At 68.0% G+C, this 56,988-nt stretch carries 52 protein-coding genes, 1 tRNA gene and 2 pseudogenes (2 of these 55 cut by a window edge); 26 read left to right on the top strand and 29 right to left on the bottom strand.

What is annotated here, in order from left to right; all coding sequences use genetic code 11:
- Positions 1-535, top strand: partial view of a TetR/AcrR family transcriptional regulator gene (locus ACT89H_RS00840; protein WP_445107317.1) — the 3' portion only. 71 nt of this gene lie to the left of the window's left edge; the window shows 535 of its 606 coding nt (coding positions 72-606); the start codon falls outside the window, past its left edge; it ends in the stop codon at positions 533-535.
- 22 nt (positions 536-557) lie between these two features.
- On the top strand, positions 558-1,382 hold the full coding sequence (nadE, locus tag ACT89H_RS00835; RefSeq protein WP_445106533.1) for an NAD(+) synthase: 825 nt from the start codon (positions 558-560) through the stop codon (positions 1,380-1,382).
- A gap of 15 nt (positions 1,383-1,397) precedes the next feature.
- Here nadE and ACT89H_RS00830 read toward each other — a convergent pair whose 3' ends face one another.
- The gene (locus ACT89H_RS00830; RefSeq protein ID WP_445106532.1) at positions 1,398-1,640 is read right to left on the bottom strand and encodes a MoaD/ThiS family protein; all 243 of its coding nucleotides are present in this window, start codon (positions 1,638-1,640) and stop codon (positions 1,398-1,400) included.
- On the bottom strand, positions 1,633-2,691 hold the full coding sequence (gene moaA, locus ACT89H_RS00825; RefSeq protein ID WP_445106531.1) for a GTP 3',8-cyclase MoaA: 1,059 nt from the start codon (positions 2,689-2,691) through the stop codon (positions 1,633-1,635). The genes ACT89H_RS00830 and moaA overlap by 8 nt, the downstream gene beginning before the upstream one ends.
- 174 nt (positions 2,692-2,865) lie before the next feature.
- Here moaA and ACT89H_RS00820 point away from each other — a divergent pair, with 174 nt between their 5' ends.
- Genes ACT89H_RS00820 through ACT89H_RS00810 form a run of 3 tightly spaced genes read left to right on the top strand, consistent with a single transcriptional unit; the run spans position 2,866 to position 5,586 of the window.
- Positions 2,866-4,107: a molybdopterin molybdotransferase MoeA gene (locus tag ACT89H_RS00820; RefSeq protein WP_445106530.1), complete on the top strand. Its 1,242-nt coding sequence runs from the start codon at positions 2,866-2,868 to the stop codon at positions 4,105-4,107.
- Positions 4,104-5,165: a bifunctional molybdenum cofactor biosynthesis protein MoaC/MoaB gene (moaCB, locus tag ACT89H_RS00815; RefSeq protein WP_445106529.1), complete on the top strand. Its 1,062-nt coding sequence runs from the start codon at positions 4,104-4,106 to the stop codon at positions 5,163-5,165. The genes ACT89H_RS00820 and moaCB overlap by 4 nt, the downstream gene beginning before the upstream one ends.
- Positions 5,152-5,586 (top strand): molybdenum cofactor biosynthesis protein MoaE, encoded by a 435-nt coding sequence (locus ACT89H_RS00810; RefSeq protein WP_445106528.1) that lies wholly within the window; start codon positions 5,152-5,154, stop codon positions 5,584-5,586. The genes moaCB and ACT89H_RS00810 overlap by 14 nt, the downstream gene beginning before the upstream one ends.
- A gap of 56 nt (positions 5,587-5,642) precedes the next feature.
- Here the strand turns inward: ACT89H_RS00810 and ACT89H_RS00805 are convergent, their stop codons facing one another.
- Together ACT89H_RS00805 and ACT89H_RS00800 are read right to left on the bottom strand one after the other, a co-directional pair.
- Entirely contained in the window at positions 5,643-6,677 is a 1,035-nt protein-coding gene (locus ACT89H_RS00805; RefSeq protein ID WP_445106527.1) for a CobW family GTP-binding protein, read from the bottom strand.
- A 94-nt stretch (positions 6,678-6,771) separates the two neighbouring features.
- The gene (locus ACT89H_RS00800; RefSeq protein WP_445106526.1) at positions 6,772-8,103 is read right to left on the bottom strand and encodes an N-acetylmuramoyl-L-alanine amidase; all 1,332 of its coding nucleotides are present in this window, start codon (positions 8,101-8,103) and stop codon (positions 6,772-6,774) included.
- 378 nt (positions 8,104-8,481) lie between these two features.
- On the opposite strand from ACT89H_RS00800, the gene ACT89H_RS00795 reads away from it, so the two are divergent.
- Complete coding sequence (locus ACT89H_RS00795) at positions 8,482-8,820, top strand: Rv1352/Rv1906c domain-containing protein (protein WP_445106525.1); 339 nt, start codon at positions 8,482-8,484, stop codon at positions 8,818-8,820.
- 107 nt (positions 8,821-8,927) lie between these two features.
- Here ACT89H_RS00795 and ACT89H_RS00790 read toward each other — a convergent pair whose 3' ends face one another.
- Positions 8,928-9,785, bottom strand: a complete 858-nt coding sequence (locus ACT89H_RS00790; RefSeq protein ID WP_445106524.1) for a cyclopropane mycolic acid synthase family methyltransferase — start codon at positions 9,783-9,785, stop codon at positions 8,928-8,930.
- A gap of 142 nt (positions 9,786-9,927) precedes the next feature.
- The gene (locus tag ACT89H_RS00785; protein ID WP_445106523.1) at positions 9,928-10,365 is read right to left on the bottom strand and encodes a DoxX family protein; all 438 of its coding nucleotides are present in this window, start codon (positions 10,363-10,365) and stop codon (positions 9,928-9,930) included.
- A 99-nt stretch (positions 10,366-10,464) separates the two neighbouring features.
- Here ACT89H_RS00785 and ACT89H_RS00780 point away from each other — a divergent pair, with 99 nt between their 5' ends.
- The 3 genes from ACT89H_RS00780 (at position 10,465) to ACT89H_RS00770 (ending at position 11,643) form a co-directional block, all read left to right on the top strand.
- Positions 10,465-11,034, top strand: a complete 570-nt coding sequence (locus ACT89H_RS00780; protein WP_445106522.1) for a TetR/AcrR family transcriptional regulator — start codon at positions 10,465-10,467, stop codon at positions 11,032-11,034.
- Between the two features lie 85 nt (positions 11,035-11,119).
- Complete coding sequence (locus ACT89H_RS00775; RefSeq protein WP_445106521.1) at positions 11,120-11,482, top strand: SUKH-4 family immunity protein; 363 nt, start codon at positions 11,120-11,122, stop codon at positions 11,480-11,482.
- Complete coding sequence (locus tag ACT89H_RS00770; protein ID WP_445106520.1) at positions 11,479-11,643, top strand: hypothetical protein; 165 nt, start codon at positions 11,479-11,481, stop codon at positions 11,641-11,643. The genes ACT89H_RS00775 and ACT89H_RS00770 overlap by 4 nt, the downstream gene beginning before the upstream one ends.
- Before the next feature lie 17 nt (positions 11,644-11,660).
- Here the strand turns inward: ACT89H_RS00770 and ACT89H_RS00765 are convergent, their stop codons facing one another.
- The 5 genes from ACT89H_RS00765 to ACT89H_RS00745 all read right to left on the bottom strand — a co-directional run bounded on the left by ACT89H_RS00765 (position 11,661) and on the right by ACT89H_RS00745 (position 17,538).
- Entirely contained in the window at positions 11,661-12,944 is a 1,284-nt protein-coding gene (locus tag ACT89H_RS00765; RefSeq protein ID WP_445107316.1) for an MFS transporter, read from the bottom strand.
- A gap of 353 nt (positions 12,945-13,297) precedes the next feature.
- A complete protein-coding gene (locus ACT89H_RS00760) occupies positions 13,298-14,062 on the bottom strand; it encodes a 3-oxoacyl-ACP reductase (RefSeq protein ID WP_445106519.1) in 765 nt (254 codons plus the stop codon).
- A 29-nt stretch (positions 14,063-14,091) separates the two neighbouring features.
- Positions 14,092-15,450: an aldehyde dehydrogenase family protein gene (locus ACT89H_RS00755; protein ID WP_445106518.1), complete on the bottom strand. Its 1,359-nt coding sequence runs from the start codon at positions 15,448-15,450 to the stop codon at positions 14,092-14,094.
- Entirely contained in the window at positions 15,447-16,193 is a 747-nt protein-coding gene (locus ACT89H_RS00750; protein ID WP_445106517.1) for a gamma-glutamyl-gamma-aminobutyrate hydrolase family protein, read from the bottom strand. The genes ACT89H_RS00755 and ACT89H_RS00750 overlap by 4 nt, the downstream gene beginning before the upstream one ends.
- Positions 16,174-17,538, bottom strand: coding sequence for a glutamine synthetase family protein (locus tag ACT89H_RS00745; protein WP_445106516.1), 1,365 nt, complete (start codon positions 17,536-17,538; stop codon positions 16,174-16,176). The genes ACT89H_RS00750 and ACT89H_RS00745 overlap by 20 nt, the downstream gene beginning before the upstream one ends.
- Before the next feature lie 196 nt (positions 17,539-17,734).
- On the opposite strand from ACT89H_RS00745, the gene ACT89H_RS00740 reads away from it, so the two are divergent.
- Both ACT89H_RS00740 and ACT89H_RS00735 read left to right on the top strand, forming a co-directional pair.
- Positions 17,735-18,904: a thiolase family protein gene (locus tag ACT89H_RS00740; protein WP_445106515.1), complete on the top strand. Its 1,170-nt coding sequence runs from the start codon at positions 17,735-17,737 to the stop codon at positions 18,902-18,904.
- The gene (locus ACT89H_RS00735) at positions 18,901-19,641 is read left to right on the top strand and encodes an SDR family NAD(P)-dependent oxidoreductase (protein WP_445106514.1); all 741 of its coding nucleotides are present in this window, start codon (positions 18,901-18,903) and stop codon (positions 19,639-19,641) included. The genes ACT89H_RS00740 and ACT89H_RS00735 overlap by 4 nt, the downstream gene beginning before the upstream one ends.
- A gap of 264 nt (positions 19,642-19,905) precedes the next feature.
- Here ACT89H_RS00735 and ACT89H_RS00730 read toward each other — a convergent pair whose 3' ends face one another.
- The 4 genes from ACT89H_RS00730 to ACT89H_RS00715 form a co-directional block, all read right to left on the bottom strand.
- Positions 19,906-20,235, bottom strand: coding sequence for a transglycosylase family protein (locus ACT89H_RS00730; RefSeq protein WP_195078523.1), 330 nt, complete (start codon positions 20,233-20,235; stop codon positions 19,906-19,908).
- Between the two features lie 862 nt (positions 20,236-21,097).
- Positions 21,098-21,445, bottom strand: coding sequence for a hypothetical protein (locus ACT89H_RS00725; RefSeq protein WP_445106513.1), 348 nt, complete (start codon positions 21,443-21,445; stop codon positions 21,098-21,100).
- Positions 21,446-21,566: 121 nt separating this feature from the next.
- Complete coding sequence (locus ACT89H_RS00720) at positions 21,567-22,133, bottom strand: type 1 glutamine amidotransferase domain-containing protein (protein WP_445106512.1); 567 nt, start codon at positions 22,131-22,133, stop codon at positions 21,567-21,569.
- Between the two features lie 61 nt (positions 22,134-22,194).
- Positions 22,195-22,854: a MerR family transcriptional regulator gene (locus tag ACT89H_RS00715; protein ID WP_445106511.1), complete on the bottom strand. Its 660-nt coding sequence runs from the start codon at positions 22,852-22,854 to the stop codon at positions 22,195-22,197.
- 108 nt (positions 22,855-22,962) lie between these two features.
- On the opposite strand from ACT89H_RS00715, the gene ACT89H_RS00710 reads away from it, so the two are divergent.
- The 4 genes from ACT89H_RS00710 to ACT89H_RS00695 all read left to right on the top strand — a co-directional run bounded on the left by ACT89H_RS00710 (position 22,963) and on the right by ACT89H_RS00695 (position 26,126).
- On the top strand, positions 22,963-23,925 hold the full coding sequence (locus ACT89H_RS00710; RefSeq protein WP_445106510.1) for a hypothetical protein: 963 nt from the start codon (positions 22,963-22,965) through the stop codon (positions 23,923-23,925).
- Positions 23,922-24,368: an ABA4-like family protein gene (locus ACT89H_RS00705; protein ID WP_445106509.1), complete on the top strand. Its 447-nt coding sequence runs from the start codon at positions 23,922-23,924 to the stop codon at positions 24,366-24,368. Before ACT89H_RS00710 ends, ACT89H_RS00705 begins: the two co-directional genes overlap by 4 nt.
- Positions 24,368-24,907 carry a DoxX family protein gene (locus ACT89H_RS00700; protein WP_445106508.1) on the top strand — a complete coding sequence of 180 codons (540 nt, stop codon included), beginning with the start codon at positions 24,368-24,370 and terminating at the stop codon, positions 24,905-24,907. Before ACT89H_RS00705 ends, ACT89H_RS00700 begins: the two co-directional genes overlap by 1 nt.
- 265 nt (positions 24,908-25,172) lie before the next feature.
- Positions 25,173-26,126 carry an alpha/beta hydrolase gene (locus tag ACT89H_RS00695; protein WP_445106507.1) on the top strand — a complete coding sequence of 318 codons (954 nt, stop codon included), beginning with the start codon at positions 25,173-25,175 and terminating at the stop codon, positions 26,124-26,126.
- 31 nt (positions 26,127-26,157) lie between these two features.
- On the opposite strand, the gene ACT89H_RS00690 is transcribed toward ACT89H_RS00695, so the two are convergent.
- Both ACT89H_RS00690 and ACT89H_RS00685 read right to left on the bottom strand, forming a co-directional pair.
- Positions 26,158-27,237 carry an ADP-ribosylglycohydrolase family protein gene (locus ACT89H_RS00690; protein ID WP_445106506.1) on the bottom strand — a complete coding sequence of 360 codons (1,080 nt, stop codon included), beginning with the start codon at positions 27,235-27,237 and terminating at the stop codon, positions 26,158-26,160.
- Positions 27,238-27,368: 131 nt separating this feature from the next.
- The gene (locus tag ACT89H_RS00685) at positions 27,369-28,616 is read right to left on the bottom strand and encodes a cytochrome P450 (RefSeq protein WP_445106505.1); all 1,248 of its coding nucleotides are present in this window, start codon (positions 28,614-28,616) and stop codon (positions 27,369-27,371) included.
- Positions 28,617-28,849: 233 nt separating this feature from the next.
- Between ACT89H_RS00685 and ACT89H_RS00680 the strand changes: the two genes are divergently transcribed.
- The 3 genes from ACT89H_RS00680 (at position 28,850) to ACT89H_RS00670 (ending at position 33,172) form a co-directional block, all read left to right on the top strand.
- Positions 28,850-30,214, top strand: a complete 1,365-nt coding sequence (locus tag ACT89H_RS00680; protein ID WP_445106504.1) for a flavin monoamine oxidase family protein — start codon at positions 28,850-28,852, stop codon at positions 30,212-30,214.
- Between the two features lie 3 nt (positions 30,215-30,217).
- Entirely contained in the window at positions 30,218-31,108 is an 891-nt protein-coding gene (locus tag ACT89H_RS00675) for a class I SAM-dependent methyltransferase (RefSeq protein WP_445106503.1), read from the top strand.
- 672 nt (positions 31,109-31,780) lie between these two features.
- Entirely contained in the window at positions 31,781-33,172 is a 1,392-nt protein-coding gene (locus tag ACT89H_RS00670) for an LLM class flavin-dependent oxidoreductase (protein ID WP_445106502.1), read from the top strand.
- A 616-nt stretch (positions 33,173-33,788) separates the two neighbouring features.
- Here ACT89H_RS00670 and ACT89H_RS00665 read toward each other — a convergent pair.
- The 4 genes from ACT89H_RS00665 to ACT89H_RS00650 form a co-directional block, all read right to left on the bottom strand.
- A complete protein-coding gene (locus ACT89H_RS00665; protein WP_445106501.1) occupies positions 33,789-35,759 on the bottom strand; it encodes an oxidoreductase in 1,971 nt (656 codons plus the stop codon).
- Positions 35,760-35,810: 51 nt separating this feature from the next.
- Complete coding sequence (locus ACT89H_RS00660) at positions 35,811-36,239, bottom strand: RidA family protein (protein WP_445106500.1); 429 nt, start codon at positions 36,237-36,239, stop codon at positions 35,811-35,813.
- 82 nt (positions 36,240-36,321) lie between these two features.
- Positions 36,322-37,566, bottom strand: a complete 1,245-nt coding sequence (gene ribA, locus ACT89H_RS00655; RefSeq protein ID WP_445106499.1) for a GTP cyclohydrolase II — start codon at positions 37,564-37,566, stop codon at positions 36,322-36,324.
- Between the two features lie 107 nt (positions 37,567-37,673).
- Positions 37,674-39,011, bottom strand: a complete 1,338-nt coding sequence (locus tag ACT89H_RS00650; protein ID WP_445106498.1) for an MFS transporter — start codon at positions 39,009-39,011, stop codon at positions 37,674-37,676.
- Positions 39,012-39,895: 884 nt separating this feature from the next.
- Here ACT89H_RS00650 and ACT89H_RS00645 point away from each other — a divergent pair.
- The 3 genes from ACT89H_RS00645 (at position 39,896) to ACT89H_RS00635 (ending at position 42,937) form a co-directional block, all read left to right on the top strand.
- Positions 39,896-40,393 carry a flavin reductase family protein gene (locus ACT89H_RS00645; RefSeq protein ID WP_445106497.1) on the top strand — a complete coding sequence of 166 codons (498 nt, stop codon included), beginning with the start codon at positions 39,896-39,898 and terminating at the stop codon, positions 40,391-40,393.
- 30 nt (positions 40,394-40,423) lie between these two features.
- Entirely contained in the window at positions 40,424-41,977 is a 1,554-nt protein-coding gene (locus ACT89H_RS00640; protein WP_445107315.1) for an aldehyde dehydrogenase (NADP(+)), read from the top strand.
- A 126-nt stretch (positions 41,978-42,103) separates the two neighbouring features.
- On the top strand, positions 42,104-42,937 hold the full coding sequence (locus tag ACT89H_RS00635; protein WP_445106496.1) for an IclR family transcriptional regulator: 834 nt from the start codon (positions 42,104-42,106) through the stop codon (positions 42,935-42,937).
- 58 nt (positions 42,938-42,995) lie between these two features.
- Here the strand turns inward: ACT89H_RS00635 and ACT89H_RS00630 are convergent, their stop codons facing one another.
- Positions 42,996-44,507: an LCP family protein gene (locus ACT89H_RS00630; protein WP_445106495.1), complete on the bottom strand. Its 1,512-nt coding sequence runs from the start codon at positions 44,505-44,507 to the stop codon at positions 42,996-42,998.
- Positions 44,508-45,381: 874 nt separating this feature from the next.
- Between ACT89H_RS00630 and ACT89H_RS00625 the strand changes: the two genes are divergently transcribed.
- Complete coding sequence (locus ACT89H_RS00625) at positions 45,382-46,128, top strand: ABC transporter permease (RefSeq protein WP_445106494.1); 747 nt, start codon at positions 45,382-45,384, stop codon at positions 46,126-46,128.
- A gap of 95 nt (positions 46,129-46,223) precedes the next feature.
- Here the strand turns inward: ACT89H_RS00625 and ACT89H_RS00620 are convergent.
- The 6 genes and pseudogenes from ACT89H_RS00620 to ACT89H_RS00595 form a co-directional block, all read right to left on the bottom strand.
- Positions 46,224-46,874: pseudogene (locus ACT89H_RS00620) on the bottom strand (lyase family protein); the annotation flags it as partial.
- Between the two features lie 82 nt (positions 46,875-46,956).
- Positions 46,957-47,029, bottom strand: a tRNA-Ala gene (locus tag ACT89H_RS00615).
- 695 nt (positions 47,030-47,724) lie between these two features.
- On the bottom strand, positions 47,725-48,462 hold the full coding sequence (locus tag ACT89H_RS00610) for a DsbA family protein (RefSeq protein ID WP_445106493.1): 738 nt from the start codon (positions 48,460-48,462) through the stop codon (positions 47,725-47,727).
- Between the two features lie 751 nt (positions 48,463-49,213).
- Positions 49,214-50,392: pseudogene (locus tag ACT89H_RS00605) on the bottom strand (MFS transporter); the annotation flags it as partial.
- Positions 50,382-52,025 (bottom strand): phosphoglucomutase (alpha-D-glucose-1,6-bisphosphate-dependent), encoded by a 1,644-nt coding sequence (pgm, locus tag ACT89H_RS00600; protein WP_445106492.1) that lies wholly within the window; start codon positions 52,023-52,025, stop codon positions 50,382-50,384. The gene pgm and the pseudogene ACT89H_RS00605, both read right to left, overlap by 11 nt.
- Before the next feature lie 190 nt (positions 52,026-52,215).
- Positions 52,216-52,578 carry a DUF190 domain-containing protein gene (locus tag ACT89H_RS00595; RefSeq protein WP_445106491.1) on the bottom strand — a complete coding sequence of 121 codons (363 nt, stop codon included), beginning with the start codon at positions 52,576-52,578 and terminating at the stop codon, positions 52,216-52,218.
- A 757-nt stretch (positions 52,579-53,335) separates the two neighbouring features.
- Here ACT89H_RS00595 and ACT89H_RS00590 point away from each other — a divergent pair.
- Positions 53,336-54,016, top strand: a complete 681-nt coding sequence (locus ACT89H_RS00590) for a TetR/AcrR family transcriptional regulator (protein ID WP_445106490.1) — start codon at positions 53,336-53,338, stop codon at positions 54,014-54,016.
- A 54-nt stretch (positions 54,017-54,070) separates the two neighbouring features.
- Positions 54,071-55,369 (top strand): D-arabinono-1,4-lactone oxidase, encoded by a 1,299-nt coding sequence (locus tag ACT89H_RS00585; protein WP_445106489.1) that lies wholly within the window; start codon positions 54,071-54,073, stop codon positions 55,367-55,369.
- A gap of 10 nt (positions 55,370-55,379) precedes the next feature.
- On the opposite strand, the gene ACT89H_RS00580 is transcribed toward ACT89H_RS00585, so the two are convergent.
- Positions 55,380-56,135, bottom strand: coding sequence for an SIR2 family NAD-dependent protein deacylase (locus ACT89H_RS00580; RefSeq protein WP_445106488.1), 756 nt, complete (start codon positions 56,133-56,135; stop codon positions 55,380-55,382).
- 324 nt (positions 56,136-56,459) lie between these two features.
- On the opposite strand from ACT89H_RS00580, the gene ACT89H_RS00575 reads away from it, so the two are divergent.
- Together ACT89H_RS00575 and ACT89H_RS00570 are read left to right on the top strand one after the other, a co-directional pair.
- Complete coding sequence (locus ACT89H_RS00575) at positions 56,460-56,873, top strand: arsenate reductase ArsC (protein WP_445106487.1); 414 nt, start codon at positions 56,460-56,462, stop codon at positions 56,871-56,873.
- A gap of 54 nt (positions 56,874-56,927) precedes the next feature.
- On the top strand, positions 56,928-56,988 hold the 5' portion of the coding sequence (locus ACT89H_RS00570) for a VOC family protein (protein WP_445106486.1). The gene runs 329 nt beyond the window's last position; the window shows 61 of its 390 coding nt (coding positions 1-61); its start codon is at positions 56,928-56,930; its stop codon lies off the right edge, out of view.

Raw genomic sequence — 56,988 nt, 5'->3', positions numbered from 1 at the left:
TCAACTGCTGCTGGACGCGGCGCAGCAACTGGTGCGGGAGCACGGCGTCGACAGCCTCACCATGGACGCGCTGGCCAAACGGGCGGGAGTCGGCAAGGGCACGGTGTTCCGGCGGTTCGGGAACAGGTCCGGCCTGATGCTCGCGCTTCTGGACCACTCCGAACGGAAGTCCCAGGAGGCGTTCATCTTCGGGCCGCCGCCGCTGGGGCCCGGCGCGCCACCGGTGGAACGATTGGTCGCCTTCGGGCGGGCTCGACTACTGGACATCGAGGTGGAAGGCGAACTGCACCGCGCCGCCGAACTCGGCGAGGCGCGCGACCGCTACTCCGGTGCGCCGTACGGATTGCTGCGCGCGCACGTCGCGATGCTGTTGCGGCAGGCCGACGTGCCGGGCGAGGTGGTGCTCGTCGCCGACTGGCTGCTGGCGATGCTCGGCGCGGCGCTGGTCATGCACCAGATGCAGGTGCTCGGCTACACCCGCGAGCAGATCGGCGACACCTGGGAGCGCGTCGTTCGACGCGTCGTCGCCCGCTGAGCCGCCAGTAGACTCGGGCGCCATGGGGAACCTGCGCGAACAGATCATCAGTGAATTGGGTGTCCGGCCCACGATCGAACCGAAGGAAGAGATCCGCCGCCGGGTCGATTTCCTCAAGGATTATCTGAACGCGACTCCGGCACGCGGTTTCGTCCTCGGCGTCAGCGGCGGACAGGACAGCGCTCTCACCGGCCGGCTGTGCCAGCTCGCGGCCGAGGAGCTGCGCGCCGACGGCGTGGACGCGACCTTCCTCGCGGTGCGGCTGCCCTACGGCGTGCAGGCCGACGAGGCCGACGCGCAAACCGCGCTGAGGTTCATCCGGCCCGACCGGCAGGTGGTGGTGAACGTCCGGCCCAGCGCGAACGCCGTAGCCGCCGAGGCGGCGGCCGCGTTGCAGACCGCCCAGCTGCGGGACTTCGTGCGCGGCAACATCAAAGCGCGCGAACGCATGGTGCTGCAATACGCGCTGGCCGGGCAGGAGAACCTGCTCGTGGTCGGCACCGACCACGCGGCCGAGGCGGTCACCGGATTCTTCACCAAATACGGCGACGGCGGCGTCGATGTGACTCCCCTCACCGGTCTGACCAAGCGCCAGGGCGCCGCTCTGCTCCAGGAGCTCGGCGCGCCCCCCAGCATCTGGTCCAAGGTGCCCACCGCCGATCTGGAGGACGACCGGCCCGCTCTGCCCGACGAGGAGGCGCTCGGTCTGCGCTACAGCGAGATCGACGACTACTTGGAGGGCGAACAGGTGACTCCCGAGGTCGCCGAACGGCTGGAGGCCATCTTCCACAACACCCGGCACAAGCGCACCGTCCCGGTGACGCCGCTGGACACCTGGTGGCGCTAGCCCTCGCGCGCGTGTCTACCCGCCCGCGAAGGGTGGCAGGACGTCGACGCGCGGGCTCAGCGCGACCGCGGGGTCACGGGTGAGTTCGTCACCGATCAGGTAGGCGCACACCGACAACATCTTGTCCAGCTCCGGGCCGTAGGTCGCCGCCAGGGTCGCGCGCAGATCGGCCACCGTCGCTCCGGCGGGGAGCTCGAGGGTCTCGCTGTCCTTGCCGACGGCGTCGGCGATCGCGGCGAAATAGCGGATCTCAACCACCGATGGCTCCCATCGTCCGCTCCGGGGGCACGAAGCCCTCGGCATCGATACCGTGACCTGCCCACTTGTTCCACATCGCACCGCGCCAGAGGGTCGCGAGCTCGTCGTCGTCGGCGCCGGAGCGCAACGCCTGGCGCAGGTCGAATTCCTGGTCGCTGAACAGGCAGGACCGCAGCATCCCATCCGCGGTGAGCCGGGTTCGGTCGCAGGTGTCGCAGAACTTCCTGGTCACCGTGGCGATGATGCCCACGGTGCCGGGACCGCCGTCGACCAGCCACTTCTCCGCGGGGGCCGACGGATCGGCGCGGCCGACCTCGTCGAGGGCGAACCGGGCGCCGAGCACGTCGAGCAGTTCGGCGGCGGTGACCATGTTGGCGCGGGCCCATTCGTGGTCGGCGTCCAGCGGCATCTCCTCGATGAAACGCAGCTCGCAGCCCTCGTCCAGGCACCAGCGCAGCAGATCGGACGCACCGGCCACGGTTTCGCGCATCAGCACGGCGTTGACCTTGACCGGGGCCAGTCCGGCGGCACGGGCGGCACGGATGCCCGCGAACACCGACTCGAGGCGGTCGCGGCGCGTCAACCGGGCGAAACCGGCCCGGTCCACGGTGTCCAGCGAGACGTTCACCCGCCGCAGACCGGCGGCGGCGAGACCGAAGGCGCGATGCTCGAGCCCGATGCCGTTGGTCGTCATGGCCAGCGGGATGTGCGGCACCTCGGCGTGACAGCCCGCGACGATCTGTTCCAGATCGCGGCGCATCAGCGGTTCGCCCCCGGTGAAGCGGACCTCGCGCACCCCGAGCTGCCGCACCGCGAGGCGCACCAGCCGGACGATCTCGTCCACGGTGAGCAGTTCATGCCGGGGAATCTCCGGCAGCCCCTCCTCCGGCATGCAATAGGTGCAGCGCAGCGAACACTTCTCGGTGATGGACACGCGTAGGTCGCGAGCGACGCGTCCAAAACGATCCAACAGGTAGGGGCTGTCGGGACGGCCGGCGAGCGAGGGACGCCCGGAACGTACCGCCGGAATCCCGATCTCGACCAGAGTCACACGTCCATTATGACCGCCTGTCCCGATTCGTCTGCGGGCGGAATGCCCGATGTCGGCTCACCGCGGCCGCGGATCGACGGTGCGGGGCCGCTCAGCGCGGTGCGACCTGCGCGCGGACCGGCGCACGGCGACAAGGGCGGAAACCCGCCCGGATCGGGCGTTAGGCTGACTCGCATGAACTCTCGGCCCGCCGGCGTCTCGGCCAGGCCCGTCGACGACTACCGCGACAGCATCGAACAGCTGCTGCGGCCTCTGGCCGCGCGCGCGGTCGAGTCCGTTGCGGTACCGCGGGCACTGGGCAGGCAGCTGGCCGAAGACGTCCGTTCGCCGATCGATCTCCCGGTCTTCCGCAACTCCGCGATGGACGGATACGCGGTGCGCGCCGAATCGGTGCTGGTCGCGCCGGTCACCCTGGCTTTGGCCGGTGTCGTCGCGGCGGGGGCGGCGGGCCGCGCGCCGCTGCCGCCGGGCGCGGCGATGAAGGTGATGACCGGTGCGCCGATCCCGCCCGGCGCGGACTGCGTGGTGCCGGTGGAGGACACCCACGCCGGCGACGGCACGGTGACCGTCGAACGCGGCCGAAGCGCGGGCGAATTCGTGCGGGAACCGGGCACGGACGTCCGGGCCGGGGAACTGCTCGCGCGGGCGGGCACCATGCTCGCACCCCGGCATGTCGCCGCCCTGGCCGCGGTCGGGCTGTCCGCGGTGGCGGTGTTCCGCGCGGTACGCGGCGCGGTGATCACCACCGGCGACGAGCTGGTCGCGGCCGGAAAGCCGCTGCGCCCGGGGCAGATCTACAACTCCAACGGCGTCGCCCTCGCCGCGGCGCTCGCGGCGAACGGCGTCGAGGTGGTCTCGGTGGCGCACAGCACCGACGATCCGGCGCGTTTCCGCACGCTGCTGTCGGCCGCGGTGCAGCGCGCCGACGTGGTGTTCACCTCCGGTGGCGTGTCCAAGGGCGACTTCGAGGTGGTCAAGGACGTGCTCGAGCCGATGGGCGGGCGATTCGGCTCGGTGGCGATGCAGCCGGGCGGCCCGCAGGGGCTGACCGTCGTCGACGGGGTGCCGGTGCTCAGTTTCCCCGGCAATCCCGTCAGCACGATGGTCTCGTTCGAGGTGTTCGCCCGCCCGATCCTGCGGCACCTCGCCGGTCTGCCCGAGGTGGACACCTACGAACTTCCGCTGGTCGACGCCGTGCCCCGCTCGCCGGAGGGCAAACGCCAGTTCCTGCGGGGCAAGCTGCGCGGGCACTCGGGCGAATCGTGCGCGCCCGGACGGCCGCGGGCGGTCGAGGTGGTGTCCGGTCCCGGCTCGCACCTCGTGGCGGCCATGGCGAAGGCCGACGTGCTGATCGAGGTGCCCGCCGAGGTCACCGCGCTGCCCGCGGGGGCACTTGTGCGAGTGTGGTGCTTATGAGCGAGTTGTCCCACGTCGACGACGAAGGTCGCGCCCGCATGGTGGATGTGAGCGCGAAGAGCGAGACCACCCGGATCGCCGTCGCGGCAGGCGAGTTGCGTACCACGGCCGAGGTGGTCGCCCTGGTGCGGGCCGACGGCATGCCGAAGGCGGACGTGCTGTCCACTGCCCGCATCGCGGGCATCACGGGGGCGAAGAAGACCTCCGAGTTGATCCCGCTGTGCCACCAGCTGGCCTTGTCGTCGGTGCGGGTGGAGTTCGGCTTCACCGAGTCCGCGATCACGATCGAGGCCACCGCGAAGACCAAGGGCCCGACGGGTGTCGAGATGGAGGCCCTGACCGCGGTCGCGGTCGCGGGGCTCACCCTGCACGACATGGTGAAGGCGGTGGACCCCGCGGCGGTACTCACCGGCGTGCGCCTGCTCACCAAAGAAGGCGGCAAGCACGGTCATTGGGAGCGCCCGGCCGACGCGGACGCCGACGAGACCGAGGTTCGGCCGGGCACCGGCGACGAGTTCGCTCCCGGTGTGGCGCGAGCGGACATCTCCGACTACGCCGAGCCCGAGTTCGGCGCGCAGGAGCGCTCGGCGGTGGTGCTGGTCGCGTCGACCGGTGTCGCGGCGGGCACCCGCGCCGACACCACCGGCCCGGTGCTCATGGAGTGGCTGTCCGGTCGCGGCTTCTCGGTGCGGGGCCCGCTTGTCTACGCCGACGCCGAGATCGAGTTCGGTTTGGCCGACGCGCTGCGCTTCGAACCGGCACTCGTCATCAGCACCGGCGGAACCGGCGCTTCCCCCACCGACGCGACGCCGGAGGCGACCCTGGCATTGCTCGATCGCGAACTACCCGGCGTGGCGGAGGCGATCCGGCAGCGCGGCACCGCGAAGTTTCCCCTGGCGGCGCTGAGCCGTGGCGTGGCCGGGCTCGCGGGACGCTCGGTGATCGTGAATCTGCCCGGCTCGCCGGGCGGCGTGAAGGACGGCATCGCGGTGCTGGAACCGCTGCTGGATCATCTGCTCGCACAAGTCGCCGGAGGTGGAAGTCATGACAACAGCTGAGGCCACGGTCCGGCTCGCCCGGATCAGCGACCAGCCGCTGGACCCAGCGGAGGTCGAGGACGCGGTGTCCGGACCGCACTACGGCGCGGTCGTGGTGTTCACCGGGAAAGTCCGCGACCACGATGGCGGGCAAGCCGTTTCGGCCCTGGAATACTCCGCGCACCCGCAGGCGGAGCGATTCCTGCACACCGTCTGCGCCGAACTCGCCGCCACGCACGGCTTGCCGGTCGCGGCCGTGCACCGCGTCGGGTCGCTCGGCATCGGTGACCGCGCGATCGTCGTCGCGGTGGCGGCGGCGCATCGCGGCGCGGCGTTCGCGGCGTGTGCGGAACTGGTGGATCGGATCAAACACGAAGTCCCGATTTGGAAGCGCCAACTGTTCGCCGACGGTCTGTCGGAATGGGTGAACGCCTGCGGGTGATCCGACCGACATGGATCTCACGACGAATCGACATGTCCGGCATAGCGTGTGCGCGCTCACCGCGGCGTATAGCGCCACACCCCCAGCATGCTGTGCGCATCGAGCGGTTCGGCGGCCTCGTGCACAGTGTCGCGCAGCCTGGCCAGGGCCTGGTCGGTGTGTAGACCGGCACCGATGAGCACCAGCCGCGCTCCCCGCGACTCGCCGCGCGACCAGCCACCCGGCTCGAAGACGATGTGGCGGCCGACCATGTGCAGGACGAATTTCCTGCGTTCGCCGGCCACTCCGAAAGCGGCGAAGCCCTTGGCCCGGAACAATCCGGGCGGCGGGTCCTCCAGGAAGCCGATCAGTTTGCGCGGGTCCAGCTCGCGGTCGCTGTCGAAGCAGACACTGGTGTAGTCGTCGTGCAGATGGCGGTGCCCGGCGTGGTCGTCGTGCTCGTGCTCGACGAGGAGTTCGTCGAAGCTCAGTTGCTCGGCCACCAGCGGCCGCTCGCGCCGCGGTCGGTCGAACAGCAGCCCGGGATCGATCCGGCCGTAGCTGGTCGCGTACACCGGCACCGAGCCGACCAGCGCCGCGATGTCCGCGCGCAGCCGTGCGAGCTGCTCGGATACCACCCGGTCCGCCTTGTTCACCACCACCAGGTCGGCCAGCCGCAGATGTGTGCGCAGCTCCGGATGCCGGGCACTGCTGTCCGGAAACTGTTCGGCGTCGACCACCTCGACCAGGCCGCCGTAGCGCAGACGCGGATTGTCGCTGCCGACCACCATCCGGATGAGGTTGCGCGGTTCGGCCAAGCCGCTGGCCTCCACCACGATCACATCGATCGCGGCGCGCGGCTGGGTGAGCCGGGTGAACAGCTCGTCCAGTTCGGTGACGTCGACCGCGCAGCACACACAACCGTTGCCGAGCGAGACCATGGCGTCGACCTGCCCGGCGACCAGCATCGAATCGATGTTGATCGCCCCGAAGTCGTTGACCACCACGCCGATCCTGGTGCCCCGGTTGTCCCGCAGCAAGTGATTGAGCAGCGTGGTCTTCCCGGAACCGAGGAACCCCGCGACCAGCACAACAGGAATCCGGTCAGCCATTCCGCTCACCCTAGTGCGCCGCCGCACCCGCGGAAAAAGCCGGACGCCATCCCCGACGTGGCGAGGATGGCGTCCGGTGGGTTCGGTGGGCGGACTATTTCGCGGGGCCCAGCAGCATGCCTGCCAGGCTGTAGCCGAGATTGATCAGTTCCGTGGTGATGGCGTTGTTGTCCAGACCGAGCATCTTCGCCAACGGCATCAGCAACTCCATGATCGAGGCGTTGCCCCCGGCCGTCCCGGGTGACTGCTGCGCGTTCGGCGTGCCCGGCGATTGGGTTCCGGAGGTCCCCGGCGATTTCGGCGCAGTCGACGTGCCGTATGACTGCGGTGTCGACGTTCCCGGCGCCGGGTTCGGCGTCGAAGTGCTCGGAACCGGCTGCGCCTGCGGCACGGCGGGGGCGGCCGGACTCTGCGGCACACCGGGAGTCGGGTAACTCTGCGGCACCGCGGGAATCGTCTGGGCCTGAGGTACCACCGGGTTCGTCTGAGCCTGGGGAGCGACCGGGTTCGTCTGAGTTTGCGGTGTTCCCGTCGTCTGAGCCTGCGGTGTTCCCGGGGCGACCGCGGGATGGTCGAACGACGCACCCTGCGGGGTGGTCTGGTCGCCCTGCTGATCCGGCGCGGCACTCGGCCGCGGTGTGCCGAGCAGATACCCGACCACGCCGGTGGTCAACGCGATCGCGTGCTTGAGCTGCCCGTCGGGTGTCTCCAGCGACGCCGCGTCCTCGGGATTGGCGCCGTTGCCCATCTCGAGGAAGACGAGGGGGACGGTGGTCAACGCCGGCCCCGCGATGTCCCTGCGGGTCTGCAGACCGTCCACCACGCCGCCGTAGTTGGCGGGCGGGAATCCCGCCTCGCGGTACGCGTCGCGCACCGACTTGGACGCGGCCAGTCCCGCGCCCGCCTGGACCTGATCGACGACCAGATTAGGGATGGGCAGCTCCGGAATGATCAGGTGGAACCCGCGATCCTGCGCGGGCGCGCTGTCGGCATGGATGCTCACGGCGACGTCGGCGCCGGACTGGCTCGCCGCGCGCGCCCGGTCGTCGACGCAGCCGCCCCAGTTCATGTCGTCCTGGCGGCTCAGCACGACATGCGCGCCCAGCGTCTCCAGTGACGTTTTCACAACCTGTGCGACGTTCCAGGTGATGGTGTGCTCGGGAACGCCGTTCATCGTGGTCATGCCGGTGGTCTGGCAGTCCTTGGTGCCGCCGCGACCATCACTGACCTGTCTGGCCAAGTCCTGGGAGTGATTCGACCCCTGGTGGCCGGGGTCGAGGAATACGGTCTTGCCCGCGAGCTTCTTCGACATGTCCAGCGGCGACGGCGCCGCCTGCGCGCTGACCGGAAGCAATCCGGACAACGTCACCGTGACCGCGGCCGTGACCGCGGTGCAGATACCGGCTTTGACGATGCTTGGCTTCATAGTGCGGTCGGTGCCCCGGGACGGGGCACCCCTCCCTTCCCACTTGTAACACCAAACCCAATGGTCACTTTGGCAACGCATGTATCAGCAAGGCAAGGTCCGTAATCGAAGTGTTACAGCACGCGCGATCCCCGGCGGTCGAATCCGCCACGATGGTTTGCGCAGAGATAGCAGAGCGTAATACACCAGGGTCAGCGCTGTCCCTACCGGCACGCCGAAACACTCGAAGACTTCCCGATAAGTCCGGATCACTCGGGATTATCTGGGTGATAGCGCAGTCCGGGCGAGCCGGGCCGGAATCGCAGATTCGGGCTCACCGTCCGGTCGGTTCTGGTATTGAACCGGTATGCGTGCCAGTGCGCTCCTCCTCGGGGAGCCATGAGCGTCGCCGTGACCCTGTTCGCCACGGCGACGGCGAGCGCCGAACCCGCGAACACCATCGCGCACGACGGCGTCTACTTGGTCGGCGTCGACATCGGGCCAGGACTCTGGGAGGCGCCCGGCACGCCCGACCCCGCCTACGCCTGCGATTGGCGCAGGCTGTGGAAGGTCGAGGGGGACAACACGAACATGCAGTACATCATCGCGAACAACTACACCCGGCTCAGCCCGGTCCGGGTGCAGATCAAGCCGACCGACGTCGGGTTCAAGACCGAGAACTGCGGACCGTGGCGGTTGCTCTCGACGCCGCCGCCGACCGGCTCGTTCGGTGGCTGAAGCGCAGCGGCATACCTCCACCCCCTCCGCGGCCATGCGCAGGCCTGCCGAGCCTACGCCGTGGCGGCGCGGGTCTACGCCGTGGCGGCGGATGAGCTGAAGGCCGCTTATTTGACCAGCGTGAACTGCACGACGTCGATGCGGCCGGCGCGGAATTGCTCCGCGCACCCGGTCAGGTACTTCAGATATCGGAGGTAGACCTCCTCGGACGCCAAGGCGATCGCCTCCTCCCGGTGCGCCCGCAGCGCCTCGGCCCAGCAGTCGAGGGTGCGCGCGTAGTGCGGTCGCAGCTCCTGCATCCGCTCCGTGCCGAACCCGGCGCGCCCGGCCAGTCGTGTTACCTCGGCGGGATGCGGCAGCTGCCCGCCGGGAAAGATCTCTCGTTTGATGAAGATCTGGAACAGCGCGTCGTCCCGGGTCACCGGAATGCCCATGCGCCGCAGGTCTTTCAACGTCCATCCCACGATCGTGTGCAGCAGCATCCTGCCGTCCGGCGGCAGCATCCGGTGACATCGCTGGAAGAACGTCTCGTAGCGCGTACGCCGGAAGTGCTCGAACGCGCCGATGCTGACGATTCGGTCGGCTTCGCCCTCGTATTCCTCCCAGCCCTGCAGCCGGACCCGCACTCCACGGATGTCCTCGCGCTCGATCTTGCCCCGGATGTAGTCGTACTGGTTGCGGCTGAGGGTCAGCCCCACAACGGCCGCACCGTAGGCGGTGGCGGCGCGCAGCATCGTCGAGCCCCACCCGCATCCCACGTCCAGCAGGGTCATCCCCGGCCGCAGGTCCAGTTTGCCGAGGGCCAGATCGATCTTCGCGCGCTGCGCTTGCTCGAGCGTCATGTCCGGTCGTTCGAACCAGGCACAGCTGTAGGTCATCGTCGGATCGAGGAAAAGCGCGTAGAACTCGTCGGAGAGGTCGTAATGGGCCTGCACCTGCCGATAGAACGGTTGGAGGTTGGTCATCGCGGGCTCCTGTTCTTCGGGTTCATCAGCTGATACCCGCGCGACGGCGCCCCGTTTCGGCCCTCGCCGACCGATACGGAACCGATGTGCAGGTCTCCGTAGGGCAACGGCGGCAGAGGTGACTGTAGCGGCCTTTTCGCCTTCAGCCGATGATGACGACCGCGCAGGCCGCGATGAACAGGAGCTGAACCAGCGCCCGCAGCGGCAGCGGCATGGTCTTGATGCCCAGTTCGGCGCGGGCGGCGCGGACGTTCGCCGGGAACAGCGCCACCAGCAGCGCGATGAGGCAGGCGGCGGCCGGCTCGGCGGTCGCGGGAATGAGCACGCCCACCGCGCCCGCCAGTTCGAGCACGCCGGTCAGCGTCACCAGTGCGGGTGCGTTCGGCAGCCGCGGCGGCACCATGGTGATCAGAGCGTCGCGGCGCGGCTGGACGAAGTGCGCGCTCGACGTGAGGACGAGCATCGCGGCCAGCCCGAGCGCGGTCGCGTGCGCCCACGAATCGAGCCGGCCGTTGCCGGTCAGCCAGCCGATGAGCCGGACGACCGCGGTGACGGTGACGAGGACGACCAGCGGTGCCATCGGAATCTCCTGTGGATCGACACGCAAATCTTGACAGTGGAAAGATACGACCGCGGTCAGGAACTTGTCAATGTCTAGATGATCGGTCACCATCGAGGTATGGCGAAGGACGGCTATCACCACGGAGATCTCCGCGCGGCGCTGCTCGCCGCCGCCGCCGAGCAGATCGCCGCCGACGGCGTCGACGCTCTCTCGTTGCGCAACCTGGCCCGGCACGCGGGCGTCTCACACGCCGCGCCCGCCCACCACTTCGGCGATCGGGCCGGGTTGCTCACCGCGTTGGCCACCGAGGGCTTCGAACTGCTCGCCGCACAGCTCGCGCGGGCCGGTGCGGATTTCCGCGAGGTCGCGGTGGCATACATCCGCTTCGCGCGCGAGCATCCCGGACATTTCGACGTGATGTTCCGGCACAGCCTGTTACACGCGGAGGACGCGACCTTGCGCGCCGCCCGAGAACGCTCCGCGGCGACGCTGCGATCGGGCGTCTCCGGCATCCAACCCGGCCGCGGCCAGGAGCGTCGGCAGGCGACCCAACTCGCCGCATGGTCGCTGGTCCACGGCTTCGCTTCGCTCTGGCGCGAAGGGGCACTGCATAATTCGACACTGGCTATCGATTCCGATCCGGAGGTCCTGGCCCGCACGATGCTGTCCACCATCCGTTTCGACTGACCGCAAACCGGTTTGCGCCGAGCCGCCACCGTGCTATCCAGAGACCAGAAGGAGCGGGCGGCCCCATCCCAGCTGCCATCGACACATGGACATCCACGCCTACCCCACCGACGCGACCACACCGGTGGACCCGACCGAGGCACACCGGATCACCGACCGACATCTCACCACCGGCGACTACGCCGATCGCGGCATCACCTATCAGCTCACCGAATTCGACACCTGCTTCGTCGCTGTCGCGACCTTCCCCCGGCCGCCGCACGCCGAGCCGGACAGCCCGCCGGTGATCGTCGGCGGCTCCGTGTGCGTCATCGACAAGCCCACCGGGGCGGTCTCCTACTGGCCGACCTACCCGGCCGACCTGGTCGCCGACCAGTACGCGACCGCACTCCGCGACGGAACCCTCGTCATCGAGGACGGTTGGCCGGAGGACGAGCCGGACGCGTGATCGACCCGACGGCCGGCCATCCCACGCCGCGGGCGACCGGCATTCGACGTGCGGCCTGCGGCGCCGAAACCGATGCCACGACCTTCAGCGCCGGACTCACCTTCGACAACGCGGTACCCGGCTCCGCGCTCTCCGTGACCGTCTCGCCTGCCACGCGGTAGCGGCGTCGTCCTCCGATTCAGAACGCGGGCTGAGCAGGCAGGTCCGGGTTCGGCTTCGGGGCGGGTTCGCCGGCGTCCGGGATGTCGGTGCCGCGCAGTGAGGTTCCGGCGGTCTCGCGCAAGTAGTTCCAGGCGAGCAGGCCGATCAGCGAGGCGCCGACCACATAGACGGCGGGGAACAGCGACCAGCCGGTGGTCTCGATGACGGCCTCGTTGATCAGCGGGGCGGTGCCGCCGAAGATCGCGGTGGAGACGTTGTAGGCCAGAGCGAAGCCCGCGTACCGGACATGGGTCGGGAAGATGGCGGGGAAGGTGGAGCTGATGGTGGACAACTGCGGCACGTACAGCAGCCCGAGCACGATGAAGCCGAGGATGGCCCAAGCCGTGCCCTGACCCATCAGCCAGTACATCGGCACCGCGAGCACGGCCAGGCCCGCCAGCGAGAACAACCACATCGGGCGGCGGCCGACGTTGTCCGACAGCCGGCCGAAGAACGGCAGTACCAGCATCATCACCACTTGCCCGAGCAGCATCATCGCGGTGGTGGCCGACTCCCCCAGGCCGATCGTTTTCTGCAAGTAGGTGGGCTGGTAAGTCAGCAGCGTGTAGTTCACCACGTTGAGCGCGACCACCAGTCCGGCCAGGGTGAGCGTCTCGCGCCGGTAGGTGGTCAGCACCTCGCGCAGGCCGCCCGGCGGCCGCTTGTGCTCGGCGACCTCGGTGAACACCGGGCTCTCGTCCAGCTTGGCCCGCAGGTACCAACCGGTCAGGCCGAGCGGGATGGCGATCAGGAACGGGATGCGCCAGCCCCAGTCGTGCATGGTGTCCGAACCGAGCGTGAGCTGACAGGCCAGCACCGTCGCGGAGCCGCCGACGAAGCCGGCGAGCGTGCCGAATTCCAGGAAGCTGCCGAGGAATCCGCGTTTGCGATCGGACGCGCATTCGGCGAGATAGGTTGCGGCGCCGCCGTATTCACCGCCGGTCGAGAAGCCCTGCACGACGCGCAGCAGGATGAGCAGGATCGGGGCCGCCACCCCGACGGACGCATGGGTGGGCAGCACGCCGATGGCGCCGGTGGCGGCGGCCATGAGCAGGATCGTGGTGGCCAGCACCGCTTTGCGCCCGATCCGGTCACCCAGCGGACCCCACACCATGCCGCCGAGCGGCCGGAGTACGAACGAGATAGCGAAGCCGAGCATGGTGCCGAGAGTGCCGAGTTCGCCGGGGAAGAAGGCGTCGGTCAGGTACGTCGCGGTCGCCGCGTAGACGCCGTAGTCGAACCATTCCGTCGCGTTGCCCATCGCGGAGGCCGCCACGGAACGTCGCAGCGGAGAACTTTCGGATGTTCGATCGGTCACGTGCACGTCCTCTCCAGTCCGTCACGGACCTCGGTTCGTTCCACCTCCGATCCCTGGAACCGAAGTGGGGCACGAAACAGACCAATACCCGGGATTCGCACCCGGCAAACAGTCATGCGACCGGAAGAGAGTCAGCGCATCCACCCTGACCTGCGACTCCGCAGCGCGTTGTGATGTCGGTCACGTAAAGCCCGGACTCCCCTGAGCCGGCATGTGACGACGCCCGCAATCGCTTCCGTCCGAGCACGACGGCGAGAGCGGCCGGTGGGCTGCGTCGGCACCGCCCGTCGGCGGCGCTACAGCGGCGTCACGTACGCGCCCGCGATGCCGCCGTCCACCAGGAACTGGGAGGCGGTGATGAACGAGGAATCGTCACTGGCGAGGAAGGCCACGGCGGCGGCGATCTCCTCCGGTTCGGCGAACCGGCCGAGCGGCACGTGCACCAGGCGGCGGGCGGCGCGCTCCGGGTCCTTGGCGAACAGCTCCTGGAGTAGCGGGGTGTTCACCGGCCCGGGGCACAGGGCGTTCACCCGAATGCCCTTGCGGGCGAACTGCACGCCGAGTTCGCGGCTCATCGCCAGCACGCCGCCCTTGGAGGCGGTGTAGGAGATCTGCGAGGTCGCCGCGCCCAGCACGGCGACGAAGGAAGCGGTGTTGATCACCGAACCCTTGCCGCGCTCGAGCATGTGCCCGATGGCGTACTTGCTGCAGAGGTACACGGAGGTCAGGTTGACCTCCTGGACCCGCCGCCACGCGTCGATGCCGGTGGTGAGGATCGAATCATCGTCCGGCGGGGAGATGCCCGCGTTGTTGAACGCGATGTCCAGCCCGCCGTAAGTGTCGACCGCAGTTTGGAACATGGCTTGGACCTGTGCTTCATCGGTGACGTCCACCCGCACGTACCGGCCGCCGACCTCCTTGGCGGCCGCCTCGCCGGTCCCGGCGTCGATGTCCGCGACCACCACCTTCGCCCCCTCCGCCGCGAAGCGACGGACCGTGGCCAGACCGATACCGCTCCCGCCGCCGGTGACGACGGCGACCCGATCCTGTAAGCGCTGCAACGTATCTCCTGTCGGATATGCGGATGTCACTACGTGGCGAGGAAGACATTCTTGGTCTCGGTGAACGCCAGCGCGGCGTCGGGCCCGAGTTCGCGCCCCAGCCCGGACTGTTTGAAACCGCCGAACGGCGTCCAGTACCGCACGGACGAATGCGAGTTCACCGACAGGTTGCCCGCCTCCACACCGCGGGCCACCCGCAGCGCCCGGCCGACATCGCGGGTCCAAATCGAGCCGGACAGGCCGTAATCCGTGTCGTTGGCGATGCGCAGCGCGTCGGCCTCGTCCTCGAACCCGACCACCGCGACCACCGGGCCGAACACCTCCTCGGTGAGCACCCGGTCGGTGGGCGCGTCGGGCAGCACCACAGTCGGCGGAAACCAGAAGCCGGGGCCATCGGGCGCGCTTCCGGTGAACGCGACCTTGGTCGAAGGCTGCACGAACTCGGCCACCCGCGCCCGGTGCACGGCCGAGATGAGCGGGCCCATCTCGGTGGATTCGTCGGCCGGATCGCCGACCCGCACCCCCTGCACGGCGGGCTCCAGCAGTTCGAGGAAACGGTCGAACACGCTGCGCTGCACCAGGATCCGGGAGCGGGCGCAGCAGTCCTGCCCGGCGTTGTCGAACACGCCGTAGGGCGCGGTCGCGGCCGCCTGTTCCAGGTCGGCGTCGGCGAACACGATGTTCGCGCTCTTGCCGCCGAGTTCCAGCGTCACCCGCTTCACCTGCCGCGCGCAGCCGGCCATGATCTGCGTGCCCACCTCGGTGGAACCGGTGAACACCACCTTGCGGACGGCCGGGTGGGTGACGAAACGCTGCCCCACCACCGACCCCTTGCCGGGCAACACCTGGAACACGCCTTCCGGCAGACCCGCTTCCAGCGCGAGCTCGCCGAGCCGCACGGCGGTCAGCGGCGTGAGTTCGGCGGGTTTGAGCACCACGGTGTTGCCCGCCGCGAGCGCGGGCGCGAAACCCCACGCCGCGATCGGCATCGGGAAATTCCACGGCACGATCACCCCGACCACGCCGAGCGGTTCGTGGAAGGTGATGTCGACTCCGCCCGCGACCGGAATCTGGCTGCCCAGCAACCGTTCCGGCATCCCGGCCGCGTAGTGCAGGACGTCGCGGACATTGCCCGCCTCCCAGCGCGCGTTGCCGATGGTGTGCCCCGCGTTGGCGACCTCGAGCCGGGCGAGGTGCTCGACATCCGCGTCCACCGCCTCGGCGAACCGGCGCAGCAACCGCGCCCGGTCACCGGGCGCCACCGCGCGCCACCCGGCCGACGCGCGCTGTGCCGCGGCGATAGCGGCATCGGTCCCGGCTTCGTCGACGAGCTCGACGGTCGTGACCACCTGTTCGGTCGCCGGGTTGCGCACCTGCGCTGTCGTCACGAGTCCCGCCCCTTTCGGTAGCTGTCCGCCGCCTCCGCCAGTGCCCGCACCAGCCTGCGATCGGCGGCGTCGGCCTCCGGATGCCACTGCACACCGACCAGGAAGGACCCGTCGGTGGACTCCACGGCCTCGATCGTGCCGTCGGCGGCGTACGCGCAGGCGGTCAGGCCCTCGGCAAGGCGATCGACGGCTTGGTGATGGTGGCAGTGCACCTTCACCTCCGGACCGGCCAGCCGCGCGACCCGGGTGCCCGCGATGGTCAGCACCCGGGTGGTGGTGAACCCGCCCTCGACGCCGGAGTGCTCCTCGTGCCCCACCACATCGGGCAGATGCGGGATCAACGTGCCGCCGAGCGCCACATTCGCCAGCTGGAGCCCGCGGCACACCGCGAGAATCGGCACGCCCGCGGCCCTGGCCAGCTCGAACAGGGCGAACTCCGACTCGTCCCGCTCCGGCCTGGTGTAACCGGGTATGCCGGTCGAAGAGCCGCCGTAGCGGGCGGGATCGACGTCCGCGCCGCCGGTGAGCACCAGCCCGTCGAGCCGCCGCACCAACTCCGGACGCGCGACGCCCGCGGGCGGCAGCAGCACCGGGATGCCGCCCGCGGCGGCCACCATCTCGACGTAGGCGTGCGGCAGCACCGCGCACGGCAGCTCCCATGCGTTGAAACGAGCCTGCTCCACATAGGTGGGCAGGCCGATCACGGGACGGGCTCCCGCGACCTCAGAGTCGTTCGAAACCACGGATACGCTCCCAGTCGGTGACCGCGGCGTCGTAGGCGTCCAGCTCCACCCGCGCCGCGTTGCGGTAATGCTCCACTACATCATCACCGAAGGCCGCGCGGGCCACCGTGCTGTCACCGAACAGCTGGGCCGCTTCGCGCAGCGTACGCGGCACCCGGGGGCGCTCGGAGAGGTAGGCGTTGCCGTGGAATTCCGGTTCCAGCGGCAGGCGCCGGTCGATGCCGTGCAGTCCCGCCGCGATCAGTGCGGCGACGGCCAGGTACGGGTTCACGTCACCGCCGGGCACCCGGTTCTCCGAGCGCAGCGCGTGGCCCTCGCCGACCACGCGGATGGCGCAGGTCCGGTTGTCGCGGCCCCACGCGATCGCCGTGGGCGCGAAGCTACCCGCGACGAATCGCTTGTAGGAGTTGATGTTCGGAGCCAGCAGGTAGGTGAACTCGCGCAGGCAATCCAGCTGGCCCGCGATGAAGTGCCGCATCAGCGGCGACATGCCGTCCGCGCCGTCACCCGCGAAGACCGGCTCGCCCGCGTCGCCGCGCAGGCTCACGTGAATATGGCAGGAATTGCCTTCCCGCTCGTTGTATTTCGCCATGAAGGTGAGGCTGCGCCCGTCCTGGGCCGCGATCTCCTTCGCACCGGTCTTGTAGATACTGTGGTTATCGCAGGTGACGAGGGCTTCGTCGTACCGGAACGCGATCTCGTGCTGACCGGGATTGCACTCGCCTTTGGCCGACTCGACATACATTCCGGCGCCGTCCATCTCCTTGCGGATACGGCGCAGCAGCGGCTCGATCCGCCCGGTGCCGAGCACCGAATAGTCGACGTTGTACTGATTGGCCGGCGTGAGCCCGCGATACCCCGCGTTCCAGGCCGCCTCGTAGCTGTCGTCGAACACCAGGAACTCCAGTTCGGTCCCGACGAACGCGCGCAGACCACGCTCGCTCAGCCGGTCCAACTGTCTGCGCAGCACCTGGCGCGGTGCCGCCGCGACCGGCTGTCCTTCCGGCACCACGTGCTCGACGTCGCAGAGCACCAGCGCCGTGCCCGGCCACCACGGCACGATCCGCAGCGTGCGCAGGTCCGGCCGCAACACGACGTCGCCGTACCCGGTCTCCCAGGACGAGAGGGCGTATCCGTCGACGGTCGCCATATCCACGTCCACCGCGAGCAGGTAGCCGCACGCCTCGGTCGCGTGCGCGAGCACCTCGTCCAGGAAATAGCGTGCGGCGCAGCGTTTCCCTTGCAGTCGGCCCTGCATGTCGGTCATGGCGACCAGCACCGTGTCGATCTCACCGGTATCGACCTGGTCCCGCAATTGCGCCACACTCAGCATCCCGCTACGCATCCACGACCCCTCTCGGCACCGACCGTGCTCACGGTAGAGCACAACGGACACCTTTGTGACGCGACACGGAATCTCGTCCCGCCGCGACAGTGCGCTCTCGGACCGGCTCGGCAATGCCTCGGTGGTGACCCAGCGAGGAGAATTTGTGTTAACTTCATCGAGAATGTCAGTTAACTTTATCTGATCGGAGATGGCTATGAGATCCGCCGTCGTCGTCGATGTCGTCCGCACACCGTCCGGTAAGGGCAAAGCAGGCGGCGGCCTGTCGGACGTGCATCCGGCCACCCTGCTCGCAGGCGTGCTCGCCGAACTCGTCGCCCGCAACGACCTGGATCCCGCTGTGGTGGACGACGTGATCGGCGGATGCGTCACACAGAGCGGGGAGCAGGCGTTCAACATCAGCAGGACCGCCGCGCTGGCCGCCGGGTTCCCGGAGTCGGTGCCCGCCACCACCGTGGACCGGCAGTGCGGGTCCAGCCAGCAGGCCGCGCACTTCGCGGCGCAGGGTGTCATCGCGGGCGCCTACGACGTCGCGATCGCGTGCGGCGTGGAATCGATGAGCCGCGCGCCGATGTTCTCCAACGGCCAGGGTAAGGACGCCAACCGCGGTCCGCTCGCCCACCGCTACCCGGACGGCCTCATCCAGCAGGGCATAGCGGCCGAGGTGATCGCCGCCCGGTGGAAGCTCGACCGCGCCGAGCTCGACGAGTTCGCGGCTCGCTCGCATCGGCTCGCCGCCGACACCGCGGCCCAAGGCGGTTTCGACAACGAACTGGTCGCGGCGGGCACCCTCACGGCCGATGAGACGATCCGGCCCGCCACCACCGGGGAAAGCCTCGCGAAGCTGCGGCCCGCCTTCGTCGACGATCAGTACACCGCGCGCTTCCCGGAGATCGAGTGGTCGATCACGCCGGGCAACTCCTCGCCGCTGACCGACGGCGCCTCGGCGGCGCTGATCATGAGCGAGGAGGCGGCGACGAAACTGGGCCTGCGCCCGCGCGCCCGGTTCCACTCGTTCGCCGTGCTGGGTGACGACCCCCTGCTCATGCTGACGGCCGTGATCCCGGCCACTCGCAAGGTGCTGGATCGCGCCGGGCTGCGCATCGATGACATCGACGCCTATGAAGTGAACGAAGCGTTCGCTCCCGTGCCCCTGGTCTGGCAGCACGAGCTGAACGCCGATCCGGACAAGGTGAACCCCCGCGGCGGCGCGATCGCCCTCGGTCACCCGCTGGGCGCCTCCGGCACCCGCATCCTGGCGACGCTGGTCAACCATCTGGAGCAGACCGGCGGCCGCTACGGCCTGCAGACCATGTGCGAGGCGGGCGGCCTGGCCAACGCGACGATCATCGAGCGCCTCGGATGAGCACCCGCACCGCACTGATCACCGGAGGGTCGCGCGGCATCGGTGCCGAGGTGGCACGCCGCCTCGCGGGGGAGGGTTATCACCTGACCCTCGCCGCGCGCACGCTCGACACGCTCGAGCAGGCCGCGGCGGGCCTGCGGGAGGAAACGGGAGCCGAGGTGCACCCGGTGGTCGCGCAGATGAACGACCTCGACCAGGTGCGCGCTCTGGTCCAGGCGCACGAGGAACGGTTCGGCGGAATGAACGCGCTGGTGCTGAGTGCGGGCACCGGCACGGCGGGCGCCGTGGCCGATCTGCCCGCGAAGGTGTACGAGCGCATGCTGGACGTGAATTTCCGTGCGCCGCTGACGCTCATCCAGGCCGCGTTGCCGCTGCTGCGCAAGAGCGCGGACGACGATCGGGAGCGTGGCGCGAAAATCGTCGCGCTGGCGTCGATCACCGGCGTAGCGGGAGAGGCGGGCCTGGCAGCCTACGGAGCCACCAAGGCAGCGCTCATCTCGCTGTGCGAGACGGTCTCCCTGGAGGAGTCCGCGAACGGCGTCAGTGCGACGGCGATCTCTCCCGGCTACGTCGACACCGACATGACAGCGTGGAAGCGTGATGTCCTCGACCGGTCCACCATGCTGACCACCGGAGACATCGCCGAGATGGTGCTGGCGATCACCCGGCTGTCCCGCAACGCGGTGGTGCCGAACATCGTGCTGTCACGTGCCGGTGACCAGCTGTGGCGGGCTTGAGCACCGTTACCTGGCAGCGACCGATCCGAGCCTGCGCAGGGTGGCCGCCCACGCCGTACCGCAGCGTTATCTGGCGACGACCGGCACGATCCGATGTAACGGAAGAATGCGAATTCGGGATCGGTGAATCCGATTCGGAGTTGCTGATCGAATTTTGAATTATCGGCGAGATTTCGTCGATAACGGATATTCGGGCCGAGGTTGCATCCTCGGCGAAAACAGTCCGGCGCCTACCGCAGATTCGCGGTAGGCGCCGGTGACGCATCAGAGGTAAGCGCCGCACACGGGCCAGGCGCCCGGACCCTGGGTCGCGAGAACGTTCTCCGCGACACGGATCTGCTCTTCGCGGCTGGCGTTGGCCGGGCTGCCGCTGCCGCCGTTGGCCTCCCAGGTGCTCTGGGTGAACTGCAGGCCGCCCGAGAAGCCGTTACCAGTGTTGGTGGACCAGTTGCCACTGCTCTCGCACTGCGCGACGGCGTCCCAGTTGTGGGCCGACGCGGTCGCGGTGGACAGACCGAACGGCACGGCGACGAAAGCGCCGATGGCCGCGGTGAAGCCGAGAACACGAGTGGTGAATTTACGGTTTTGCGACATGAGATTTCCCGCCTGCGCCCACCGGCTCGGCGAATTCGCCGTGCCCCTGTCCCCAGGAAGGTCGTGGACACTCGAACCGCGGGACAGGGTTTCCGGCGTTCTGCGATTCGAGCTCGATCTCGGTGTTGTCCCGAGCCGTGACCGACGTTAGCGGAGATATCGCCACAGATCACGTTCGAATAACGTGGCGGCAGTTTTAACCCCCAGTTGAGACTCTGCGCCATTCCCCCAGGTCGGACCTTGTAAATCGGCGGACATAGAACAACTGTTACACCTTCGTTATGTGACAGAGATCACCACTATATAGTGAATCGGATCGCATTTCCGCAGGTCCACGACTTGCAGTAGTAGGCAGATTGCGTCCTCCGGCCACCGCCGCAGCTGGAAGCTACCAAGCCGTTACCTTGCGCGAGCACCCAGAGATATCACCGTCACCGAGGGCCGGGCCGCGACGCCGCGACCGATCCGTGACCTCCACGCGAGGGCCCGACGACCTGCCGGATAGCGCCGTCGGCCCTGGACGCGCTCTCGCGGCAGCGAGATACCGCCGCCGGAACGCGCTGAACACGCCACTCCGGCGCCAGCTATTTGCCGTGCTCCCGCGCCCGGTAGAGCGCTTCGGTCTCCCCCACGACCACGCCGTCGGCATCGGTGACCACAGTCCGCAGATCGCGAGCGCGCCGCCGGGAATCTCGGCCACGGTGTACAACACACCGGCGTACATCACGCCGAAATTGTTGCCGTTGCTTTCGACGGACACCGAGGTCGCCGCGAACGCCCCACCTGCACTCCCATCTGGTCCGCGCACCACGATCCGACCGAGCGAATCCGCGCGCGTTCGGCGGTGGACGGAACTCCGGGATCATCCGCGTCCCCGGCCCAGCACGTGCGGTGGACCGCCGAGCATCTCGATCTCCAGCGCTTTCTGGTCGGACGCGATTGCCGGCGCGGCCGCGACGAACCGCGCGTCGGCGAAAGAAAGCCCGCTCGCTGCCGAGATCTCCGCCGCAGGGAGCCGCAGCTTGCCGGTATCCGGGGCCGGCCCGCCGGCCGCGGACCGGGAGTGGTGGTCGGGCCGACCCGCCTGCCGCAGATCGGGGGTACTGGTCGGGCCGACCCGCCTGCCGCGGATCGGGGGTGGTGGTCGGGTCGGTAACGCCTCGGTGCGCTGGTGGCCGGAGCACCACGACACCACCGAGAGGGCGCTCATCGACCCGCCTGACCACCGAGTGCCGGCTGCTCACAAGCAACGGGCTCCCCGATCCGAGCATCGCGGTCGGCCCCGAAAACCCCTGCTGGGCAAGTGATTCGAGCGCCCCGCAGGCGGCGGGTCAGCGCGCGGCAGGAACCACTTCGCGCGTGATGGCGTGTACGAAATCGGGCAGGTCACCGGGGTTGCGTGAAGTGAGCAAGGTCCACCCGCCCTCGGCGGAGCGCACCGCCGCTTCGTCGACCCAGTCGCCGCCCGCGTTGACGATGTCGGTCCGCAGCGAGAAGTACGAGGTCAGCGTCTTGCCGCGCACCAGCTCGGCGTTCACGAGCAGCCACGGGCCGTGGCAGATCGCGGCGATCGGCTTGCCCGCGCCCGCGAACTCCTTGGCCAGTTCGATCGCCCGGTCGGTGACCCGCAGTTTGTCCGCGTTCACCGTGCCGCCGGGGACGATCAGCACGTCGAAATCGTCCACGGAGACCTCGTGCACCGACGTATCCGGTTGCACGACGGCGTCTTTCTCCGTGTCGTGCAGGTAGGTCTGTACCTCCTCGCGCTTCGGTGCGGCATGGGTGACCCGCGCCCCGCGCTTGCGCAGTTCGTCGCGCGGCACCAGCAGTTCGTCCCGCTCCACTCCCGTATTCGAGGTGATGATCAGCACGCGCGTCCCATCCAATTGACCGGTCATGAGCCGCTCTCCTTTCGCCTCGGCGATGGTCCTGTTACCGGCATGCCGCGCGAAGGCCGCGCTAAACCTCCCCGGAACGGCGATCCGCGGCGTCGCGCGGCGGCAACAGCGCGCTGGACAGATGCTCCTGCGCCAGCCTGCGCAGCGCGGCGAGCAGGGTGTCGCCCAGAATCGTTCCGACGATGGCGGTTTCGGTCATCCGCTCGAGGCCGGGTTCGTTGCGGACCAACGCGATGTCGGTGGCGGCGATGGCTTCGCTCGCGCCCGCGTAGTCGTCCATCGCGGCGACCACGGCGTCGTGGCCGAGCAGGCGCAGTGCGGCGCAGACGGCGACGAGCGTGCCGCGGGCGGGGCTGTCGTCCTCGATCCGCCAGCCGCGCCGGTGCAGCAGTGCCGCGACATCCTCGGCGGCGGCGTCCCGCTGCTCGTCACCGACCTGCGACCTCCGCCCGCCCAATGCGTATTGCACATGGCCGAGTGAGTCCCGCGCCGAGAGGCTGCCGCTGTCGAGTGCCGCGAGCAGCTCCTTCGCCGCCTCGATGGACACCCCGCCGATATCCACCAGCGCCCGGATCAGCCGCAGTCTGCTGACGTGGGCATCGCTGTATTCCGCCTGGTTGCGATGGGTTCGCACGCCGGCAGGCAGCAGCCCCTCGCGCACGTAGTACTTGATCGTCGCGGGAGGAACGCCGCTGGCGCGGCTGAGTTCGGCGATCCGCATCGGACTCCTCGGTCTCGAACGCTTCTTGACAGTGGATAGTACAGCTATCCATAATTGCTACCGATAGTACAACTATCGATAGCTCCAGTTTCGAAAGGTCGACGTCTCGTGACCGCCCTCTTCCAACGCTTTCCCGCCCTGTCCTGGCATCGGCCACTGATGCTGCTCGCCGTCGCGATGGCGCTGCTGACCGTCTGGTCGGTCGTGGGCATGGTCGTCGACGACCGCACCGTGACCGGGTTGCCGATCTGGGCCAAAGCGGCCAAGTTCGCCCTATCGGTCCTGATCTACGCGGTGACCTGGGCGTGGCTGCTCGCCCAGCTCACTCGCCGGCGGCGGATCGCCTGGTGGGCCGGGACCGTGGCCGCGCTCGGCCTGGCGGTGGAACTTCTGGTCATCACCACCCAGATCGTGCGCGGCACGACCAGTCACTTCAATTTCACGACGCCGGTGAACGCGGCGCTGTGGAACATCATGGGGTCCTCCATCGTGATGGTCTGGATCGCCACCCTGATCGCGTCGGCGGCGTTGTTCGCCGACCCGACGACCGACCCCGCCCGCAACGCGGCGATCCGCTACGGCGCCGCGCTCTCGCTGGTGGGCGCCGCGCTGGGAATGCTCATGGTGCCGCCGACCGGCGACCAGCGGGCGACGGGCAGCGCGATCAGGGGCGCCCACACCGTCGGGCTCGCCGACGGCGGCCCCGGGTTGCCCATCCTCGGCTGGAGCACGGCCTGCGGAGATCTGCGTGTCCCCCATTTCCTCGGAATGCATGCGTTACAGGTGCTTCCGCTGGTGCTGCTCGCCGTCGAGTACGGGTCGCGCCGGCTTCCGGCTCTGCGCTCGGCAAGCACCAAGCGACGACTCGTCGTGATCGCCGCGGCGGCCTACGCCGCGCTGCTCGCGGTGCTGACCTGGCAGGCGCTGCGCGGACAATCGGTGGTTCATCCCGACACCGCCACCCGATCGGCTTTCGCCGCCATCGCCCTCGGCGCCGCACTATCCGCGACAGTCGCGCTCCGGACGAAAACTGTTGCTGCGCAAAGTATCCCGGTAGGAGCGGGACGATGACAGAATTCCTGTTCGACATCACCTTCTGGTTCGCGGCGCCGTTCTGGGCACTGATGATCCTGGCGCCGGGATGGCGGCGGACCCGTGCGATCGTCGCCTCGCCGCTCATCTGCCTGCCTCCCCTGCTCGTCTACGCGGCGCTGGTCGCGCCCGAATTCGGCGCGTTCGCGGCGACTCTCGTCCATCCGGAGCTCTCCGGGCTGCGCGAACTACTGAGCCGAGAGCCGGGGGCCGCGGCAGCGTGGGCGCACTTCGTGGCCTTCGACCTGTTCCTCGGGCGCTGGATCTTCCTGGACAGTCGCGCGCGCGGGCGCACTCCGCTGCTGATCAGCCCCCTGCTCGTCCTCACCATCCTGTTCGCGCCCATCGGCGTGCTGCTCTACCTGCTCATCCGAATCACCACCACACCGGCGCCCAGCCGGTCCGTCCCCCTGGAGGCATGATGGAAACCATCATCGTTCTGCTGACCACCCTTTTCGCACTGCGCACCGCGGGCGCTCTCGGCGCGCGCCGATTCGCCGCCTGGCCCACGTGCGCCGCCTACGCCCTCGGCGTGATGCTGATCATGACCGGCACCACGCATTTCCTTCCGGAGACGTTCGCGGACTCCCCCGTTCCCACCCACGCCGATCTGATCCCGATGGTGCCGCCGTTCGTCCCGTTCCCCGGTGCGATGGTCTACCTGACCGGCGTATTGGAACTGCTCGGCGCGGTGGGCCTTTTTCTTGCCGGCACCCGCCGCGCAGCGGGGCTCGGGCTCACCGCCTTGTTCGTGGTGATGCTGCCCGCCAACATCTATGCGGCTGTCTCGCATATCCGGTTCAACGACGCGCCCGTACCGCCACTGTGGGAGCGTATTCCGGAGCAGGCACTGTACATCGCCGTCGCCCTGTGGGCGGCCGGGATCCTGCGCTTCCCGCGACGAGCGGCCGGCGACCGAATCGACGATGTGGCGGTAACTTCGAAGCCGCACGCGGCATGACGACCATCGACCCGGTCGACAACGCGGCAGCACATGCACCAGCGGCAGGCTGAGCTCGGCCATCGGGGAATCCCCCTGCGGACCGGTGCCCGGGTTTCAGCTCCACGACAGAAGGCCCGGGCTGCAACGACAGCGGCTGACAGGTCGCCGGGCAGCACCGCGCGTGATCAACTGGAACACACTGCCGGCGTGTCGCTTTCGGGCGCCCGGCCGGTGACTGTCCAGTTCGCTGAATGGCTCGCGCGCGACCGGGTACAACGGAATCGTGAGTGCTTCTCGGTATTTGGGCGCGCTCGTCGGCGCGCTCGCGACAGTTGTCGCGGTTTCGGTCTGGTCCGTTCGTCCCGCCGAGGCCGATTCCGCGCGGGCGCGCGTGGTCGGGGTGGCTCCGCTCGGCGGATCGGTGTCGCAGGTCGATGTCTACTCGCCCGCCATGGACAAAGTGGTCACCAATCGGGTGATCCGGGCGGCGGGCGGTGCACCCGCGCCGACGCTGTACCTGCTCACCGGCATCGGCGGTGGAGTCGACGGCATCTCCTGGTGGGACAACACGGACGTCCGAGAGTTCTTCGCGGACAAGCACGTCAACGTGGTCATGCCGGTCGGCGGTGCCTACAGCATGTACACCGACTGGCTCGCGGACGATCCGGCGGTCGGGCGCAATCGGTGGCAGACCTATCTCACGCGGGAGCTGCCGGCGACGCTCGACGCCGAACTCGACACCACCGGGCGCAATGCGATCGCGGGGGTGTCGATGAGCGCCGGGTCCGCGGTCGACCTCGCGATCCAGGCGCCCGAGGTGTACGACGCGGTCGCGGCCTACAGCGGATGCCCGTGGGCCGCGGACGCCGTCGGCGCGGCGATGGTGAGCGCGCAGGTCATCCGGGGCGGGGGCAATCCGGCGAACATGTGGGGCGCTCCGGGCGACGTGATCTGGCGCGCGCACGACGCTTTCGCCAACGCGGCCGCCCTGGGCGGGAAGACCATCTACTTGTCCGCCGCCTCGGGCACTCCCGGTGCGATCGATCGAGGCGGCCTGTCCTTTCCACCCATCGAGGCGATAGCCGGCTCCTGCACGGCGGCCTTCGCCGATCGTCTGGACGAGCTCGGGCTGCCCGCGATCCACGTGCATCGCGCGGAAGGATCACACACCTGGGGACTGTTCGAGACCGACCTCCACGATTCGTGGCCGCACCTGGCGCGCGCGCTCGGCGCGTGAGGATCCAGGCCGCCCCGGCTCGCGGGGATCCTCACAACCCTTCGTCGACGGGATAGCGCGCGGCGACTGCGGACCGGTCGCCGAGCACGAAATTCAGGACGAGGTCGTCGGCGACCCGGACCACCACGTCGCGTCCCTCGACCGCCGCGGCCCATTCCATCGGCAGTCCCGAGACACCGTGGACGGCGCCGATCAGATTGCCCGCCACCGCTCCCGTGGAATCCGAATCGCCGGAGTGGTTCACCGCCAGCAGCAGCGCCGCGCGAACATCGCCGGTCCTGACCGCATGCAGGGCGCAGTACACCGCGATGGCCAGGCACTCTTCGGCGACCCACCCTTCTCCCACCCGCTCGACCTGTTCGGCGGAGACCGGGTGCTCGGACAATTCCACGGCGCGGGTCAGCGCCGCCACCGTCTCCGCGCTCGACGGGAGGGCGGCGAGCTGGGTGATCGTCTCCCGCAACGCGATCGGCAACTCGGTTCCGCTCACGACCCGATCGACCAGTGCCGCGAACGCCCCTGCGGCGAGATACCCGGTCGGGTGTCCGTGGGTCAGTTGCGCGGCCCGCGCGGCCGTGGTGAACGCGAGATCGGGCCCCATTGCGGACAATCCGAAGGGCGCCGACCGCATGACGGTGCCGCATCCCTTCGAATGCGGATTCACCGGCCCGCCGGCACCGAACGCGACCGGTGCGAGATAGCCCCTGGACTGCTGTCCCAGTCCGGACATACAGGCATTCCCGGGCGCCCGCACCGCGTACAGGAACGGCAGACTCGCCAGCCACCCGTCGACGTGTGGTGCGGGCGCCTCTTCCCGCTGAGTCCGCAACCACCGCAGATAGGCTCGGCGCAACGCGGGCACCGGATCGGCGCCCGGCGCGGAGCGCAACAGCCCCTCCGCGGTGAACAGTGTCATCTGGGTGTCGTCGGTCACCTGCTGCGGCGCGTCCTGGGCATACTGGGGCAGGAAACCCGTCACGCCTTCGTCGCCGTACCGTTGCCGAATCTGTTCCAGCCGCAGGAATTCGATCGGCCAGCCGAGCGCGTCACCCACCGCCCCACCCAGCAGACAACCCCGGACCCGATCGAATACCGCCATGTAATCCGCCACGAGACACCATCATTGCGTATGCCGCGCCGCCGTGGTCATCGCACTCGGCTGCGGACGGCACACCGACGCGCTCGCTCGGACCGTCCCCGCCCGGCTGCCCGGCCACAGGAACGAATCAGTGCTCCGCTCCGCTACAACACCGGCAACGGCGGCGAGGCCGGGAACACGACCGGCAGGGCGGTCAGCGCTCGATGGAACGGACCCGGACGCCAGATCAGCTCCTCGGCTGGGACCGCGAGCCGCAGCTCGGGCAGCGCGTCGAGCAGTTGATCGATGGCGTCCTGCGCGATCAAGTACGCCAGCGAATTCGCCGGACAGGCGTGCGGCCCACCGCCGAACGCGAGATGGGCGCGGTTACCCGAGTACGGCTCAGCGCGGATCGCCGGATCGGTGTTACAGGCGGCTATGCCGATCACGACCGGCTGGTGGGCGGGCAACCAGACGCCGTCGATCAGGATCGGCTGCTTCGGGAAACTGAAGCAGAGGTTCGCCAGCGGCGGGTCGTCGAACAGCACCTCGTCCAGCGCGTCCCGGGTCGACAGGCTGCCGCCGAGCACGCTCCCGCCGAACCGCTCGTCGGTGAGGATCAGCAGCAGCGTATTGACGATCAGATTCAGCTGCGGCTCGATGCCCGCGCCGTACAGCGCGCCCAACTGGTGGATCATCTCCGTGTCGGTCAAGCCGGCGGGGTGCTGGAGCATGCGCGTGGTGATGTCGTCACCCGGATCGGTCCGCTTCAGCGCCGTCAACTCGCTCAGCGAGTCGGTGAGCATCGTGTTCCCCCGCTCCGCGTCGACGCCCTCGAAGACCGCGGCCATACCGCTCGCGGCGCGCTGCGCGATCTCGGCCGGACACCCCAACATCGCGTTCAGCACCGCGAAGGCGAGCGGAAACGCGTACTGGCGCATGATATCCGCTGACCCGTCCACGCAGAACGAGTTGATCAGCGGCGCCGCCAGCTGCGCGACGGTGTCGTGCAGGCCGTACAGGTCCACCGTGGCCAGGCCCTCGACGATGGATTGCCGATAGCGGACATGCTCGGCTCCGGCGTTGCTCAACGCGTTCGGCCGCCACTGCATCATCGGCAGCACCGGGCAGTCCGGGGCGATGCCCTGCTCCCAGGTACGCGGGTCGGCCGGAAAGTGGTCCGGATCGTTCAAGATCCGCACGGCGGTGTGATAACTGAGTACCAAGGTGGCCGGCACGCCCGGCGCCAGGTCCACCGGCGCCAGCGATCCGTACCGCTCCCGCATCTCGCGATAGGCACTGTGCGGGTCCGCGGCGAACTCGTTGGTGAACAGAGGAATCCGCGGACCGTCGGCGTCGATCGGTGAACCATGCGGTGCGCGGCTGTGCGCGGAGGACGGGGGCGTCGGCATCGAAAAAACTCCAGGCGGTCGAACAACAAGCTCCGTGAGCCTAGGCAGCTCGACGAGTGTCCGCACCGAAAACGACCCGAGATGACCGGCCACTGCATGTTGCTATAGGATTGCTCCGATATTAGACGCGTTGACCTGATCGAAGGCGAATCGCACCCGCTGTGTCGAGTGCGCCGGTCGAGCGCAGGGAGCACGGCGGCCGTGCGCGAACTGCAACCCGAGGACGGCACGCCATGACAGACGTCGACTTTTGCGTAATCGGTGGGGGATTCGCGGGATTGACAGCCGCGCTGCGGCTGAAACAGATGGGTCGATCGGTGGCGCTGCTGGAAGCCAGGGACCGGCTCGGCGGCCGCACCTTCACCCAGGTGCGCGACGACGGGTCGTGGATCGATCGCGGCGGCGCCTGGATCGGCCCGGGCCAGGACCGCATCCAAGCGCTGATGACCGAGTTCGGGGTACCGAGTTACCAGCAGTACACCGACGGCGAAGCCATGATGGTGGTCGACGGCAAGCAGCACCGCTACACGGGCACGATCCCCTGGACCATGAGCCCGTGGGCGGCGATGAATCTCGGCGCCGTGTTGCTCGAGCTGGGACATATGTGCAAGTCGGTGCCGCTGGAGGCGCCGTGGGCGGCGCGGAAAGCCGACAAATGGGATCAGGTCAGCCTCGCGCACTGGCTGGAAGGCAATGTCCTGTCCAAGCCCGCGCACGATCTGCTCGAGACCGCCGTCGGCGGCTGCTATACCTCGGCGGCTTCGGAGGTCTCGCTGCTTTTCGTCCTGTACCAGATGGCTTCGGGCGGCGGTCCGAGCTTCGTCCTCGGCGTCAAAGACGCGGCCCAGGACGCGCGACCGGTCGGAGGTATGGGCGCGATCTACCGGCCGATGGCCGCCGAACTCGGCGATGCGATCCACCTGTCGCAGCCGGTGCGCTGCATCCATCAGGATGACGCGGGGGTGACGGTCCGGGCGACCGATCTGAGGGTGCGCGCGCGCCGCGCGATCGTGACTGTTCCCCTCGCCGTCGCCGGCCAGATCTCGTACAACCCGATGCTGCCCGCCGACCGCATGTTCCTGCATCAGCGCATGCCGAGCGGTGCGATCATCAAGGTCTCCGTCGTGTACGACGAGCCGTTCTGGCGGGGCGACGGCCTGTCCGGACAGTCCGCCGCGCCGGGTTCCCCCGCGACCATCACCATCGATGCATGCACGGACACCGGGCGGCCCGGGATCCTGTGCGTCATCATCGAGGGACCCATCGCGCGGCAGGTCGCCCGGCTCGACTACGCGCAGCGCCGCAGCGCGATCCTCGACGCACTCGTCGAACGATTCGGCCGGAAGGCGGCCTCGCCGGTCGACTACCTCGAGCAGGACTGGAGCGCCGAGCGTTACTCCGGTGGCGGCATGCTCAGCCACGCGCCCACCGGCGTGCTCACGCAATTCGGCCACGCCCTGCGCGAGCCGTGCGGGCGCGTCCACTGGGCGGGCACCGAGAGTTCCGCGGTCATGTGCGGCTGGGTCGACGGGGCCATCCGCTCCGGCGAACGCGTGGCCGCCGAAGTACTGGAACACGAGACCGCGACGGTGGGCTGACCGATGCGAACCGACGGAGACGTATGGGACATCGTCAGCAGTGTCGGGCTCACCGCGCTGGGGGTGGCGACATTCCGGGCGCTGGAGACGACCGCACCCGATCCGTTGATTCGGGACGACTACGCGCACCTGTTCGTCGCGGCTTCGGGCCATCCGCATTTCATCGGGCTGTTGGCCGACCCCTCCCAGCTCGACGACATACCGCTGGTGCCCGGGTTCATGGGTTTTCGCACGAAGTTCTTCGACGACTTCTTCCTGTCGGCCGCCGCGGCGGGCGTTCGGCAAGCCGTGATCGTCGCCGCGGGGCTGGACGCGCGGGCACATCGCCTCGACTGGCCCGCGGGCACCACGGTATTCGAGATCGACCAGCCCAAGGTTCTCGAATTCAAAGACAGGGTTCTCACCGAGAACGGCGCGCGTCCGAAGGCCGACCGGCGCACAGTAGCCGTCGACCTGCGCGAGGACTGGCCTGCCGCGCTGCGTCGCGCGGGCTTCGATCCGGGCGAACCGACCGCATGGTCCGCCGAGGGGCTGCTGCCCTACCTGCCCGGTGCCGCGCAGGACAAGTTGTTCGAGCACATCGACGGCTTGTCCGCCCCCGGCAGCAGGCTGGCCGTGGAAAGCTTCGTGGTGGGAACCGACGTCAAACGCTTCGCGACTATCGAGAAGAAGTATTTCGACCGCTGCAACCCGTTCGGTGACATCGATCCGGCCGAATTGTTCTACGACGACGAGCGGGCCGATCCGGCGCAGTGGCTGGCCGGCCACGGCTGGTCGGTGCGCAGCGACAGTCCGAGCGAACTCGCCGCGTCCTACGGGCGATCGGTCCCGGATCTGCCCGAGGAACTCGACGAGCTGTGGCGACGACCACGGCTTCTGACCGCCGTGCGGTAGGTCGGGCGCTCTTGATGGCTCCGTCCAGCTCGGCGGATTTGTTCGGATCGGATTCGGTCGCGGCGAAAGTCACCACCACCCCGACCGCGGCGACGGCCAGCCCCTTCGCGATATAGCCCACCATGCCGAGCCGCCGCGCGAAAGCGCTCGGAACCCCGCGCAGATCGTCGAGAAAGTTCTCGGTGGCGCCTTTGCCCACGTGGCGTGCCGTGAGCCCCACACTCTGACTGCTGGTCGACTCCCCACTGCCGTGGGCGAAACGGAACGCCACAGCGCCATCACGACGAACACGGCTTGCCAGCTCGGCCATCGCACCGGATTGATCGGCGTTGCACCCGCCACCGAACGCGAGCCGGATGGCGATGTCACGTTCCACGACGGAAGCCGCCGCTGGACACCGACCGGATCCCCGAGTCGGTCGAGAAAGCACCTGCCCATCTCGGTACCCCACGCCGTGCCCAAGGTGAACCAGCCTCCCGCGACCGTGGTCGACCCGTGGTCGTGACGCGCACCAGCACGGTTAGAGGATGTTCGAATAATGAATATTTCGTCCATAAACCCACCTAGCAGTCGCTCTGCCGGGTCCGCGCCTATTGACTGCCTCACACGTCGCCTCCTAAAGTTATGTTCAACACATGAACAATGTGTTCATATAATGAACGGAGATTGACCATGGCGTCTCGACGCATGCGGCTGTTCGCCTTCGATTTCCAGGGCCCGGCGCACCTGTCGGCCGGGCTCTGGCGCCATCCCGACGACCAGGGCGCGAACTACAAGAACCTCGCCTACTGGACCGACTACGCGAAATTGCTCGAAGAGGCCCGCTTCGACGGCGTCTTCTTCGCCGACAATGTCGGCTACCACGACGTGTTCCAGGGCAGCGCCGACGCGGCGCTCGCCGACGCCGCACAGATCCCGGCGAACGACCCGTTCATGGTCGTCTCCGCGATGGCGGCGGTCACAAAGAACATCGGGTTCGGGCTGACCGGGTCGACCTCCTATGAGCACCCATACGCACTGGCGCGCAAGTTCAGCACCCTCGACCACCTCACCGACGGCCGCGTCGGCTGGAACCTGGTGACCTCCTACGCCGACAGCGCTGCGCGCAATCTCGGTACCGGCCGGCAGATTCCGCACGACGAGCGGTACGACATGGCCGCCGAATATCTGGAGGTGTGCTACAAGCTGTGGGAGGGGTCGTGGCAAGACGACGCCGTCGTCCGTGACGTCGAGCGCAGCCGGTATGTCGATCCCACGCGGGTCCATAACATCGGCCACCACGGCAAGTACTTCGACGTGCCCGGATTCGCCCTGTGTGAGCCCTCTCCGCAGCGCACTCCGGTGATCTTCCAGGCGGGCGGATCGTCGAAGGGTCGCGCGCTCGCCGCGGCGAGCGCCGAGGCGGTATTCGTCAACGCCGTGTCGATTCCCGCACTCGCGGCGCAGGTCGACGCGTTGCGCCGCCTCGCTGCCGAGGCCGGTCGCGACCCGCGGAACGTGAAGGTGCTGCAGATGCTCAATGTCGTCTGCGCGCCGACCGACGAGGCTGCCCACGCCAAGTTCGAGTCTTATCGCAAGCTCGTCAGTTACGCCGGGGCCATGGCGCGCTACAGCGGCTGGACCGGACTGGACATGTCCCAGTTCGACTCGGACGTACCTTTCCAGAATGTCCAGACCAACGCCGGCCAGACCATGGTCGATTTGTTCTCGAAGATGGACCCGGAGAAACAGTGGACACCTCGCGACATCGCGGAGTTCGTCGGAATCGGCGGCACCGGGCCGACCATCGTCGGTTCGCCCGCGACCGTCGCCGATGAGCTGATCCGCTGGATGGACGAAACCGGCATCGACGGCTACAACCTCGCACACGCGCTGAAATACCAGGACATCGCCGATTTCATCGAACTCGTCGTCCCCGAGCTGCAACGCCGCGGCATCATGTGGACCGAGTACGAGGGATCGACGTTGCGCGAGAAGCTGTACGGCAAGGGCGCGGTCCGGCTTCGCGACGACCACCCCGGGCGCCGCTTCAGCGCGCGCACCGAGGTAGCGGCCACCGTCTGAAGAACTTCCCCGCCGTGGATCGCGCACGGTCTGCGCGATCCACGGCGCAACCGATAAGCGGCGCTGGGCTCGGCGATCATGAGGGGGCCGAGCCCCGCGTCCGGGAGCCCCGCCACCGAAGCGCTGGACCGAATCCACCTCGGCGCCCGTTCATCCCCGGTGACAGGTGTGCGTCGTAGGGCTCGACTGTCACTGCAACGCCGCCGAATCCGTCTTCCACACCCCACCGACCCGCCGTCGGTATTCACCCAGTACGCCTCGAGCTTCATCGGCCCCGACACCGCGTCCCCTCGCCCGGACGCCGCATCCACGCAGACGTGGCCGGAGGCGGTAAATCTGCATGCGCACACCAAGACGCTGGTCAGCGACTTCGCCGAACCCCTCGGTTGTCTCCCCCACGCCCGGCGGGTCCGCACCACCATGCTCGCGACGGCACACCGCCGGCCGACGCGTTCACATCGCTGCGCCCCGGCATCTCATAACCGTTGCGTCCGTGCTGCTTACGCCGCAGCGGAGGCCGGGAGGTCATCAATGCGATGACCTGCTCGGCGGCCTCGGAGCTGTGGAGGACAGTTCGGCCGTACTCTCGGCCCGTCAGCTCATCCTGCCGGTGCACTCACAGGGACGTCGCGGCTTCGAGTCCCTCGAGGACGGCCTCTTCGACAGTGCGCGGGGCGAGGCAGTCACCGATCCCGGTGAACGCGATACCGGAGGATTCCAGTTCGGTGTGCAGCGTGTCGTTCTGCTGGTGGCCCGTGGCGAGGACGAGCCCGGCGACGCCGTCGAGGATGATCGGTTCGCCGGTCAGGGTGTTGACCAGGTATACGGTGTCGTCGTCCGCGCCGAACAGACGCGCATGCGCGACGAAGCGGACCTTGGCCTCGGTGGCCGATCGCAGCATCGCGATGCGGGTGAATTGCTGAAGCTGTTCACCGGCGGCATACCCGTTCACACACAGGGTGACTCGCCGGCCCTGGCGGGCGAGCATTTCCGCGACGCCGAGGCCGGTCCAATCGCACCGCCAGTCCGCGATCACGATCTCACCCTTCGGGGTGCCGGCGCCGGAGTCGCCGATCACGTCCCAGGCATCGAGGATCGGCATGGATCCATCCAGTTCCAGGGGCGGCCGGTAGGGGCGCGCGCCGGTGGCGAGAATAACGTGGTCGGGGCGTTGCTGGGCGATCATCGCCGCATCGACCTCGACCCGGGTCTTGACGATCACTCCGTATCGGTCGAGTTCGGATTGCAGGTTGGTCACGGCGCCACCGAACTCGGAACGGCCGGGGAGGCGTTCGGCCAGCAGGACCTGACCGCCGACTCGCCCTCTCGCTTCGTACAGAGTGACTCGGTGACCGCGCTGGGCTGCGACGGAGGCGGCCTTCATCCCGGCGGGGCCGCCGCCCACGACCATGACGTCCTTCGGCTTCGGCGTGAGAGTCACTGTGCCGAAACGGATTTCGCGTCCGGTTTCGGGCCGCTGGATGCACGAGATCGGGTAGCCGAGTTGAAAGTGACCGATGCACGCCTGGTTGCAGCCGATACAGGCGCGGATATCGTCGGGGCGCTGCGCCTCTGCTTTGGCGGGCATGTCCGGATCGCAGATCAGCGCGCGGGTCATCGCGCAGGCGTCGGCCTGGCCGGAGGCGATAACGGTCTCCGCCTCCTGCGGTTGATTGATCCGCCCGGCGACGAACACCGGCAGCGACACCGCGGCCTTGATTCCGGCGGCGGTCGGCGCGGTGTAGGCGGCCTCCTCGCTCATCGGCGGGACGATGTGCAGTGACCCCGAGCGACTCGCGGAGGTTCCTTCGGTGATGCTGAGATAGTCCAGCAGCCCGTCCGCGTCGAGCCTGCGGCATACTTCGACGATCTCGGTGGGTTCGTCCTCCTGGGAGGAGCGTTCAGCGCCGGATACCCGGACGCCGACCACGAAATCTCGGCCGACGGCCGCGCGGACAGCGGCGATGATCTCGCGCAGGAACCGCATGCGATTGTCGAGATCGCCGCCGTACCGGTCGGTGCGCAGGTTCGATTCGGGGTTGAGGAACTGGGCGGGCAGATAACCGTGGCCGGCCACGATCTCGGCACCGTCGAGTCCTGCCTGCTGGAGGCGACGCGCTCCGGCCGCGTATCCGGTGACCACCTCAGCGATCATCGCTTGCGACATCGGCCGAGGCATGACCCGGAAGCGCTCGTTCGGTACCGCCGAAGGAGCGTAGGCGACCGGAAGCGCGCCGTCAGAGGATTCCATGATTTCTCTGCCCGGGTGGAACAGCTGTCCGAACAGTGCGCAGCCGTGCTCTCGGACCGCTTCGGCGACCCGCCGATACCCCTCGATACAGCTGTCGTCGGTGGCCATCAGCACATGCGAGGTGTACCGGGCGGTTTCGTGAATGCCGGCGACCTGCATGATGATCAGTCCCGCACCACCGGCGGCACGCGCGCGGTGGTACTCGACGAGCTGGTCGGTGACCGCGCCGTCGTGCACCATCACGGTGTCGTGTCCGGAAGAGAAGATCCGATTCTTCAGGATGACGGCGCCGACCTGCAGCGGAGCGAACAAGTTCGGGAAAAGCGTGTCAGGCATGAGATTCCAGTTCTGTACTGGCGGTGGAAGGGTTCAGCGAGGATGCCGGCGTCAGTGCGGGTCGGTATCGGTGAGCACCCGCCGGGCGCCGGCCACGGCGATCGCGTCCATCTCGATGAGCATGCCGGGCACGAGCAACTCGTTGTGCACGGCGGTCACCGCGGGCCACGGACTGGAGAAGAACTCGCCGCGGACTTTTTTGAACGCTTCGAAGTCCTCGCGGTCGGCCAGGTAGGCGGTCAGCTTGACCACCGAGGCCAGCGAGGCGCCGTGCTGGACCAGGACCGCTTCGATGTTGCGCAGCACCTGGCGAGCCTGCGCTTCGAAGCCGCCCTCGACGAGGTTGCCCGCGTCGTCGTAGCCGGCCTGGCCTGAGGTGAACACCAGATCCCCGGCCTTGGCGCCCTGACTGTACTGAGCCGACTGTGCCCAGGTGAAGGGAGCGGGGCGGGTTTCGACGATGTTCTCCGTGGTCGTCATGAACTGTTCCTTCCGGTTCGGGTCCGTGCGGGACCGTGGTGTGGTGCGCTGGTGGCACATTCTTTTTCGGTGTGCGGTCTGGTCAGCCCAGCAGCTGCAGCAGGTGGCCGAGGCGGTCGCGTTTGGTCGTCAAATAGCCGAGGTTGTGTTGGGTGGGCAGGGATTCGTGGCCGAGTTGCTCGGTGACGGTGATGCCGTAGTCGCGCAGCGCGTGGACTTTGTCGGGGTTGTTGGTCAGCAACCGCACCGCGCGCACGCCGAGCTCGTCGAGGATTTCGCAGGCGGCCCGGTAGTCGCGGGCATCGACGGGGAACCCGAGTCTGAGGTTGGCGTCGACGGTGTCGAGACCGTTCTGCTGTAGCTCGTAGGCGCGGAGTTTGTGGCCGAGTCCGATGCCACGGCCTTCGTGTCCGCGCAAGTAGATCAGGATGCCGCAGCCTGCCTCGGCGATCGCGCCGAGCCCGGACCGCAGTTGGCTACCGCAGTCACAACGCAACGACCCGACGAGGTCGCCGGTGAGACACTCGCTGTGCAGCCGCACCAGCGGCGCGGGGTCGGCGGCTGGATCACCCACCACCAGCACGAGATGTTCGATAGTGTCGCCGGCCGTCTGGAAGGCGAGTGCCCGGAAGGTTCCGAGGTCGGTCGGCAGCGTGCTCTGTCCGGTGCAAGTGACGGTGCGCTCGACCAGCGGGACCTGCTCGCCGAAGCAGTGTCGCTGCTCGACGCCGGCGCGCCATTTCCGCAGCGCGGCAATGGAAATGATCGGAATGTCGTGGGCGGCGGCGAACGCCTCGAGGTCCTTGCCGCGCATCATTCCGCGCCGGTCGGGGGTGACGATCTCACAGAGCAGTGCGGCACCACTGAGCCCTGCCATGGTGCACAGGTCTACCCCGGCCTCGGTATGGCCGGGGCGTTCGAGCACCCCGCCGGGCCGGGCGAGCAGCGGCATCACGTGACCGGGGCGAGCCAGATCCGCGGGATCGAGGGTGGGATCGGCCAGCGCGCGAACGGTCGCGGCGCGGTCGCCGGCGCTGATGCCGGTGGTTGTGCCGCGCGCGTAGTCGACGCTGACCAGGAACGCGGTGCGATGGCGTTCGGAGTTGTCGTGAACCATTGGACCGAGTCCGAGCTTGTCGGCACGGACTTCGTCGATGGCCACACACAGGAAACCGGAAGTGTGCTCGAGGAAGAACGCCACCGAATCGGTCGTCGCGAATTCGGCGGCCATGATCAGATCGCCTTCGTTCTCGCGATCCTCATCGTCGACGACGAGAACGATGCCCTTGTTCGCCAGTGCGGTGACGGCGTCGGTGACGGTCGACATAGTCGCTGGTCCTTTCGATTCACGGCCGCACGATGGTGGCGAGGTAGTTCGGGAGTGCGGAACGCCCGAGGCGACCGGGCTGTCCATCGGGCGCTCCGCTGGTGTGGTCAGGAACGGGGAGCCGACGTCTCGCTGAGGTTGCGGCCCGTCGTTTCCGGCGCGAGGATCTGGGAGACGGACGCGCCGACCACGCAGATGCCCGCGGCGATCAGCATCGTGACCCCTGCGCCGAGGGAGTGCATCGACCACGGCAGCAGGAAGGTCCCCAGCCCCGCGCCGATGCGGCTGAACGCGGTCGCGAAACCGGTACCCAGACCGCGGACTTCGGTGGGAAAGATCTCCCCCGGGTAGACACCGGCCAGGGCGGTGCACATAGCGTTGGCGAAGGCGAAGACCAGGAAGCAGACCAGCACCAGCACCGGCGGGGCCGACGACCACACACCGATGATGATCAGCACCACCGCACACACCCACTGCTGCGGGATGGTCAGCTTCCGGCGGCCGATGCGCTCGATGAGCGCAACCGAAACCACGACTCCGACCAGCGCGAGGCCGTTGACCGCGATGGCGCCGACCAGCCCGTCACCGAGACCGTAGCTCGACAGCACGCTCGCGGCGAAGGTGGCGATCGCGAAATACGGTGCCACCGCGCAGAACCAGAAGATCGAGATGAAGATCGTGGCCCGGCGGTAGGCCGGGGCGAACAGCATTCCGAAGGCGCCTTTGCGCGGCCGCTCGTTGGTGATGTCGAGTACGTCGCCGGGATCCTCGAGGTAGGCGTGCGCGATTTCTCTCGCCTCATCGTGTCGCCCCACGTTCATCAGCCATCGAGGGGACTCGGGCATGCCCAGCCGCGCCAGGAACAAGATGACCGCCGGAACGGTGCTGGTGCCGAGGATGATTCGCCAATCCGCCGAGAACACGACGGTCATGAGGTAACCGACTACGAATGCCAGCATGAAGCCGACGTACCACGCGACCTCACATAGGGTCAGCAGCTTTCCGCGCACCTTCCTGGGGGCGAACTCCGCGAGCAGCGGCCAGCCGACGGAGTAATCCGCACCGATCGCGATGCCCATCAGCAGTCGAACGATGAACAGTTGCCAGGCCGAGTCGACGAAGAACTGCAACACCGAGCCGACGATGAAGATCGCCAAGTCGATCGCGAACATCGGTCTGCGGCCGACCTTGTCGGCGAGCCAGCCACCGAGCGGGCCGCCGAGGAAGATGCCGATGAGCGCGGACGCCCCGATCAACCCCTCCCAGACCAACGATATGTCGAGATCGACGGTGATGGTCCCGATGACCGTACCGATGACACCGAGGATGTAGCCGTCGATGAACATGCCGCCCGCGATGACGCCGGTCAGTTTGACGGTGAATCGCTGCTTGTCGATCGAACCGGGTTCGTTCTTGCCGACTGAATCTTGGTTTGTAGTCGTCACCAGTTCACTCCTTGCTGGTGAGTGCCGAGACGTCGCGGGGCGCGCTCGGCCGACGCGGTACAGCAGCGGCCGGTCGGGTGGGCGGATGGATGGTGGTGGGGTGTTCGCATGGGTGCGACCTTCGTGAAGAGCTGCGTAGGGGCGCGTTCGTGCATTCGCCGACAGCTGGGCAAAACATGTGTGGTGCTACATGTGTGGTGTTTCCGAGAAGAAGGCAACGAGTCCGTGAAGTGTTCACAGATTGAACGTTGCGGTCAAAATTGTGACATGGCCCTCATCGCTACGTCAAGACCGGATATGTGCGGCGAGTGGTGGCGACCACATCGCCAACCCACGGCATCCGATGGGTGCGCCGACCGGCACCGCCTGCCGGCGAAGCGACTTCGGCTGGGCGGGCCGACATGCACGGCAGCGAATTTCGTTGACCTGACCGGCGGATTTTCAACGTCGATCACAGGTCTGCACCCCTGGCTGCTTCCGCGTCGCCGAGGTGGAAGACCCCGGGAAATGGCGATTCCAGAGATCGGAGGAGATCACCGAGACACCCTCCGCGCGACCGGATCGCGCTCGGCGCCTCGGCAGCGGCCCCGCTCGCGGTATCCGACACCTTGACGAATTGTGACTTGGACCGCATCATCAATGACAGCATCTTTTGAACAATGTGTTCGAAAAGTGAACGTAGATGGACAGGGAATGCCTGCGCACACCGTCTTTCCGCCACGGCCCGTCCGCTTCCGGGGGCACGAGCCGAGTATGTCGGTGACCGCAACGCCGTATGGGGTGGGTTCCGGGCCGGACGCGCGCGCCTCTGCTCCCACGACATCGAAGCCATCCCCGCACCTGACCGGCACCGGAGCCGGCGCCCGACCCGAAAAGGAGCCACCATGCTCAGCGCTATCGATCAGAGCCACTTCCGCAGCGTGATGGGGCATCTGCCCACCGGGGTAGTGGCACTGTCCGGAATCACCCCCACCGCCGAGTACCCCTGCGGCCTGGTGGTCGGGACCTTCCAATCCCTGTCGCTGGATCCGCCTCTGGTCAGCTTCAGCGTGGCCGACACCTCGACGAGCTGGCCGAAGGTCCGCGCCGCGGGACGGCTGTGCGCGAGTGTGCTCGCCGCCGGTCAGGAATCGGTATGCCGCGCGCTGTCGAGCAAGCAGCCGAACAAGTTCGCCGACATCGAATGGTCGCTGTCGGAGGCCGGCGCGCCCCGCATCGCCGGAGCGCACGCCTGGATCGACTGCGAGGTCACCCACGAACTCGATGGCGGCGACCACGTCATCGTGATCGCCCGGGTCCTGCAGCTGGAAGCCGGATGGGGCGAGCCCCTGGTATTCCATAAGGGCCGACTCGGCGGATACCGCGAACCCGCCGCAGCCTGACTGTTCACCCCCACCGATAGGGCGAAGGCCATCGCGCCCGATCCCCGCACCGAGGACGTCATGACCGAGACCACAGATCTGCCCGACACCACCGACCACCAGCTCGACCTCGCCCTCGAGGCCGCCACAGCGGCGGCACCGGAATGGGCGGACCGCACTCCCCTCAGTCGCGCTCATACCCTGAACGCGATCGCCGCGGCCCTGGACGCGCAGGCGGCGGAACTGGTCGGCGTGGCCATCGCCGAAACCGGACTTCCCGAGACCCGGCTGACCAGTGAACTCAACCGCACCAGCGTCCAATTGCGCATGTTCGCCGAGGAACTGAGTGCGGGGCGGTTCCTGGACGTGATCATCGACCGAGCCGACTCCGAATTCGTCCTCGGCCCCCGCCCGGACCTGCGCCGCTACCAGATCCCCGTGGGCCCCGTCCTGATCTTCGCCGCAAGCAACTTCCCGTTCGCCTTCTCTGTTGCCGGTACCGACACCGCATCCGCGTTGGCCGCTGGGTGCCCCGTGATCCTCAAAGCCCATCCAGGCCACCCCAGAACCTCCGCCGCCACCGCGGCGATCGTTCAGCAGACTCTCGCCACCGCCGGTGCACCCGAGGGCACCTTTGCTGTGATCAGCGGACTCGAGGCCGGCGTTTGCGCACTCCGGGATCCGCGGATCACCGCCGCCGCATTCACCGGATCCGTCGCCGGCGGCCGCGCGCTGTTCGACATCGCCGCCGCGCGTCCCCACCCGATTCCCTTCTACGGCGAGCTCGGGAGCGTGAACCCGGCCGTCGTCACCAGCGGCGCCCTCGACGAGCGCGCCGAGCACATCGCGGCCGGCTTCGTCGGCTCGTTCACCCTCGGGGCCGGCCAATTCTGCACCAAACCAGGCATCCTGCTGGTGCCCGCCGGCTCGGCGGTCACCGAACGCATCACCGCTCTCACCGGGGATGTTCCGCCCGCGCGAATGCTCACCGCGAAGATCGCCGAGGGATACCACGCGCGGCTCGACCAGATCACGAATGTTCCCGGAGTCGAAGTCCTGGTCAAAGGAACCGCCTCGACAGGCGAGGCCGGGGTCCCCGAGGTCACGCCCACCTTGCTGCGCACGACCGCGGAACAACTGACCGCGCACGCTCGGACGCTGCTCGAAGAAAGCTTCGGACCCGCCGCGATCATCGCCGAATACCACTCCGAGGACGAAGTCCACCGGGTGCTCACCGGTATCGAGGGCAGTCTCACCGTCACCGTCCACACCCGCACCGAGCCGCAACCCAACGAACGCGACCAACTCCGTCGGCTCACCCGGATCGCGGCCGCCTGCGCCGGCCGCCTGGTCTTCAATGGGTGGCCCACCGGCGTCGCCGTGACCCCGGCCCAGCACCATGGCGGCCCCTACCCGGCCACCACCGCGGTCGCGCACACCTCGGTCGGCGCCACCGCGATCCGGCGTTTCCTGCGCCCGATCACCTACCAGGACGCACCCGAGATCCTGCTGCCGCCCCCGGTCCAGGAACACAACCCGCTGAATATTCCGCAGACCATCAACGCCGCGGGCGAATCCACGGACTGGGGACGCGGCCTACCCTGACCGCCAGCGTACACCTCGTAGTGGCACCCCAGCCAAGCGCGTTCAGTATCTGAAAGCGCGACCGGTAAGCTGAACGTCAGAGCGCGTCCCGTCGAGATGTGCCGCGTCAGACGATCAGAGGGTGCCATGACCGAGCCCGAAGACACAGAGCACGGTGCGGCAGCGAGCGCCGAGCCGGCTGAGATCGCCAACAAGTCGGTGACCAAAGCTGTCCGGCTGCTCCGAGAAATCGCCGCGCAACCCAAAACCGGCGCCACTGTGACCACTCTGGCGAAAGCGGTGGGGATCTCCCGACCCACCGCTTTCCGTCTTCTCTACAGCCTCGAGCGCACCGGACTCGTCGACCGAGTCGACAACAACTACATCCTTGGCTGGGAGATGGCCCGGCTCGGGCGGCACGCCGACCCATACGCCGGTCTTGCCGCCCGCGCACAGCCGCTGCTACAGGAGCTGGCCGACAAGTTCAATGAATCGGTCACCATGTCCGTGCCCAACGTCACCGACGGTCTCGATCTCATCGCCGAGGCCGCCGGTTCACACGTCGTCGGCATCACGTCCCGGATGTCGCACCACATGGTCGGTCAGCATTATCCGCTGCACGCCAGCTCCAGCGGTAAGGTCCTGCTCGCCGAGTGGCCGGTGGAGAAGGTCATCGCACTCCTGCCCGAAAAACTCGAGGCGTACACCGCGCGCACCATCACCAACCGCGCAGAACTCCTGAAAGAACTCGACCAGGTCCGCGAGCAAGGCTTCGGTGTCATCGACAACGAACTCGAGGAAGAACTGCTCTCCCTCTCGCGCCCGATCCGAGATCCCTCGGGGAACATGGTGGCGATCCTGACCCTCAACGGTCCTCGATACCGATTCGGCCGGGACCGGATCCCCGAAGCCCTCTACCAGATGCAACTGATCGTCGATCGCTTGATCGACGTGTTCTGGCGGGACTCCCCCGCCGACTGAAACGCACATTCTTCAAACGAGCGCTCGCCGGGTCGGCTTCCGATGCCGTATACCGCCTTCAGTTCACGCAGGGGATGGCGGAGCCGATGCTGGTCGTAACGGGTTTGCCAGAGTCGGGTACCCCGCTGGTGAGCGTGGCGGTGGTGGGCGACGCGCCGGTCGCGACGCCGGTCGGCGGTGCGCCGGAGGCCGATGGGTCGGTCAGATCGTCCGGAAGGGTGAAGTCGTCGCCGATGACAACCTTGATATGGCCGGCCTCGACGTTCGGTGAGGGGGAAGTCGGCAGGCCGCCGAGCATATCGGCGACCTGGACGGCGTCCGCGCTGCCGGTGACGCTGTTGTAGTAGACGACCGAGCTGGATCCGTCGGCGAAGGCTGCGGCGTTGCCGAGCGCGCCCTTGCCGTATCCCTTCTCACCCAGAGCGGTCGACACCTTGGCGGCCATGCCGCTGTGACTGCCCGCATTGACGACATCGACAATGCTTGCCGGAGTGGTCGTGGCCGTGGCCCGGGCCGGTTGGGTCGCCTGCACACCGAATGCCGTGCTCACCGTCTTCTTGATCACCGCCGGGTCGACGATGTTGACGTCTTGGCCGTCGATGACGTCGTACGCCTTCACCGGCAGGGTCTGGAATTCGATCGGGACGGACCCGGCCTTGCCGAGAGTCTGGGCGAAATCGCGCAGGTTCCAGCCCTGGGACAGCACGATGTCGTTCTGCGCGGCGTTCACCAGCTGCTGAAGTTTGCCGACGTCGGCGAGGACGCCGGAGCCCTTCAGCTGCGTGGCGACCGAGGTGAGGAACGCTTGCTGCCGGTGGGTGCGGTCCAGGTCGCCGTTCTCGAGTCCGTGTCGCTGGCGCACGAAGGCCAGAGCATTGGCGGCATCGAGATGCTGTGGCCCGGCCGGAAACACCGCGCCGGAGTAGTACGCGTCGGCGACGGCATGGTTGAGGCACACATCGACGCCGCCGAGGATGGTCGCGATGTCGTAGAAACCGACGAGGGACACCTCAGCGAACCGGTTGATCGGCACCCCGGTCAGCTGTTTCACGGTTTGCACGATCGATTCGCGTCCCGCCTCCCGCCCTTGGCGCTCCAGTTCGAGCTTGTCCTTGACGCCCTGATTCATCAGCTTCTGCTCGACGGCGGCCTTCTTCAACCCATACGCCTCTTTGATCTTGGCGTGGTCGTAGCCGGGTATCCCGGCGACGGTCACGTAGTCGTCGCGAGGGATGGAAAACGCGGTGATCTTCTTCAGATCCTTCGGAATGTGCATCAGGATCAGGGAATTCGCGTTGTACCCACCGTTGTCGCTGTCACCGGCGTGCAGTTGGTCGAGAATGGTCTGCGACAGGTCGTTGCCGTTCTGGTCCTTACGGGTATCCAGGCCGATCAACAGAATGTTCAGGTCCCCGTCCAGGGCGGCAGCGTCCTCCGCGCTGATTGCCTGCGAACGAGTGAATCCCGAGTCGATGCTCCGCTCGGTGTAGTAGGCGAATCCGGTTCCCGACACCACGGCCACCGCCGTGGCGGCGACCAGCATTCGAGCCGCGATTCGCAGAGCCCGCATCCCTGTGCCGGACGCAGCTCGTGTCGCGCGGTCGGCGCGGCGATGGCGAACCGGTTCGTGTCGGTCGGTGGGCAGATCCGCAGGGCTCTCCTTCCCGGTACGCACCCTACGAGAACGACGCCCGGCAGGAGCGAATCCCGCCACACGGCTCAGCTTCTCCGCATGCCGGGACCGGCCACGACCGGCCCGGGCGGACGCGACAACCGTGAGCGGTTCGGTTTCCTCGTACATCATCCGATACTGCCTCACATCAGCGTGCGAACGAACGCGTGGAAGACTCGCCATCGTCGGGCAGGCAATTCTGTGCGGAGTAGCCAGGTGCGGCGCCGGGACGACCAGCGCAAATCGACGCCGAGCGCCGTGAGCGGCCACCTCGCGCCCGCCAACCGCCGCAACCGATTACCAGATGTAGCTCGCACCGCCGACGCCGGCCTATGCACCATATCCTTCACGGTGATCAGCGGCCGCCACGCCAGGCCGACTGCGTTACCCGACCGATCGGATGTCCGCGGCGAACGATACAAGTGGGCGGGACCCGCGCAGCCTTCACAACCGAGTCTCGGTCACCGGGTCGGGTCTGCTCGCCGCAGTGTCTTCACAACACTGACCACGTGGCCGGCGGTCCCGGATCTGATTGTCTCCGTCATGCTCCGCACCATAGCGATCGGGTCCTGTGATACTGCTGAGAAATCGTTGACCGGTGCGTGAACAGCTGGCATTCCCAAGTTCTGGGATTGCTACGCGCCCGGCATGTCCCTCGGCTTGCGCCATCCCGGCGTGATGTACTCGGAGGACTCCGGAACACTCGCGGCCAGTGCCATCGTGGGAGTGGCGGTGGCGAGTGCGGCCGCACAGGGGAAATACGGCGGTGCGGATGCAGGCAGCGGTACAGCCCAGCGTCGAACTGGTGGCGCTGTGTGTGTCGATGGCGGCCCTGGCCGCAGTGCTCTATCGGGTGGCCCTCCTGGGGCCGGCGTCGGTGGCTCCGGGCGCGGCGGCCAGGGGCGCGTTGCAACTCGGGATCGTCGCGCTGGTACTGGCCGCGGCACTGAGGCAATTGTGGTGCTCGCTGCTCGTGCTGGTCATTATGTTCGCCGCCGCCGTGGCGACCACCGCGCGACGGTCCTCGTCCGGACGTTCCGCGGTGTGGCTCACCCTCGCACTGGGCGCGGGAACGGGAACGGTATTGCCGCTGATGCTGCTCACCGGAGTGGTGCCGCTCACCGGCGTGGCGTTGGTCCCCATCGGCGGCATCGTGCTGGGTGGGACGATGACCGCGACATCGCTCGCGGCACGTCGAGCCCTCGACACCGTCGAACAACGCTGGGGTGAAATCGAGGCGGCGATGAGCCTCGGCCTTACCGAACGCGAAGCACGACTAGAGGTCATCCGTCCGAGCGCCGGTGATGCGCTGCTCCCTGGCGTCGATCAGACCCGCACAGTCGGAGTGGTGACTCTGCCCGGCGCTTTCGTCGGCGTACTGCTGGCCAGCGGCTCAGCCCTACAAGCCGCCGCGGTACAGATGCTGGTTCTGACCGGCCTGCTGCTGGCCCAGGCAGCCGCGGTCGCGGTGACCACCGAGCTGATCGCACGATCGAAGATCCACCGCACACCGCGGTAAACGACGGATCCCGGCGCACTGCAAGCGGCACCGTACGGGGCAATAGGTCTCGTAGTGGAGATCTCCCGGTGCCGCAACCGGCTCTATCGCGATAACTACTGCGCCGCAGCAGGTTCGGTTGCCGAGTTGGGCAGTCCGGCGAGGCGGTGCGGTGCCAGTAGCGATTTCACGGTTTCGGCGGCCAGCAGGCCGAGTTCGGTGGCGATTTCTTCCACCGGGCGTCCGGTGTGCAAGGCATGCTCTGCGATTCGTGCACTGGCGGCATAGCCGATATGGGGGGTGAGGGCGGTGACGATGCCGATCGAGCGATGGACACCCTGTTCTAGGCGGTCGCGGTGGGGTGTGATGCCTGCGACACATTTGGTTGCCAGGGTGTCGATGGCGGCGGTGAGGTGCGCGGTGGTGCGGAGCAGACTGTAGGCGATGATCGGCTCGAAGGCGTTGAGCTGCAGTTGGCCCGCCTCGGCGGCCATGGTGACGGTCATATCGTTGCCGATGGCCGCGAAGGCGACCTGGTTGACGACTTCCGGGATGACCGGATTGACCTTGCCGGGCATGAGCGATGATCCGGCTTGCACCGAGGGAAGGGAGATTTCCCCTAGACCGGTCGTCGGTCCCGAGGACATCAGCCGCAGGTCGTTGCAGATCTTGGACAGTTTGACCGCGACGCGTTTGACGATGCCGGAGATCTGCACGAACGCACTGCAGTCCTGGGTGGCTTCGATGAGGTCGGCGGCCGAGGTCACCCGAATCCGGGTGGTAAGCGCGGGGCTAGACACAAAAACAGGTCAATCCCGATCTGAGACCGGGACTGACCTGCTATTTAAGTGGAGCTAAGGGGACTCGAACCCCTGACCCCCACACTGCCAGTGTGGTGCGCTACCAGCTGCGCCATAGCCCCTGGTTGATTGCGCTCCGGGCGTCCCCGCCGCGCTTCAATGAAGTTACACCAACGGTATGTCGGCAACCAAATCGCCTCGATTCGGGGGTGACAGGAGACGACGGATGGCTTATTATCGAACATGTGTTCGAATTGCTGTCGATCGTAAGGAGTATGAGGCGGTAGGCAGTTGAGCGCTCGGGACGGGCGGAGCAGAGGGGTTGCTGGTCTGCCCGTTCCGGGCGTCCGGCGGTGCGGAGTCGGAGGCACGTGTGGGTGTGATGGTTACAGTCCGGACAGGGATGGGCCGATCGGTCGGCGTGTCTCACGAGCCAGGACCGATTGGCCGAATACCCAGCGGCGCAGTCGGTCTCGTAACGGAGCAATGAGACATCTCGAGGCGCGGTCCAGGGAGAGGGGGCGGGATCGCGCTGTCGAGTGCGCGGGCCGGGTGGCGGCAGGTGGAGCCGTTGCCCGGCCCCAGGCCAACTGAAAGCTCGGCGCGCGGCGATCTCGGGGGCTGGGGATGTCGGGTCGCGCCGCCGAGTGGGCCGGGGCGTCGATTTGGTGGAGTCGGCGTCCCGGCCCTTCCGTTCGCCGGAAGACCGGATTCGCCGTGAAGTATGGCGGGCTCTGCCGTTCCTGGGCGGGCCGCGCTGGGTGAGAGAAATCACCGATGTCGTCCCCTACCGGTGAGCAGCGCAGGCACCCGCTGGTCACCGGGTGAGCGAGACCACCCAGTTCTCGTCTTCGGTGTCGACCTTGGTCGTGCCGTCGAAGACCGCGGGCGTGGCCGCGGAGCCACCGAGCGCCTCGCCGAGCGCCGCCGTCTGCGCCACGGCGCTGCCGCGGGCGGAGTCGACCTTGGCACCGGTGGCGATGCAGTGCCGCACGGGCTCGGTGGCCCCGGCATCGCCCGCGATCGCGGCGAGTTCCTCGTTGCTCAGGTCCGCGCCACCTTCGCCGGGGCGCTTGGTGGTGAACAATTCGGTGTGGAACTTCGAATAGACCGGGCCTGAACCCGCCTCGGCCACACACTGGTTCGCCGCGACGGCGCGGGTGGAGTAATCCTCGCTCCGCGAGCGGGCGTCGAGGAAGTTCACCAGGCGATAGCGCACGGCCAGCGCGCCCTCATCGATCTTCTGCGCGACCTCTTGACCGTAGATGCGCTCCAGGCTGCCGCAGCCGGGACACAGCGGGTCCTCGAAGATCTCGATGGTCTTCTTCGCGTCCGGGCGGCCGAGCAGAATCGAACCGTTCCGCTCGAGCGTCGAGAGCACCGCGGGGTTCCGCACCGAACCGTAGCCGTCGTTTCGGACGGTCGCGTCGTCCCGCCCCCAGCGGATCGCCACGATGACGACCAACACGATCAACCCGAGAGCGACCGCACCGAGCGCGTAGGTGGTCGCACTCGACATCGGCCGGGGCGTGTACTTCGAACGCGATTCGCTCACAGTGACACTTTGCCGCAACGAACCGCCCTCACCACCGGCGGGCCACTGATCCATCCGAGCGGTCGGGTTCTACCTCGCAAAGGCGCGTCCGCCGTGTAACGCACGTAACACAGTCATCCGTCGCCGACCTGACACCGTCCGACAGCAGTCGATTCAGCTCGTCAGGCGCGCGCTCACCGCTGCACAGTCTGCGCCGCGTACCAGCCCCTTATCCGCCCGGGCCGTGGCGGATCGCCGATCGGCATCACCGACAGCTGGGCAGCCGGCTACAAGTGCGTGGCACTGACCGGGCCCATGCACGCCAAACGCCCACCCCATACGGTCAGCGGCTGCGGCGGGCAGGCCGCTCCGGCCGCCGACGTTTGCCGCGAGACATCGGGCGGCCCAGCGAATTCTCCGCCTCGCTCGAATCGACGACCGCGGTCCCCGGCGCGGTCGTCACCGGCCTTGGATCGGCTGCCGCAGCACGGCGATCGCCGCGCCCGGCCGGCGGACAACTCACCAGCTCGCCGGATTCCGCCACGGTCCTGACGCCATCCGGCACCGATTGCGGCCCCATGGACGAATCTGCCACGCGGTATCCACATTCCCGCGCGACCGCGGTGGACTCGGCCACCACCGGCACCGGACTGTCGGCTACCGGCGCACCGGACACCTCGCTCAGCGAACGCTCGATTAGAGCCGGTTGCCGCCCGGTGTCGTCCATTCCGTCCGAACGCTCGGACGGAACCTCCGAAGGCACGGGACTCCCTCTCCGCAACGGCTCCGGAACCACGGCCCAGACCAGCGCGGCGACCGCGAGCAGCGCGCCGGTCACGCCGAGCGCGAACGCATAGGACACCTGCTGCGCCAGCGCGCCCACAGCGACCGGCCCGAGGACGGTGCCGAGGTCCGCGGCCATCTGGAAACCGGCCAGCACCGGGCCGCCGCGTGCCTTGGGCCCGATGATGTCGGCGACGGCCGCCTGCTGAGTAGGCGTGAACATGCCGGACCCGAGGCCGGCCAGGAACGAGCAGGCCAGCAGCCAGGGAAGGTCGGTCGCCACGCCGAATCCTGCCGTTCCCACCGCACACACCAGCGAGCCGACGATCACGAACGGTTTGCGCCCCCACCGGTCGGACAATCGTCCCGAGGCGAACAGCACCGCGATGTTCCCCGCGGCGAACACCGTCAACGCCACACCGGCCATAGCCGGCGCCTGATGCAACACCTCGACGACGAGCAGCGGCACCAACGCCATCCGGACACCGAACACGGCGGCCCCGTTGGCGAAGTTCGACAGCAGCACCGCCCGGTACTCCGGCCGCGCCAAGCCCTCCCGGAAGGACATCATGCGGACCCCGCCGGCCGGTTCCGGCGCGGCCAGTTCCGACCGCCGCAGGCTCAGGTACACCACCACGCTCACGGCGAGCAACGCGAGGGCATAGATGACGAACGGCCAGCGCAGCCCGAGCCCGGACAACCCGCCGCCCACCAGCGGCCCGCTCACCGAGCCGACCAGGAAGCTGGTCGACCACAACCCGGAGACCCGGCCGCGCTGCTCCGGCGGGGATATCCGGATGACCAGCGCCAGCGACGACACGGTGAACATGGTCGATCCGATGCCGCCGAGCGACCGCAACAACAGGAGTTGCCAATAGCTCTGCGCCAACGCGCTGGCGCCCGTGGACACCGCGACGATCAGCAACCCGCCGAGATAGACCGAGCGCTCCCCCAAGCGCTGCACCAGCCGCCCGCTGAGCGGCGCGAACAGCAACCGCATCAGTGCGAACGCGGACACGATCGCCGAGGCGGCCGCCACACCGACGCCGAAGCCGCGAGCGAACTGCGGCAGCACCGGGGCCACCAGACCGAACCCGATGGCGATGACGAACGCTCCCCCGACCAGCACCCAGATCTCGGTGGGTAGGGGCTTGGATCTACCGGTCACCGGACAGCGCCTGCCCCACCAATTCCTCCGCGGCGGTCTGCACCTCGGCGAGGTGCTCCGGGCCGTGGAACGACTCCGCGTAGATCTTGTACTTGTCCTCGGTGCCGGACGGGCGAGCGGCGAACCACGCGTTCGCGGTAGTCACCTTGAGGCCGCCCAGTGGCGCTCCATTGCCCCGCGCCCTGGTGAGCACGGCGGTGACCGGCTCCCCGGCGACCTCCTTCGTGGTGATCATGTCCGGAGTCAACTTCGCGAGCGACTCTTTCTGTTCCACGGTGGCCGGTGCGTCGATCCGCGCGTAGGCGGGACTGCCGTAGCGGCGTTCGAGTTCGACGTAACGCGCCGACGGGCTCTGCCCGGTGACCGCGGCGATCTCCCCGGCGAGCAGAGCGAGCAGGATACCGTCCTTATCGGTGGTCCAGACCGTGCCGTCCATCCGCAGGAACGACGCGCCCGCGCTCTCCTCGCCGCCGAAGGCCAAGCTGCCGCTGAACAATCCGGGAACGAAGAATTTGAATCCCACGGGCACCTCGTGCACGTCGCGGCCCAGCACGGAGACCACCCGGTCGATCATCGACGACGTCACCGCGGTCTTGCCGATCTTGGTAAGCGCGTCCCAGCCCATCCGGTTGGGGACCAGGTATTCGATGGCCACCGCGAGGAAGTGGTTGGGATTCATCAATCCGCCGTCGGGCGTGACGATGCCGTGCCGGTCGGCGTCGGCGTCGTTGCCGGTGGAGATGTCGTAGTCGTCCTTGATCCCGATCAGCGAGGCCATCGCGTACCGGGAGGACGGGTCCATCCGGATCTTGCCGTCGCTGTCGAGCGTCATGAACCGCCAGGTCGGGTCCACAAAGGGGTTGACCACCTCGAGCTCGAGGTCGTAGCGCTGGCCGATCTCCTCCCAGTAGTCGACGCTGGCGCCGCCCATCGGGTCGGCGCCCAAGCGGATGCCCGCGCCGCGGATCGCGTCCAGGTTCAGCACGTTGGGCAGGTCGTCGATGTAGTGGTCGAGATAGTCGTAGCGTTCCACGCCGGTGGCCAGCGCACGCTCCAGCGTGGTGCGCTTGACCCCGGTGAGCCCCTCGCGCAGCAGCTCGTTCGCACGCGCGGCGATGGCGTCGGTGGCCGTGTTGTCGGCCGGGCCGCCGTGCGGTGGGTTGTATTTGAAGCCTCCGTCGCGGGGCGGGTTGTGCGACGGGGTGACCACGATGCCGTCGGCCTGATGCTTGGTGCCGCCCCGATTGTGCCGCAGGACAGCATGGCTCAGCGCGGGCGTGGGAGTGTAGCGGTCGCGTGCATCGATCACCGCGGTGACGTCGTTGGCGGCGAGCACCTCCAGCGCGGTGGTCCAAGCGGGCTCGGACAGAGCGTGCGTGTCCCTTGCCAGATAGACCGGCCCGGTGATGCCCCGGGTGGCGCGGTACTCCACGATCGACTGCGTGATCGCGAGGATGTGCGCCTCGTTGAAGGCGCCGTCCAGGCTGGAGCCGCGATGCCCCGACGTTCCGAACGTCACCCGCTGGGCCGGATCCTCCGCATCCGGGACACGGCTGTAGTACGCCGTCACCAGGTGTGCGATGTCTTCCAGATCGGTGGGACGTGCGGGGCGCCCGGCTCGATCGTGGGCCATGCTCGGGTCTCCCTTCCGTATCGGCTGTGCCCGGCTCGTCATCAGGATCATGTCCACGACCGCCCGGTCAGCGCCGAACCGACAATGGTAACGGCCGCCGTGCCCGGCGGCATCAGGGCAGCGAAACCCGCTGGTGCCACGGGCGCTATGGGAGAACCGGCCGGCGCATCGGGCTTGCCACGGGGTCTGGTCATCGCTCACCCTCCTGCCACTGGTCCACCGGTGCCAACGTGACGTTGACCGAAGTGAACAATTCGGCGTTCCGCTCGACGAAGGCGCGCAGGCGTTCCGGCTCGTCGACCAGCACCAGCATCAGCGGAAGATGGTCGGCGAGATCCAGGATCCGGGTGGTGTGCACATGCGCGGACGCGCCGTATCCCTCGATGCCGCGCCACACGCTGGCGCCTGCCAGGCCGCTGTCCCTGGCCCGGCGCACGATCTCGTGATAGAGGGGCGTGTGCCGCCATTTGTCGTCCTCGTCGAGCAGCACGGTGAGCCGTGCCGCGGGCCGCCACCGTCCCGCCGTGGCGGCACCCGCTTGCGAACCACTCATGCCTGCCCCCTTCCGTCGTGCTGTTCCCGTCGATCGCCGCGCCGAACCAGGTATTCACCGTGCCATGCCCGCGCCGGGCTCCGACGCCCCGGCTACGCCACCGTCACCCCCGATACGGACGAGCGCGGGTAGTGGCGCGCCCGGTCCGAGGAGTCTACGAACCCCGCGGGTGGGGTGGAGAAGGTGGTGCGACCGCCCGGTGCGCCGAGACCGAGAAGGGTGCACAGCAGCCTCTTGGCTACCCACACCGAAGCGGTCGGAATCATCGGGATCCGATTACCAAGTATCCCACGACATTTACCGCGGGCCGCCGGGTGGGAAACCGCCCATCGGTGCACGAGACCCGGATCGAGCGCAAACCCCGATGGCGTTCAGTAAAGCTCGCCACATCCACTTACCTCGTATTTTGCACCAATGATGGTGATTCAGGAGCGCTTTGCCCGTGCACGGCGGCGGACCAGCAGCGCGCGTCGTGCGCGGTACTGGGCGGCACGATCCGCGATCCGTATTCGTGCCGCGCCCGCCGGCGGAAAGATCCGTTCTTACACCGAACCAGACCTCTGGGGCCGGCCAACGGCAATCGCCGAGCACAGTTCCGTCGGATCACTGTCGCGAGTGCGTCGCCTCGCTCGCCGTCGAGCACGATCGCGCGACGGACGGCGCGACCGAATCGCGGGAGCGGCGCTTGTCTCGAGAAGCTACTCGATAACGGAGTCAACTCCTCCGGTTAGCCCTTTCATGTTGGTAGAATGAAGGTGTGAATCACGCCACGGTCGCCTCTCCACCCCGGCGCCTGCGGGCCGATGCCGCGCGTAACCAGCAGCGGATCATCGCCGCGGCACGGGAACTGTTCGCCGACCACGGACTCGAGATCACCCTCGACGACGTGGCCGAGCGCGCCGGTGTGGGTGTCGGCACGGTGTACCGCCGCTTCGCGAACAAGAAGGAACTGATCGTCGAGGTCTTCGACCAGAACCTGAACGATTTCGCCGACGCGGCCGACGCCGCCTACCGGCATCCCGATCCCTGGTTCGGACTCGTCGAGTTCTTCGAATACGCGTGTCGACACCTGGCCACGAATCGCGGATTCAGTGAAGTCATGCTGGAACTCGAAGACGACGAGACCGATCGCTTCGCGGTGGTGCGCGATCGCATCAAGCCCAGGGTGAACGCGATCTGCACCCGCGCCCGCGACGCGGGCGTGCTGGCCGATGGGATCGAGCCCTCGGATTTCTTCGCGCTGGTGCACATGGTCGACGGACTCGCCGAGTTCGCCAAGCCGGTGAATCCCGATGTCTGGCAGCGGTATATGGCCATCATGTTGAACGGCGTGCGCGGCGACAACACGCCGCGCCGACATCTCGACGTACCCCCACTGAGCGAGGACGAGGTCGAGCAAGCCAAGCAGCAGCTGACCTGCAGCTGGCGCAAGCGGTAGCGAAATCGAAGGATTCGCAGCGCGGGTCACACGCGCCCCCGTAGAGTTGGACATATGACCAATTCGTGGGTGAACTGGGCCGGGGATCAACAGTGCGCACCCGCGCTCCTCGCCACGCCGCGCTCCGTCGACGAACTGGCCGGCCTGCTCGCCGACGCCGAAGCCGACGACCGGACCGTGCGCGTCGCGGGCACCGGCCATTCGTTCACCGACGCCGTTCTCACCGACGGCACGCTGCTGAGCCTGGCGAAACTGAACCGCGTGCTCGACGTCGACCGGGCGAGCGGACTGGTCCGAGTGCAGGCGGGCATCAGCCTGAACGCCGCCGGCACCGCCTTGCACGAGCACGGCCTCGCCTTCCCGAACCTGGGCGACATCGACCGCCAGACCGTCGCGGGCGCCATCGCCACCGCCACCCACGGCACCGGCGCGACTGTGCAGAACCTCTCCGCCGCAGTGCATTCGGTGGAACTGATGCAGGCCGACGGAACCCTGGTGGAACTGAACGAGCAGACCGATCCCGACGGTTGGCGGGCGGCGCGAGTCGGTATCGGCGCGCTGGGCGTCGTCACCGCCGTGACACTGCGAATGGTGCCGTCCTTCGTGCTGGAGGGCATCGAGCGACCGATCCCGGCGGCGGACGTGCTCGCCGAACTGGACTCGTTCGTCGACGGCAACGAGCATTTCGAGTTCTACCTGTTCGCGCACAGCCCGCTGGCCATGACCAAGCGCAACAACCGCGTGTCCCTGCCCGAGCAGCCGCGCCCCAAAGCGGCGGAGTGGTTCACCGACATCCTGCTGTCCAATCACCTGTTCGACGCGCTGTGCGGACTGAGCCGCAGGCAGCCGCGCCTGCTCCCGGTGATCCAGCGCGCCGCCGCCTACGCCGGCAGCTACCGGCGTCAGGTGGACCGCTCCTACCGGGTGTTCGCGTCGCCGCGCCTGATCCGCTTCACCGAGATGGAGTACGCGATCCCGCGCGAGCACTCCGTCGACGCGATTCGCGAGATCAAGGAACTGTCCACCCGGTTCGACACCCCGATGCCGATCGAGGTGCGGTGGGTCGCGCCCGACGACGCCTTCCTCTCCCCGGCCTGCGGTCGCGACACCTGCTACATCGCGGTGCACCAGTACCGGGGCATGGACTTCAAGCCGTACTTCCGCGCCTGCGAAGCGGTTTTCGACCGCTACCAGGGCCGTCCGCACTGGGGCAAGCGCCACTTCCAGACCGCCGCGACCCTGCGCGGCCGCTATCCCGACTGGGACCGGTTCGCCGAGGTGCGCCGCCGCTTCGACCCGAAAGGACGTTTCGCCAATCCCTATATCGACCGGGTACTCGGCCCGGTCAGCTGAACCCGCCGCTTCACTCCGGCCGTTCGGCGAGAAGCTCCGCGACCAGACGGGGCACGGCCGTGCCGATGGGTTCGCGGATGATCTCGGTGGCCATCGCGTCGTACGGGGTGGGCTCGGCATTCACTATGACCAGATCCGCGCCGCCGCGCACGGCGATGGAGCACATCGACGCGGCGGGCTCGACCTGCAACGACGTTCCGATGGCCAGGAAGATGTCGCTGGTCTCCGCGGTGAGCGTGGCCTTGGTGATGGTGCGGCGGTCCATCTGCTGGCCGAACATCACGGTGGCGGACTTGAGAATGCCACCGCAGTCGGGGCAGTGCGGGTCGGGTTCTCCCGCGGCGACTCGCTCCAAGGTGGCCGACATCGAGGTCTGGTAGTCGCATTCGACGCAGACCACCTCGAACATGTTGCCGTGGATTTCGATCACTCGATCCGGCGAGGACCCGGCCCGCTGGTGGAGGCGATCGATGTTCTGGGTGATGATGGTGACCGCCCGACCGGCCCGCTCCAAATCGGCGAGCGCCTGGTGCGCCGGGTTGGGGACGGCCTGCCAAGCCGGATTGTCCCGCCGCGCGAGCCAGGCGCGTTCCCGCACGCCGGGGTCGGCCACATAGTTCTGATAGGTCGACAGCAATTCGGCGATGGGATCTTTCGTCCACACCCCGCGCGGGCCGCGGAAGTCGGGGATGCCGGAATCGGTGGAGATGCCCGCGCCCGTGAGCACTCCGATCCGGCCGGTACGACTGCGCCACTCGGTCGTCATATCTGCACAGCCTAGGGGCGGCGACCGGATGATGCCCGCGCCTCGAGCACGCCGCGGGCCACCTGGCGATGCCCTCCGACGCATCCCTGCGGGCGCCTACCGCTCTACCGCTCCGGCGCGCGGCTGCGCGGTATCGGATTTCCGCCCTCTGACCTGCGATCCACATAGGAGCGCGCACGCGAAGACACGGCGCGCCGTAACGATTCACGGCTCGCTGGTATACGTATCTCATACGCTCCGAAAGCGTTTCGGCTCACCCAGCCGGGCGGCCGGTCCGGCAGCCAGCACACTTATGCTCCACCTTGCACATCGAAAGGCGTTTCCATGTCCCACAAGCCCAGTGTGCTGTTCGTCTGCGAACACAACGCGGGCCGCTCGCAGATGGCCGCCGGGTTCCTCAGCGCCCTCGCGGGTGACCGGTTCGATGTGCGCTCGGCGGGCAGCGCACCGGCCGAGGCCCTGAACGCCACGGTGGTGGACGCCATGGCCGAGATCGGCATCGATATCTCCGGCCACACGCCCAAGCCGCTCACCATGGACGCGATCGGCATCTCCGACGTGGTGGTCACCATGGGCGCGGGCGATGCCTGCCCGTTCTTCCCTGGCATCAGCTACCGCGACTGGATGCTGCCGGATCCCGCCGACCAGACCATCGATGTGGTGCGCACCATCCGAGACCGCATCCGCATCCTGGTGGAGAACCTCATCGCCGAACTGGTTCCCGCGCCCGCGCGGTAGGCGCTGTCCGATTCGTTCAAGACGCGTCCGCGCGCGACTGCCTACGCTGCCTGCATGACACCGCAACTCGATGTAATCGGCATCGTCGTCCGTGATATGGCCGCCTCGCTGGCCT

This window comes from Nocardia aegles (assembly GCF_052545135.1).
This window is presented reverse-complemented; position numbering and strand designations above follow the sequence as displayed.

Coding starts and splice junctions, on each gene's coding strand:
- ACT89H_RS00585 (WP_445106489.1), top strand. CDS start 54,071: ATGACCAATTCGTGGGTGAACTGGGCCGGGGATCAACAGTGCGCACCC.
- nadE (WP_445106533.1), top strand. CDS start 558: ATGGGGAACCTGCGCGAACAGATCATCAGTGAATTGGGTGTCCGGCCC.
- ACT89H_RS00595 (WP_445106491.1), bottom strand. CDS start 52,578: ATGAGTGGTTCGCAAGCGGGTGCCGCCACGGCGGGACGGTGGCGGCCC.
- ACT89H_RS00795 (WP_445106525.1), top strand. CDS start 8,482: ATGAGCGTCGCCGTGACCCTGTTCGCCACGGCGACGGCGAGCGCCGAA.
- ACT89H_RS00805 (WP_445106527.1), bottom strand. CDS start 6,677: ATGGCTGACCGGATTCCTGTTGTGCTGGTCGCGGGGTTCCTCGGTTCC.
- ACT89H_RS00810 (WP_445106528.1), top strand. CDS start 5,152: ATGACAACAGCTGAGGCCACGGTCCGGCTCGCCCGGATCAGCGACCAG.
- ACT89H_RS00780 (WP_445106522.1), top strand. CDS start 10,465: ATGGCGAAGGACGGCTATCACCACGGAGATCTCCGCGCGGCGCTGCTC.
- ACT89H_RS00670 (WP_445106502.1), top strand. CDS start 31,781: ATGGCGTCTCGACGCATGCGGCTGTTCGCCTTCGATTTCCAGGGCCCG.
- ACT89H_RS00785 (WP_445106523.1), bottom strand. CDS start 10,365: ATGGCACCGCTGGTCGTCCTCGTCACCGTCACCGCGGTCGTCCGGCTC.
- ACT89H_RS00820 (WP_445106530.1), top strand. CDS start 2,866: ATGAACTCTCGGCCCGCCGGCGTCTCGGCCAGGCCCGTCGACGACTAC.
- ACT89H_RS00665 (WP_445106501.1), bottom strand. CDS start 35,759: ATGCCTGACACGCTTTTCCCGAACTTGTTCGCTCCGCTGCAGGTCGGC.
- ACT89H_RS00705 (WP_445106509.1), top strand. CDS start 23,922: ATGACAGAATTCCTGTTCGACATCACCTTCTGGTTCGCGGCGCCGTTC.
- ACT89H_RS00630 (WP_445106495.1), bottom strand. CDS start 44,507: ATGCGGGCTCTGCGAATCGCGGCTCGAATGCTGGTCGCCGCCACGGCG.
- ACT89H_RS00580 (WP_445106488.1), bottom strand. CDS start 56,135: ATGACGACCGAGTGGCGCAGTCGTACCGGCCGGATCGGAGTGCTCACG.
- ACT89H_RS00720 (WP_445106512.1), bottom strand. CDS start 22,133: ATGACCGGTCAATTGGATGGGACGCGCGTGCTGATCATCACCTCGAAT.
- ACT89H_RS00715 (WP_445106511.1), bottom strand. CDS start 22,854: ATGCGGATCGCCGAACTCAGCCGCGCCAGCGGCGTTCCTCCCGCGACG.
- ribA (WP_445106499.1), bottom strand. CDS start 37,566: ATGTCGACCGTCACCGACGCCGTCACCGCACTGGCGAACAAGGGCATC.
- ACT89H_RS00575 (WP_445106487.1), top strand. CDS start 56,460: ATGTCCCACAAGCCCAGTGTGCTGTTCGTCTGCGAACACAACGCGGGC.
- ACT89H_RS00765 (WP_445107316.1), bottom strand. CDS start 12,944: ATGGGCAACGCGACGGAATGGTTCGACTACGGCGTCTACGCGGCGACC.
- ACT89H_RS00645 (WP_445106497.1), top strand. CDS start 39,896: ATGCTCAGCGCTATCGATCAGAGCCACTTCCGCAGCGTGATGGGGCAT.
- ACT89H_RS00775 (WP_445106521.1), top strand. CDS start 11,120: ATGGACATCCACGCCTACCCCACCGACGCGACCACACCGGTGGACCCG.
- ACT89H_RS00730 (WP_195078523.1), bottom strand. CDS start 20,235: ATGTCGCAAAACCGTAAATTCACCACTCGTGTTCTCGGCTTCACCGCG.
- ACT89H_RS00660 (WP_445106500.1), bottom strand. CDS start 36,239: ATGACGACCACGGAGAACATCGTCGAAACCCGCCCCGCTCCCTTCACC.
- ACT89H_RS00700 (WP_445106508.1), top strand. CDS start 24,368: ATGGAAACCATCATCGTTCTGCTGACCACCCTTTTCGCACTGCGCACC.
- ACT89H_RS00740 (WP_445106515.1), top strand. CDS start 17,735: ATGAGATCCGCCGTCGTCGTCGATGTCGTCCGCACACCGTCCGGTAAG.
- ACT89H_RS00675 (WP_445106503.1), top strand. CDS start 30,218: ATGCGAACCGACGGAGACGTATGGGACATCGTCAGCAGTGTCGGGCTC.
- ACT89H_RS00635 (WP_445106496.1), top strand. CDS start 42,104: ATGACCGAGCCCGAAGACACAGAGCACGGTGCGGCAGCGAGCGCCGAG.
- ACT89H_RS00625 (WP_445106494.1), top strand. CDS start 45,382: ATGCAGGCAGCGGTACAGCCCAGCGTCGAACTGGTGGCGCTGTGTGTG.
- ACT89H_RS00735 (WP_445106514.1), top strand. CDS start 18,901: ATGAGCACCCGCACCGCACTGATCACCGGAGGGTCGCGCGGCATCGGT.
- ACT89H_RS00800 (WP_445106526.1), bottom strand. CDS start 8,103: ATGAAGCCAAGCATCGTCAAAGCCGGTATCTGCACCGCGGTCACGGCC.
- moaCB (WP_445106529.1), top strand. CDS start 4,104: ATGAGCGAGTTGTCCCACGTCGACGACGAAGGTCGCGCCCGCATGGTG.
- ACT89H_RS00790 (WP_445106524.1), bottom strand. CDS start 9,785: ATGACCAACCTCCAACCGTTCTATCGGCAGGTGCAGGCCCATTACGAC.
- ACT89H_RS00725 (WP_445106513.1), bottom strand. CDS start 21,445: ATGAGCGCCCTCTCGGTGGTGTCGTGGTGCTCCGGCCACCAGCGCACC.
- pgm (WP_445106492.1), bottom strand. CDS start 52,025: ATGGCCCACGATCGAGCCGGGCGCCCCGCACGTCCCACCGATCTGGAA.
- ACT89H_RS00680 (WP_445106504.1), top strand. CDS start 28,850: ATGACAGACGTCGACTTTTGCGTAATCGGTGGGGGATTCGCGGGATTG.
- ACT89H_RS00685 (WP_445106505.1), bottom strand. CDS start 28,616: ATGCCGACGCCCCCGTCCTCCGCGCACAGCCGCGCACCGCATGGTTCA.
- ACT89H_RS00745 (WP_445106516.1), bottom strand. CDS start 17,538: ATGCGTAGCGGGATGCTGAGTGTGGCGCAATTGCGGGACCAGGTCGAT.